The organism is Nonomuraea cavernae (assembly GCF_040655715.1).
GTDB lineage: Bacteria > Actinomycetota > Actinomycetes > Streptosporangiales > Streptosporangiaceae > Nonomuraea > Nonomuraea cavernae_A.
Map to the genome: position 1 here is coordinate 69,938 of NZ_JBFAKL010000008.1, position 56,004 is coordinate 125,941.

Below are 56,004 nucleotides of genomic sequence, written 5' to 3' on the forward strand. Positions count from 1 at the left end.
CGTGAAGCCGAGGGGGGTGGTGGAGATGACCGTGCCCTTAGTGCGTTTGCCGGTGGCGGCGTCGATGGCGGTGTAGGTCAGCCGCCCGTCGGGCAGTACCCCGTACACCGAGGCCGTGCCACTGACCTGCGCCGCTCCGACCGGAGCGCTGTAACCGACGATGTCGATGTTGGACCGGGAGTAGGACTTGGTCCTGATCCGGTCATCGCTGTTGCCCTCGATCGTGTAGACCGTGCTGGAGTTGGCCGAGCTCACGATGCCGACGTGGTCGATGTCGCCGCTCTGGTCCCAGTCGAAGACGATGGCGTCCCCGGGCTGGGGCTGGTAGCCGCTGGCACGGGTGCGCCACGTGCCGTGCTTGACGCCGTAGTCCTTGAAGGACGAGGCCCACCCGGTGAGGACGCCGCCGCTGGTCTCGGGCACGTTGGCGTCCGGCACGCCGGCGTTCTTCCAGACGTACTTCGAGAAGTCGGCGCACCAGTCGCTGTCGCGCCACTGGACGCCGTCGCTGAAGGGGCACCCTGACGACGGCTTCCAGTTGCGGAAGTGCCCGGTGTAGTAGTTGCAGCCGCTGCCCAGCGGGGACTCGCGGTTGCGGACCGTGTTGTTGAGCTGGCCCTGGGCCACCGAGACGATGGACGAACGGCTGACGGCCGCCGCGGGGGTCGCGGAGACCGTCACGACGCCCAAGGCGACGACGGCCACCGCAAGGACCGGCGGCAGGATGCGGGTCAAGCGAGGGACGGAGCCCGTGGAAAGGTGCATGGCCGGGAGTGTCCGCCGGGCCTCTGCAAAGATCCTCCAATCCCGCTCCAAGCCGGCGCTCACCAGCGCTCGCACCAGGGGCGTACCTCCGATTCGTCAGTGAAGGCAGCCCTTGACTTCAGCTGGATGCAGAGGATTGATAGCGTTTGTCCGACGCGCAGTGTTGCAGCGAAGTCCGGTGTGAATCCGGCGCTGTCCCGCAACTGTCATAGCCAGGTCGCCTGCCTCTGCGCTGACGTCAACCCTCGTGGAAAAGGGTGATCCGTCGCATTCCGCGGGTCTCTCGGTTCCGACAGTGTGAAAGGACTTCTCGTGAGGCCCGTACGTACGGCCTTCGCGGGCGCGCTGCTGGGAACGCTCGTCCTGACCGGATGTGGTCAGAGCGGCACTACAGCCAACACGTCCGCGGCCCCCGCCGCATCCTCCACCGCCACCACGGCCACCGGATTCCCGGTCACCGTCGAGGCCGCCAACGGCACGATCACCATCGAGCGCCGGCCCGAGCGGATCATCTCCCTCTCGGCCGTCCACACCGAGACCCTCTTCGCGATCGGCGCCGGCCCCCAGGTGATCGCCGTCGACGACCAGTCGAACCACCCACCGCAGGCCCCCAAGACCGACCTGTCCGGCTACAAGCCGAACGTCGAGGCGATCGTCGCCGAGAAGCCCGACCTGGTCATCGTCTCCGACGACCTCGATCAGATCGTCGCCAAGCTGGACAAGGTGAACGTGCCGGTGCTGCTGGAGACGGCCCCGGCCAAGCTCGACGACGCCTACGGCCAGATCGCCGATCTCGGCGCCGCCACCGGCAACCAGGACAAGGCCGGCGAACTCGTGACCGGCATGAAGGCGTCGCTGGCCAAGCTGGCCGCCGAGACGCCCAAGGACCACAAGCTCACCTACTACCACGAGCTCGACCAGACGCCCTACGCCGCGACGTCCACCACCTTCATCGGCCAGATCTACGGCATCTTCGGCCTCACCAACATCGCCGACAAGGCCCCGGACACGGCGGGCGGCTACCCCAAGCTGTCGGCCGAGTTCGTCGCCAAGGCCGACCCCGACCTGATCTTCCTGGCCGACGTCAAGTGCTGCGGGCAGAGCAAGGCGACGCTGGCCAAGCGGCCGGGCTGGAAGGGACTGTCCGCCATCAAGAACGACCAGGTGGTGCAGCTCGACGACGACGTCGCCTCCCGCTGGGGGCCGCGCGTCGTGGACTTCGCCGAGACGGTCGGCGCCGCGGTCGCCAAGGCGGCCGGCCGCTAGTGCTCTCCAGCCGCTCGCCCCTCGCGCGGCCCGGCTCTTTGGCGGAACACGGGCCCGTCCAGGCCCGTCCGTCCCGAGCCCGGCCGCTCCAGGTGGCCGCGGCGCTCGCCGTGCTGGCCGGCGCCATGCTGGCCGGCCTGCTCGGCGGCGCCGCCGACATCTCACCGTGGCAGGTGGTCCTGCAGGCGCTCGACTGGCTGCCGTTCGTGACGGTCGACTCGGGCCTGACCCCCGTCGAGCAGGGGCTCCTGTACGAGCTCCGCCTGCCCAGGGTGCTCGTCGCGGCCGTGGTCGGCGGGCTGCTGGCCATCGCCGGGGCCGGTTACCAGGGCGTGTTCCGCAACCCGCTGGCCGACCCGTACCTGCTGGGCGCCGCCGCCGGCGCCGGGCTGGCTGCGACCATGGTGATCGTGCTGCTGCCCGGCCTGCCCGGCGGCGTCCCGGTGGCCGCGTTCGCGGGCGCCGTCGGCGGCGTCTTCCTGGCGTACCTCCTGGGCAACACCGCGGGCCGGGCGGGTGGCACGGCGACGCTCGTGCTGGCCGGGGTGGCGGTCACCTCGTTCCTGACCGCGATCCAGACGTTCGTCCAGCAGCTCAAGGTCGAGGAGCTGCAGCGGATCTACTCCTGGATCCTCGGCGACGTCAGCGGCGGATGGGACCAGTTCTGGATGGTCCTGCCGTACGCCGCCGTGTCCTCCGTGCTGCTGATCCTGCACGGCCGCCTGCTCGACGTGCTGTCCGTCGGCGACGAGGAGGCCACCGGCCTGGGCCTGCGGGCCGGCGGGGTGCGGCTGGCGGTCTTGCTGGCCGCCTCGCTGGCCACGGCGGCGGCCGTCGCCGCCAGCGGGCTGATCGGCTTCGTCGGCATCGTCATCCCGCACGTGGTCAGGCGGCTCGCGGGCGGCTCGTACCGGATCGTGCTGCCGCTCTCGCTGATCGGCGGCGCCGCCTTCCTGGTGCTCGCCGACCTGCTCGCGCGCACCGTCATCGCCCCGGCCGAACTGCCCATCGGGGTCGTCACCATGTTCGTCGGCGCGCCGTTCTTCGTCGCCGTGCTGCGGATGACCCGGCAGGCCGCCACGTGATCGAGACGACCTCTTTGTCCGTACGGCTCGGCGAGCGCGAGGTGCTCACCGAGGTCGGTCTCCGCGTCCGGCGCGGCGAGTGGCTGGCCGTCATCGGCCCGAACGGCGCGGGCAAGTCCACCCTGGTCAAAGCCGTCATGGGGCTCGTCGCCCACCGGGGCGAGGTGACGCTCGACGGCCGGCCCGCCGCCGCGCTCCGGCCCAGGGACCGGGCCCGCCTGGTCGCCTACGCGCCCCAGAGCCCGGCGCTGCCGCCCGACATGACGGTGTTCGACTACGCCCTGCTGGGCCGCACTCCGTACATCTCCTACCTCGGCAGGGAGAGCCGCCACGACCGGGAGGTCACCGCGTCGGTGCTCGACCGGCTCGATCTGACCGGGTTCGCGGCCCGCCGGGTGGGCGAGCTGTCCGGCGGGGAGCGGCAGCGCGTGGTGCTGGCCAGGGCACTCGTCCAGCAGGCGCCCGTGCTCCTGCTCGACGAGCCCACCACCGCCCTGGACCTCGGACACCAGCAGCAGGTGCTCGATCTGGTCGACCGCCTGCGCCTGGCCGACGGCCTCACCGTCGTCACCACGCTGCACGACCTGACCCTCGCCGGCCTGTACGCCGACACCCTGCTGCTGCTCGCCCAGGGCCGCGCGGTGGCCGCCGGCAAGCCCGCCCACGTGCTCACCGAGGAACTCGTCGGCACGCACTTCGACGCGCACGTGAAGATCGAGCCGGGCCCGGACGGGCGTCCCGTCGTCCATCTCCTCAGAGGAGGAACGTGAAACTCACCTACCGGGTCGAAGAGGGCGCGCGGCTGGGGTCGCTGCTGTGGGAGTTAGGGCCTGGCCGGCGGGCGATCTCCTCGGCCATGCTCGGCGGCGGCATCGGCCCCCGCTCCTGGGTGCTGAACGCGCAGGTCGTGGCCGGCTACGCGCGTACGGACCCGGTCGAGCACCTGGCCGGGCTGGCGCCCCCGGGTGAGGGAGTGGGAATGATGACGGCCGCCTCCGTGGACCGGTACGTGACCGCCGAGGACGGGGGCGTGCGGGCCGTCGCCACGGTCGGGCTGCGCGTCCCGACGTGGGCCGCCGCCCCCGAAGGAGCCACCGACCCGGAGCTGGCCCCGATGCTGGGCGTCGCCCCGCCGGTGGGCACGATCAACATCATGGCCACGCTGCCGGTGGCGATGACCGACGCCGCGCTGGTCAACGCCGTCATGACGGTGACCGAGGCCAAGGCCCAGGCGCTGGCCGAGGCGGGCTTCGCCGGCACGGGCACCGCCTCCGACGCGGTCTGCGTCGTCGTGCCGGTGAGCGGTCCCGAGGAGCTGTTCGCAGGCCCCCGCTCCACCTGGGGCGCCCGGCTCGCCCGCGCGGTCCACGCCGCCGTCCGCCGCGGCGCCGAAGAGTGGCGGCCCTATGACAGAGAGTCAGGGAATGTGGGGAAGTAGCATGTGCGCAAGGGCGTGATCCGCGACGATGGGTGGGTGATCGCAATGGCGACGACCGAACCGACCACTGGGCGCACGGTCCTTCCTGGCGTGCCACCCTTCTCTGTCGACGACCTGCTCAAGTTCCCCGATGACGGGAATCGCTATGAGCTCTTCAACGGGAGCCTACTGGTGAGCCCTGCCCCCACCCCGCTACACCAGCGCGCCATCTTTCGCGCGCAGCTCATCCTGGACAGCGCGCGGCCGCCGGATCTGGAGCCGCTTTCGACTGTGAACGTGCGGGTGAGCGACAAGGACTTCTACATTCCTGATCTCGCGGTCGTGCCGGTCGCCTCGGTGGAGGCCGGGCGGCTCATGTTCTCGCCCGCTGACATCCGGCTCGCGGTGGAAGTGGTCAGTCCGAGCACGCAGGCGCGCGACCGGCTCCTCAAGACGGAGGCGTACGCGGCGGCGGGCATTCCGGTCTACTGGCGCATCGAGCTGGCCGAAGGCCCCACCGTCTACGTCTACGAGCTCGACGGCGAGACCTACCGGCCGCCCGCCGCTTACAAGGCCGGGAGCGTCGTCACCCTGCGCAAGCCGTACCCCGTCAGCTTCGACCCCGCCGACCTGATCGAGCGTCGCGACTGATCGAGCGTCGCGACTGATCGAGCGTCGCGTTGAGCGAGCCGTCCCGGTGAGATCCCCGCGGCGCAGCGCACGTTGTCGACCTTGATGACGGGCGTCCGAGGCTCCCCGCGAAGCGGCGCCTGTAGAAGCCGCCCACCCGTCCTTGTGCTTACGGACGCCGCGTTGGTGGCCGGATTCGTGGCGTGGGCGACCCTGGTGACGAGCCCGGGGATCAAGTTTTCCGAGCACGCGCGTAACACCGGTGACGATTCCCGCGATGGGGTCTAGTGGGTGCTCAATCTCTTCGTCGCCGAGCCGGTCCGGCGCGGAGCCATTCCGGTGGACGTGCCGTCGACCGTCGACGCCGATCGCGTGGCTCGTGAGGAAACGTTCAGGTGCTGAGCAAGTGCTTGTCTAGCGTTCATCTATTGACTTACGGCAGGTGATTGGGACCCTGAATCTATCCCTTGAAAATAGGAGCGGAGATGGCGCGTCTCACAGCTCTGGCCGGCGGTGCCGTGGTGGCCCTCGTGCTGCTCGCCCTGCCCGTGACGGCGCACGAGCACCCCAGCGGCATCACCGATCTGGTGACCCCGGCCGTGGTGCGCGTCGAGGCCACCGCGCACGTGGAGATCACCCTGCTCGATCACATAGGTGATCTGGTGCACGTGGAACGGTCCTACGACGTGCCCATCGGCGTGGGCACGGGCACCGTGGTCAACCCCGAGGGAGCGATCGTCACGCTCACCCGGGTCGTCAAGAACGAACAGGACGTGGCCGTCTACGCGGCCAATCGGATCTTCGCCGAGCACCACGACGTGAAGATCCCGGCCGACTTCGAGCGGCACAAGCTCAAGGACGACCTGCTCGACAAGCACCTCCGGCAGTGCTATCCGCCCAAGTCGGCCAAGGCCACCTGCATCTTCGAGGTCACCACCGACATCACGGTCTTCCCCAACGTCTCGCCGGCCGACCCCAAGGGCATCAAGGCCGAGCTCGTCAAGGCCGGGTCCCGGCCCGACAGCCCCGCCGTGCTGACGACGTCGGGCCGGATCATCGGCAGCGTCGGCCTGCCCACGGCCCCGCTCGCCGACAAGGTGCCCGACCAGCAGGGCTCGCCCACGAACATCGCGGGCTTCCTCGGCAGGCCCGGCCCCAACGTCAAGGAGACCGTCGAGATCGCCCACCTCGGCAAGGGCGGCGGCACCGGCGAGAAGGGCAGGCAGTTCGCCGACCCCGACAAGAAGGTCGACGAACCGGTCAAGATGGGCGGCCTGGCCGACCGCGGCCTGCGCGGGGCGCCGGTCATCGGCGACAAGGACGGCCACATCATCGGCATGCTCATCGGCGGCGGCAAGGACGCCAGGATGATCGGCGTCAGGGAGATCAACGCGGCCCTGACCAAGGCCGGGGTGGCACCGCGCAGGGGCCCGATCGACACCGCCTTCGAGGCGGCGCTGACCCGCTACCACACCAAGTACTACACCGAGGCGGCGCCGGGCTTCCAGCGGGTCCTGGAGCTCTATCCCGGCAATGTGGTGGCCGCCAGTCTGCTGAAGGACTCACTGGCCAAGCGGGGCGGCCCCGAGGATCAGGGCACGAAGAAGGCGGCGGCGCCGGTGAGCCGGTCCACGCCGCTGTGGCCGTTCATCGTGGTGGCCGGCGTGCTGTTCATGGCGGCGGGCGCAGGCGCGTTCGTGCTGTGGCGGCGCCGCGCGCCCGAGGAGCCGCCGCCCGACCTGCCGCTCGTGGCCGGCCAGCGACAACCGCCGCTCGACGAGGGGTCCAACCAGACCGTGGTCGTGCGCAGGTCGCAGCCGTTCGCGATCATCCCCCAGCAGAAGCAGGTGCTCACCACTCAGGATCCGTCCGTCAGGTCCCAGGATCCGTCCGTCAAGTACTGCACGGCGTGCGGGATGCGGCTGGGGCACGCGCACCGGTTCTGCGGCTACTGCGGTCACCCCAGCGAGACGTGATGCACTTGAATGACAGATCCCTCATCGGCCAGGAGGTGGCCGGATATTACATCGAGGACATCGTCGGCAAGGGCGGCATGGCCGTCGTCTACCTGGCGCTCGATCCGAGGCTGAGCCGCCGCGTGGCGCTCAAGATCCTCAATCCGGTGCTCAGCGTCGACGACCGCTTCCGGCAGAGGTTCATCCTGGAGTCCAGGACGGTCGCCAGCATCGAGCACCCCAACATCATCCCGATCTACGAGGCCAACGCCGACGCCGACGGCGTGCTGTACATCTCGATGCGCTACGTCGACGGGCTCGACCTGCGCCGCCTCATCTACGACCGGGGGCCGCTGCCGATCGCGCAGGCCAACCAGATCTTCGTCCAGGTCGCCGCCGCGCTCGACGCGGCGCACGCGCACGACCTGATCCACCGCGACGTGAAGCCGGCCAACATCCTGCTGGCCGGCGACCACGTCTACCTGACCGACTTCGGCATCACCAAGCACCGCACGTCCATCTCCGGGCTGACGCAGACCGACCAGTTCATCGGCACGCCGCGCTACATGTCGCCCGAGCAGATCAACAAGGAGCACATCGACGGCAGGTGCGACCAGTACGCGCTGGCCTGCGTGGTCTACGAGGCACTGTCCGGGCGGCTGCCCTTTCAGCGCGACAACGACATCGCGCTGCTCTGGGCGCACCTGGCCGAGCAGCCCACGCCGCTGTCTCAGGTCAGGACGGAGCTGCCGGCCGACGTCGACGTGGTGATGAACCGCGCGCTGGCCAAGTCGCCGGAGGAGCGCTACCCGAGCTGCGCCGAGTTCGTCACCGCGCTGCGCGACGCCATCAGCGGCCACCCGGCCGCGCCGCCGCCCACTCAGCTCTCCGGGGTGCGGCACCGCCGCCCGGCGCGCCCCGGCCGGCCAGGGCGGCTGCCGATCATCGCGGCCACGATCACCGCGGCGGTCGCGGCGCTGGTTCTGGTCGCGCTCCTGATCATGACCCAGCGGGGTGATGCCTGGACCCGCTACCAGAGCTCGGCGGCCGCGCCGCTGTCGTTCGAGTATCCGGCCGGCTGGACCGCGCGGACCCACGGCGACCTCTTCGCGCTGGCCTCGCCGCACGTCGCCGAGTTCGAGACGTTGTTCGTCTCCGGCGCGGGCGCCGACTGGACGCCGGTGGTGCCGGTCATCACCGACGACCCCGACGGTGCCGTCGGCGTCTACGTCCAGCTCTCCGAGACGCTCAGCACCACCGCCACCGACGTCCAGATGCGGGCCACCCTTGAGGGCCTGCTGCCGGGCAAGATCGACGTGAGCGGCCCGGCCACGGAGCAGGCGGGCACCAGCCCGGCCACCCGCTACACCGGCTCGCTGACCGACCGCAACAGCGGTGTGCGGCTCGGTTTCGTCACCTACATCGTCGACCGGCGGCCCGAGCCGATGATGCTGCTGATGTACTTCTGCGCCAAGAACAGCTGCGACGACGCCACCCAGGCCCGCATCAGGCAGAGCGTCCGGCTGTCATGAGCTTGTAACTGACTTGTGTACGGCTTGACCTGGGTGTTCAAAGGCGGGGGTCGCGGTCTAGCCTCCGGATGTGAGCATTCGAATCGTCATCGTCGACGACCAGGCGATGGTCAGGGCCGGGCTGCGCATGATCGTGGAGAGCGAGCCGGGCATGGAGGTCGTCGGCGAGGCGGCCGACGGGCGCGACGCCATCGCGGTCGCCAGGCGCACCCGGCCCGACATCGTGCTGATGGACATCTCGATGCCGCGGCTCGACGGGCTGTCGGCGGCCAGGGAACTCCTCGACGCCCCGTCGCCGCCCAAGGTCATCACGCTGACCACGTTCGACAGCGACGAGAACCTCTACGCGGCGCTGCGCGCCGGCACCAGCGGGTTCCTGCTCAAGGTGTCGCCGCCCGAGCAGCTCATCGAGGCGATCCGGGTCGTGCACGCCGGTGACGCGCTGCTCGACCCGGCGGTCACCAGCCGGGTGATCGCCACGTTCGCGGGCCGGGCCGAGCCCACGCCGTCGCCCAGGCTGGACGGGCTGACGCCGCGTGAGCTGGAGGTGCTCCAGATGCTGGCGCGCGGCATCACCAACGCCGAGATCGCCCAGGCGCTGTACGTGGGGGAGGCCACGGTCAAGACGCACGTGGCGCGGGTGCTGATGAAGCTCGGGCTGCGTGACCGGGCACAGGCGGTCGTGTTCGCGTACGAGACGGGCGTGGTGCGGCCGGGCGCTGCCTGAATCTCCCCATCCGGGAGGGTTTGGTAGAGCATGGGTGCTCTCTGTGTATATTTTCCGTTGTAGGGCGGAAGATACAGGAGATATTTCATGCAGGCTTTTCCCAGGGTGCTGTTCGACGAGGCTCACAGCGAGTCGTGGACCATCCGGCGCGACGTGGCCGAGGCCATCAGTCCCGCCCATCCCGACGACAACAGCTACGCCCGCGCGGCGGCTTCGCTGCGGCACCTGGGGCACACCGTGACGGCCCGGACCGAGGGCACGCTTTCGGCGGAGGCGCTCCAGGACCAGGACGTGCTGGTCGTCGCGCACCCTTCGAGTGAGCGCTGGGAACGCACCACCGGCTCCGGCAGCCCGATCCTGTCCGCCGCCGAGCTCGACGCCGTCGAGGCGTTCGTGGCCGAGGGCGGCGGGCTCGTCGTGCTGGCCGAGGAGGAGCAGGACAAGTACGGCAACAACCTGGCCGAGCTGCTGGCCCGGTTCGGCGTCGGCATCGAGCACACGACCGTGCGCGACCCCGCGCACGCCCATCGCGACGTCGCCACCTGGGTGCTGGCCGAGCCCGCCACCACCGACGGCCTGCTCGCCGGCGTCAGGACCGCCTGCTTCTACCGCGCGGGCGTGCTCGTCCCGGGCCAGGACGCCACCGTCCTGTTCGCCACTTCGCCGGCCGCCGCCCCGGCCGGCGCTCCGCTGGCCGTCGCCCTGCGCCACGGCCGGGGCCGCGTCGTCGTGTTCGCCGACTCCGACCTGTTCGGCGACGACTCGATCGACGACTACGACCACCGCAGGCTCTGGGGCAACGTCGTCACCTGGGCGGCCCGCGTGCCCGCCGCCACCGCCCCCGAGGGGGGAGACGACGCCAAGGCCGCGCTGTTCGCCGGGCTCGCCGCGGCCGTCGAGGAACTGCGTCCGCTCCAGGTCAAGGACGGCTCGGTGCCCGAGCACAAGGAGCGGGCCAAGGAGCTGGTCGCGGCCGTCGCCGCCCACGTGGGCGAGCTGGCGCCGCACTTCCCGCACGACGCCGCCTACCTCCAGGCCGTCCAGGACGACCTCGCCAGGTGGTCGGAGCAGGAGCTGGGCGTCCCCGACTTCCTCGACTCGCTGGAGCTGTTCCACCCCGACACCCAGCGCGTCGACGGACTGGAGCACGTCGTGGTGTTCCCCATGTACACCCAGAACGGCAACCTCGACCGCAACCTGGAGGCCGTCTGGCTGCGTACCGTCTGGCCCGGGTGGCTGGCCCGGCTGGAGGCGAACGGCTACGACAACCCGATGTTCGTGCCCGTCGCGTTCGAGGCGTTCACCGCCGGCTACGACACCCACTCGGCCGTGCTCTTCCCCGAGACGGTGGCCGTACGACGGACTCCGGAGCGGTTCACCTGGGGCGCGATCTTCGCCGACCGTGAGGCCGCCAGGTTCCGGCGGGTGTCCCGGGCCGCCACCGAGACGCTCAGGCTCGGCCTGCCGCCGGAGGCGGACCGGCTGCTCGACTCCCAGCAGCTGGCCCAGGACACCTACGTGATGTGGGATCTGATCCACGACCGTACGCACAGCCACGGTGACCTGCCGTTCGACCCGTTCATGATCAAGCAGCGGATGCCGTACTGGCTCTACTCCCTGGAGGAGCTGCGCTGCGACCTGACCGCGTTCGGCGAGGCCGTACGGCTGGAGGAGCAGGGCGTGCCGCACGCCCGGTACGTCCAGCACGCCATCCTGTTCGACCGGCTCTTCCGGTTCCCGATCACCGGCGAGCGGGTGCGCAACTACGACGGGCTCGGCGGTCAGCTGCTCTTCGCCTACCTGCACCGCAACGACATCGTCCGGTGGACCGACAACCGGCTCACGATCGACTGGGAGCGGGTCGCCGGCGGGGTGGCCGACCTGCGCGGGGAGGTCGAGAAGCTCTACCGCGACAGCATCGACCGGTCGAAGCTGGCCCACTGGCTGGCGGCCTACGAGCTGGTCAGTGCCTACGTCGAGCCGCACCCGTCCTCCATCTGGGCCAAGGGTGTCGAGGCGCTGCCCGAGGAGCAGAAGGCCAAGGTCGACGCGGTGCTGCCGGACGAGTTCCCCCTCAGCATGTTCTACGAGGCCCTGCGCCGTAAGCTGACGGACGTGGTCGAATCGACTAAGGGGATCCGGGGATGATCATTCTGGTTACCGGCGCTGCAGGCCCCACAGGTCAGGCAGTGTCCGAATATTTCCGCAAAAACGGTGACACCGTGATCTCCGTCGACAAGGACGACGTGGACCTGCTCGACCGCGAGGCCGTGCTCGACCTGGCGGCCCGCATCGAGCGCGACCACGGCGGCGTCGACGGCGTGGTGCACCTGGTCGGCGGCTGGCGCGGCTCCGGCAGCTTCGCCGAGACCCGGCTGGAGGACTGGAACGACCTGCACGACCTGCTGATCCGTACCCTCCAGCACGTGTCGCTGGCCTTCGAGCCGCTGCTGCGCGAGAGCCAGGACGGCCGCTTCGTGATCGTCTCGGCCAAGGCCGCCGCGAACCCCACCGCTGGGGGCGCCGCCTACGCCGCCGCCAAGGCCGCCTCGGAGGCGTGGACACTCTCCCTGGCCGACGCGCTGCGCGGCACCGGCTCCGCCGCCGTCATCCTCGTCGTCAAGGCCCTGGTCAACGACGCCATGCGGGCGGCCAAGCCCGAGGCGAAGTTCGCCGGGTTCACCGACGTGGCCGATCTGGCCCGGGCCATCGGCGGGCTCTACGACCGGCCCGCCGCCGACCTCAACGGCACCCGATTGGACCTCACCCAGTGACACCCCGGCACGACCCCCTGCTCAAGGCGTTCGCCAGCGACAACTACGCCGGGGTGCACCCCGACATCCTGCGGGCCATCGCCGACGCCAACGGCGGCCACCAGATCGCCTACGGCGACGACGTCTACACCGAAGCGCTGCGCGAGGTCTTCCAGCGCCATTTCGGCGAGCAGGCGCAGGCCTGGCCGGTGTTCAACGGCACCGCCGCCAACGTCGTCTCGCTGCGCGCGATGACCGCCCACTGGGAGGCGGTCATCTGCGCCGAGACCGCCCACATCAACACCGACGAGGGCGGCGCCCCCGAGGTGGTGGGCGGCATCAAGCTGCTGCCCGTGCCCACGCCCGACGGCAAGCTCACGCCCGAGCTGATCGACCGTCAGGCCTGGGGCTTCGGTGACGTGCACCGGGCCCAGCCGCGCGTCGTGTCCATCTCCAACACCACCGAGCTCGGCACCGTCTACACGCCCGAGGAGGTGGCCGCGATCTGCGCCCACGCGCACGAGCGCGGCCTGCTCGTCCACCTCGACGGCTCTCGGCTGACCAACGCCGCCGCCGCCCTCGACGTCCCCATGCGGGCGCTCACCACCGACGCGGGCGTCGACGTGCTCTCCTTCGGCGGCACGAAGATCGGCATGCTGTACGGCGAGGCCGTCGTGGTGCTCAACCCCTCGGCGGCCACCGGGGTCGACTACATCCGCAAGACGTTCATGCAGCTGTCGTCGAAGATGAGGTTCGTGTCGGCCCAGTTCGAGGCGCTGCTCTCCGGTGACCTGTGGCTGCGCAACGCCCGGCAGGCCAACGCGATGGGGCGGCGGCTGGCCGAGGCGGTGCGCGGCCTTCCCGGGGTCGAGGTGCCGCGGCCGGTCGAGGCCAACGCGGTCTTCGCCGTCCTGCCCAAGGACGTCACCGAGCGGCTGCAGAAGCGCTTCCGCTTCTACACCTGGAACGAGGCGACGGGCGAGGTGCGGTGGATGTGCGCGTTCGACACCACCGAGGCCGACGTGGACGCGTTCGCCGCGGCGATCGCCGAGGAACTGGCCTAACCACGGGTGGCGAGGCGGGCGGCCTGCCAGCCGCCCATCCCGTGCACCGCGCCCCCCGGCGGCGTCGAGGCCGAGCAGAGGAAGACACCGGGCAACGGGGTGCGCCAGGGCACCGGTGACCAGACCGGACGCCTGACGAACTGGCCCAGGCCGGCCAGCCCGCCGCCGATGTCGCCACCCACCAGGTTGGGGTTCCACGCCTCCAGGTCGGCCGGGCCCATCGCGTGGCGGGCCAGCACCCGGTCGCGGAAGCCGGGGGCGTAGCGCTCGATCTGCGCCTCGATCGCCCCCGTCATGTCCACGGGAGAGCCGTTCGGGACATGGCAGTAGGCCCACAGCGTGTGGCCGCCCCGCGTCGGATCGGCCGCGTAGGGCTGCGTGAGCAGGACGTACGGCCGGGGCGAGTGGCGTCCGGCGGCCACCTCGGCCTCGCTCAGTGCGATCTCCTCCAGAGTGCCGCCCAGATGGACGGTCCCCGCCGCGGCGACGGCCGGATCGCGCCACGGCACCGGCCCGTCGAGCGCCCAGTCCAGCTTGAACACCCCCGGCCCGTACCGGTAGCGCTCCAGCCGCCGGCGGTAGCGCGCGGGCAACTCGGCCATCTCCAGGAACTGCCGGGGGGTCACGTCCAGCACGATCGTCTCGGCGCCCAGCCCGGTGAGCTCGGCGAGGCGCCGCACCCGGTGGCCGGTGACCGCCTCGCCGCCCAGCTCGCGCAGCCTGGCCACCAGGGCGTCGGCCAGGACCTGCGAGCCGCCCTTCACGAGCGGCCAGCCGACCAGGTGGACCAGCGACGCCAGCAGCAGGCCGTACCCGGTGGTGATGGGGGAGCGCAGGTCGAGCACCGAGTGCGCGGCCATGCCGGCGAACACCGCGCGGCCCTCGACCGTGCGCAGGGCCCGCCGGGCGAACGTCGTGGCCGGCAGCGCCGCCGCGACCCCGAACCTCGCCGCGGCCGCGAACGCGCGTGGATCCGGCCGCCATGGCCCGAGCGGCTTCACCAGCAGGTCGACCAGCGGGAACCCGGCCCGCGCCGCCGCTCCGGCGGTCGCGTCCCAGACCACGCCATCGGCGCCGAGCCCCTCGCGTGTGCGACCGGCGTCGCGGTGCACGAGCACGGCGGGCCGGTCGTCGAGCGGATGCGCGGCGGCCACGGCGGGATGGACGAACTCGACCTGCCCCGGCCCGCGCCCCTCCAGTCCGAGCCCGCGCATCGCGGGCGAGGCGAGAGCCATCGCCATCACGGTCGCGCCGAGATCGTGCACCCGGCCGGGCAGCGTCAGCTCCGCCGACCGCAGCCCGCCGCCGAACCGCTCGGCCGCCTCCAGCAGCAGCACCCGGCGCCCGGAGCGGGCCAGCTCGATCGCCGCGACCAGCCCGTTGGGGCCCGATCCCACGACGACCGCGTCGACGCTCACGACTACGGCTGCGCGCCTCGATGCCCGAGCATGTCGGTCATCAGCTTGATCTCGCCGCTCTGCCCCTTGACGATCTTCTGGGCCATGTTGACCACCTCGTCGCGGTCGGACAGCTTCAGCAGCCCCTCGGCCATCCGCACCCCACCCTCGTGGTGGCGGATCATCAGCTGCAGGAAGAGCACCTCGGCCTCGGTGCCCTGCAGCTCCTTGAGCTTGGCCAGCTCCGCGGCGCTGGCCATGCCCGGCATCACACCAGGCTCGGCGGATCCGGTGGTCGCGGCGCCGTGGCCGTGGCCTCGCATCCAGGCCATCGGCCGCAGGTCGGTCGACAGGCCGAGCCCCCACTGCTCCAGCCAGCCGATGAACATGCCGCGCTGCGTGGACTGCGTGGTGATGATGTCGAAGGCCAGGTTGCGGATCTCCTTGGACTGGGTCTTGTCCCTGATGATGAACGACATGTCGACGGCCTGCGCGTGGTGGACGCCCATGTCGCGGGCGAACCCGGCCTCGGCGGAGGTCTCGGCCGGGGCCGCGCCTCGGCCGAACACGAACAGGAGGACCGCCGCGCCGGCGATCAGCACGGCGCAGGCGATGAGCAGTGGGTTCTTCGCGGGATTACGCATGGCGAGTCCAGCCTATCCACCTCGTACGAGAAGGGAGGAACGATCGCTTTCGACCGGCTTATTCTCCGCATACGCCCGGAGGGCATAAGGTGACCCGAGATTGGCAGGCCAATGGAGGAACGATGAAGGAGAAGGCGCAGGCGCGGCGGGAGCATCTGCAGCGGATGCGGGCCGAGCAGAAGCGCAAGGAGCGTCGCACCGCGTTCCTCATGTGGGGGTCCGGGGGCGCCGTCATCGTGTTGCTCGTCGGTCTGGTCGGTTTCTATCTGGTCAAGCAGTCTCGGGAGACGTCGCTCGACGCGGTGGCCAACTACTCCTACGAGTCCGCGCAGCACGTGTGGAAGCCGGTCTCCTACAAGGAGTCGCCGCCCGTCGGCGGTGAGCACAGCAACTACTGGCAGCAGTGCGACATCTATGCCAAGCCGATCCACAGCGAGCACGGGGTGCACTCCATGGAGCACGGCGCCATCTGGATCACCTACCGGCCCGACCTGCCCAAGGCGCAGGTCGACAAGCTGACCGAGGTGGCCACCTCGACCGGCCAGCAGGAATACATGCTGATGAGCCCCTTCACGGACCTGCCGGCGCCGATCGTGGTCTCCTCCTGGGGACACCAGCTCAAGCTGGACAGCCCTGACGACCCCAAGCTGTCCGCCTTCATCAAGAAGTTCCAGAACGGCAAGGACACCCCCGAGCCCGGCGCCACCTGCGGTGGGCCCGACGCCATCACCACCACGGCCGACGTGGCTCCGCTGCCGCCCGAGCCGCAGGGGCAGACGCCGATGGAGACCCTCTCGCCGAGCGCCAGCCCGACCGACCAGTGACGGCCGACCGCCCCGGCAGGGTCTGACCGGGGCGGCGCCGCCGGTCAGCCGGTGACCGGGCCGCCGCGCCACGTGGGCGGCGGCCGGTCGCCCACGGCGACGTCGTAGGCCGCGCGGGCCAGCAGCCGGGTCGAGTCGAGCGTGGGCAGGGGCGAGACCTCCGGGGTCACCAGGAGCGGGATCTCGGTGCACACCAGCGCGACCGCGTCGCAGCCCCGCTCGGCCAGTCGTTCGACGACGCGCACGTACTCCCGCCGGGACTCGTCGGTGAAGACGCCGTTCACCAGTTCCTCGAAGATGATCGTGTTGACCAGGTCGCGGTCGGCCGGGTCCGGCACCTCGGTGGCGATGCCGCGGCCGGCCAGGGCGCGGGGGTAGACCGGGCCGTCCATGAGGTACGTCGTGCCGAGGATGCCGACCCGCCGGTGGCCGTCGGCGGCGGCCTGTTCGGCGACCACCTCGGCCAGGTGCAGGCCGGGCAGCGCGAGCTCCGGGCCGGGGGGTTCCAGCGCCAGGTGCGCGGTGTTGTCGGGGCAGGCGAAGAAGCCGGCGCCCGCGCGGGCCAGCCGGTCGACGCTGGTCGACAACGTGGCCCTGATCGAGGCGTGATCGCCCGCCTCCCACGCGGGCATGCTGGGGCCGAAGGCGATGTAGTCGAGGGTCACGTCGGGATGCTCGTTGCGGCCGGTCCGGCGGAACCCCTCCTGGCAGTAGGCGAGGAAGCAGAGGGCCGCGCCCTCCGTGCTGTGGGCGAGGATGCCGAGGTGTCCCATGATTGTCTCCGGATCGGCTCAAGTGTTCGTTAGGTCGAACGTCCGTGCACTAGGCTGAACGCGATGGACGATGTTCGTCAAGCCGAACAGATCGACTTCTGGAGCGAACAGGTGAGAACCGGTTCCGCGAGCGAGGGCGTACGGGAGCCCTCCGACCTCATCGGGCTGATCGCCGGGGCGATCCGGCGCGAGCGCGCCCGCGCCGGGCTGTCGCTGACCGAGCTGGCCAGGCGGGCGGGCCTGGCCAAGTCCACCCTCTCCCAGCTCGAATCCGGCGCCGGCAATCCCAGCGTGGAGACCCTGTGGGCGCTCGGCTCCGCGCTCGGCGTGCCGTTCAGCGCGCTGGTCGATCCGCCGCGGCCGGACGTCCGGGTGATCCGGGCCGGCGAGGGGCCGGTCGCCCACTCCGAGCAGGCCGGCTACGCGGCCACGCTGCTCGCCTCCTGCCCGCCCAACGCCCGGCGCGACGTCTACCGGATCGTGGCCCAGCCGGGCAGGGTCCAGCTGTCGGCCGCCCACCCGCCGGGCACCAGCGAGCACGTGGTGCTGAGCAGCGGCCGGGCGCTGGCGGGGCCGGCTGAGGAGCCGGCCGAACTCGGGCCCGGCGACTACGTTCGCTATCCCGGCGACACCCCGCACATCTTCCAGGCCCTGCGGGCCGACACCACGGCGGTGTTCGTGATGGAGCATCTCTGAGCGGGCCTACCCCAGCACGTCCTCCAGTGGCATCCACTCCAGCCCGTGCGCCTCGGCGACCGGCCGGCTCGTGAGGTGTCCGTCGTGGGTGCTCAGTCCGAGGGAGAGGGCCCGATCCTTGCGCATCGCGCCCTTCCAGCCCAGGTCGGCGATGGCCAGCGCGTACGGCAGCGTCACGTTCGTGAGCGCGTACGTCGAGGTGTGCGGCACCGCGCCGGGCATGTTGGCCACGCAGTAGAAGATCGAACCGTGCACCGGGTAGGTCGGCTCGGCGTGCGTCGTCGGGTGTGAGTCCTCGAAGCAGCCGCCCTGGTCGATCGAGATGTCCACCAGCACCGAGCCCGGCCTCATCCGGCTGACCAGCTCGCTGGAGACCAGCCGGGGCGCCCGTGCGCCGGGGATGAGCACCGCGCCGATCACCAGGTCGGCCTCCAGGACCGCCAGCTCGATCTCCAGCGAGTTGGAGGCGATGGTCTGGCAGTGGCCCTGATAGATCATGTCCGCCTGGCGCAGCTTGTCGATGTTCCGGTCGAGCAGCAGCACCTCGGCCTGCATGCCGAGCGCGATGACCGCCGCGTTCATGCCCGACACACCGGCCCCGATCACCACCACGCGCGCCGCGTGGACGCCGGACACGCCGCCCATCAGCACGCCCCTGCCGCCCTGTGAGCGCATCAGGTGGTAGGCCCCGACCTGCGGGGCGAGCCGGCCGGCGACCTCCGACATGGGCGCCAGCAGGGGCAGCGCGCCACCGGGCGTCTGCACGGTCTCGTAGGCGACACCCGTGACGCCCGCGTCGAGCATCGCCATGGTGCACGCCCGTGAGGCGGCCAGATGGAGGTAGGTGAACAGCATCTGCCCCTTGCGCATCCGCGGATACTCCTCGGCCACCGGCTCCTTCACCTTCAGGATCAGATCGCCTTCGGCCCACACCTCGTCCGCCTCGCCGACCATGGTCGCGCCGACCGCCTCGAAGTCGGCGTCGGGGAGTGCCGAGCCGACGCCCGCCCCGCGCTCGACGAGAACCTGGTGGCCGTGCCGGATGAACTCGTGCGCACCCGCCGGGGTGAGCGCGACGCGATATTCGTTGTCCTTGATCTCACGGGGAATGCCGACCTTCATGGGGCCACTTCCGTTTCGCTGGACGCCGGCAGCTGCCGTCACCCGGTACTCGTTCCTCAGTTCTTCCGCGTGTCACGAGAGAATTGAGGATTGTTCGACTGATTACCTCGGTTCTGCCCGTCCTCGATAGGCTCACCCGCAGCCCGAACCTCAGGATGGTGTCGTCAAGGATGGACAACCCGGGAGAGAGCCCCTCCGCGGTCAAGGAAGAGCCGCAGGCCAGCCGAGTGACCACCATCGTGCTGATCGTCTCGCTCGTCCTGGTCGTGCTCCTCGCCGGTGTGGCCGGCACCGTGGCCGTGCTGATGACCAAGAGTCCCGACGCCCCGTTCCTCGGCGGCGCTCCGCCGCGCCGGCTGGCCACACCCATCCACTTCGCCCCGGTGCGCGAGACCAAGGCGGCTCCGTGCCCCGGCGTCCAGGCCGTGCTCGACGAGCAGCAGACCACCTGCTACCTGTTAGAGGACGGGGTGACGGTCAACGCCGTGCAGCGGATCGCTCCGGTGCGCGAGAAGGACGGCACCTACTCGGTCCGCATCGCGATCGCCCCCGCCTTCAGCGACAAGGTGGCCGAGCTGATCGACGAACTGGTGACCGACCAGCGTCAGGTCGCCGTCGTGCTGGTGCCCGCGACCGTGGTGGCGGCGCCCATCGTCACCCAGAGCATGGACGCCGACAGCCTGAGCATCGCCGGGTTCACCAAGGAGGAGGCCGACGCGATCGCCGCCCGTCTCCTGGGTGACCCGCCGGGCGCGGGCACTCCCGGCCCGAACCCACCCGACCTGGGCAACCCCAACACCGGCGACCCGAACACGGGGGACCCCGGCACGGGCAACCCCAACACGGGCGCCCCGAACACCGGCGCGCCGAACACGGGGGACCCGAACACGGGCGTCCCCAACACAGGCGTCCCCAACACGGGCGTCCCCAACACAGGCGCGCCTGACACGGGCGTGCCCGCCTCGACGGGCCCGGCCGCCGTGGGGACCGGTGACCGGCCCACGCGCGACCGCCGCTACGCCAGCTGCAAGGAGGCCGTGGCGGCCGGCGACGGCCCCTACACCAAGGGCGTCCACCCCGAATACGCCTGGTACACCGACGTCGACGGCAACGGCGTGGCCTGCAACACCCCCGACATCCGCTAGCGGTCAGCCGAAGAGGTTCTGCAGCGCGGAGATCCCGAAGTAGGCGAGGAAGACCAGCGACACCACCCAGAGCAGCCACGGGATCTGGGCGAACTTTCCCCGCGCCGCCTTGATGAGCGTGTAGGTGATCACCCCGGCTCCCACCCCGTTGGTGATCGAGTACGTGAACGGCATCAGCGCGATCGTCAGGAACGCCGGCACCGCCAGTTCCAGGTCCTCCCACGGCACGTTGCGGCTCTGCGTCATCATCAGCGCCCCGACGAGCACCAGCGCCGGCGCGGCGGCCGCGGCGGGCACCACGGCCGCCAGCGGCGTGAAGAGCAGCGTGAGACCGAGCAGCGCGCCCGTCACGACGGAGGCCAGTCCGGTGCGCGCCCCTTCGCCGACGCCCGCCGCCGACTCCACGAACACCGTGTTCGCCGACGCGCTCGCGACCCCGCCGACGACGCCGGCGACGCCGTCCACGGTGAGGATGCGGCCCAGCCTCGGCACCTGGCCCCGTTCGTCGACCAACCCGGCCTCGTCGCTGACCCCGATGATCGTGCCCATGGCGTCGAAGAACCCGGACAGCACCAGGGTGAACAGCACCACGGTGGCCGTCAGGGCGCCCGCCCGGGCGAACCCGCCGAACACGTCCACCTGCCCCACCAGCCCGAAGTCCGGTGCGGCGACCAGCGACTCCGGCATCCGCGGCGTGACCACGCCCCACGACCCGGGGGCGACGGTGGCCAGCGAGTTCACGACCACGGCGACCACGGTGGTCACCGCGATGCTGATCAGGATGGCCGCGGGGACCCTGCGCGCGTACAGGACGATCATCAGGAGCAGGCCGAAGCAGAAGACGGCGACCGGCCAGCCCGTGAGGTGCCCGGTCGCGCCGAGCTGCACCGGAGTGCCCGTCCCCCTGGTGACGAACCCCGCGTCGACCAGCCCGACCAGCGCGATGAACATCCCGATCCCGACGCTGATGGCGTGTTTCAGCGCCAGCGGGATCGCGTTCATGATCAGGGTGCGCAGGCCGGTCACGGCGAGCACGATGATGACCACGCCTTCGAGCACGACCAGGCCCATCGCCTGCGCCCAGGTCATGTGGGGGGCGGCCTGGTAGGCGACGAGGGCGTTCAGCCCCAGCCCGGCCGCCAGGCCGAACGGCGCGTTGCCGACGAAGGCCATCAGCAGCGTGCTGACGGCCGCGGCCAGCGCCGTCGACGTGGTCAGCTGCGCGATGGTGAGCCGGGCGCCGGTGACGTCCTGCGCGCCGGCCAGGATGATCGGGTTGAGCAGGATGATGTAGGCCATCGCCATGAAGGTGGTGACCCCGCCACGCACCTCACGGCCGGCGTCGCTGCCCCGCCCGGACAGCTCGAAGAGCCTGTCGAGCACAGCCATCCCCCCTCGTGATCAGGGGGAATCGCGGCAAACCTACCCGGCAGGAGAGATGATCACGCTTTCTCGTGCCTGCCGCCGCCCACCAGGGCGGCGAACTCCTCCAGCCCGATCCGGCCGTCTCCGTCGCGGTCGGCCGAGGCGATGAACGCCTCGATCTCCTCGCTGGTGGCGCCCTGGGCGCCCAGCGCCAGGTTGACCTGCCTGATCTCGGCGGACGTCAGCAGGCCGTCGCCGTCGCTGTCGAACCGCTCGAACTCCGCCTTGGCCACTTCACGCGCATCCGTCATCGGAACCTCCCCGTTTGTCAAACCAGGGCGATATCTTCTGGTCTGATGGGAACGCGCGTCAACTCGCGGCCCGTCGCCGCACGTACCGCCGCCGCGATGGCGGGCGTGGACGACAGCGTGGGCGGCTCGCCCGCCCCCCGTAGCCCGTACGGCGCGGCGGGGTCGGGATTCTCCAGAATCGTGGTCAGCATCGGCGGCATGTCGAGGATGGTGGGGATCAGGTAGTCGGTGAACGACGGGTTCAGCACCTGCCCGTCACGCAGCCGGATCTCCTCCATCAGCGCCAGCCCGAGCCCCTGCGCCGACCCGCCGTGGATCTGGCCCTCCAGCGCCTGCGGGTTCAGGATCCGGCCCACGTCCTGGACGGCGGCCAGCTCGACCACCTTCACCAGGCCCAGCTCCACGTCCACGTCCACCACGGCCCGGTGCACGCACAACGCCAGCTGGGTGTGCGAGTCGCCCTGCCCCGTCTCGGGATGCAGCGGGTAGGTGGGCCGGTGACGGTACTCCCGCGTCTCCTCGATCGGCCCGAACCTCTCCAGCGCCTCCCGGGCGGGCAACCCGTCGAACCGCGCCCGTACGGCTTCGCAGGCCGCCTTCACCGCGCCGCCGGTGACGTAGGACTGCCGGGAGGCCGAGGACGAGCCCGCCGAGCCGACCGCCGTGTCCGCCGTGGCCACGGTCACGTCCCGCACGCCCAGCTCGGTGCGGGCGATCTGGGCCTGGAGGGTCACCAGGCCCTGCCCGACCTCGGCCGCCGCGGTGTGCACGGTGACGTGCGGCTCGCCGCCGATCAGCTCCGCTCGCACCCTGGCCGTCGAGTAGTCGTCGAAGCCCTCGGAGAAGCAGATGTTCTTGATGCCCACGCCGTAGCCGACGCCGCGCCGTACGGACTCGCCGTGGGTGGTCTGTGAGACGCCGCCCGGCAGCGCGCGCAGGTCGGCGGCGGCCGGGCCGGGCAGCGGCATCGCCTCCAGCTCGCGCAGCATCCCAGCGAGCGGCGCGGGCGAGTCGATCACCTGCCCGGTGATCAGCGCCGACCCCTGCGACACGGCGTTGCGCACCCGGATCTCGACCGGCGACAGCCCGCACGCCTCGGCCAGGCGGTCCATCTGCGACTCGTAGGCGTAGCAGGCCTGCACCGCGCCGAACCCGCGCATCGCCCCGCACGGCGGATTGTTGGTGTAGACGCCGGTCGCCACCACCCGCACGTTCGGCACCTCGTACGGCCCCACGCCCAGCGAGGCGGCGTTGCCCACGACCGCCGGCGACGAGGAGCAGTAGGCGCCGCCGTCGAGCAGGATGTCGGCCTTGACGTACACGAGCCGGCCGTCGCGGGTGGCGCCGTGCTCGTACCGCATCCGGGCGGGATGGCGGTGCACGTGGCCGAAGAACGACTCCTCGCGGCCGTACACGATCTTCACGGGGCGGTTCAGCCGCAACGCCAGCATGCAGGCGTGCACCTGCATCGACAGGTCCTCCCGGGCCCCGAAGGCGCCGCCCACCCCGGAGAGCGTCAGCCGTACCTTCTCCCGCGGCAGGCCGAGGCACGGCGCGAGCTGGTCGCGGTCCACGTGCAGCCACTGGGTGGCGATGTAGAGGTCGACGCCGCCGTCCTCGGCCGGGACCGCCAGCCCCGACTCCGGCCCCAGGAACGCCTGGTCCTGCATGCCGACCTCGTACTCGCCGGTCACCACGACGTCGGCCTCGAACGTGTCGCCGACCACGACCGGCTGCCGCCTGACGAAGCTCGTGGCCGCGCGCGGGTCGGTCACCGCCTCGCGCGGCTCGTAGTCCACCACGATCGCCGCCGCGGCCCGGCGCGCGGTCTCCGGATGCTCGGCCGCCACCAGCGCCACCGGTTCGCCCTGGTAGCGCACCTGGTCGATGGCGAGCACCGGCTGGTCCTTCAGCTCCAGGCCGTAGTGCTTCTCGCCCGGCACGTCCTCATGGGTGAGCACGGCGAGCACGCCCGGCATCGCCAGCGCGGGCCCGACGTCGATCGACCGGATCCACGCCGAGGGGTGCGGGCTGCGCAGTGTCACGCCCCACACCATGCCGTCCAGCCACAGGTCCGAGGCGTAGGCGAACTCGCCCGTCACCTTGAGCGTGGCGTCGGGACGCCGCGCGCTCGCGCCGACGTCCTGCCGTGTCGCACTCGCCGTTTCGGTCATCATTCGAGTAGAGCACCGGCGGGCGTACCGGCCTATGCGCGTGGAGTGAAATCGGAGTCAGCACTTGACGGGCTGCCTTGTATATTCCTCCAAGTGCGCATAAGGGACTTGCTGGCCGCCGACGAGCTGAGTCTCACGCTGCTCACCGGCGACCCCGACCGCGAGTTCCACACCGTGCACATCACCGACCTGCCCGAGCCCGGGCGCTACCTGTCGGGCGGCGAACTGGTGCTCACCGGGCTCATGTGGCGGCACACCCCGGCCGACTCCGCCCGGTTCGTGGCCGCGCTGGTCGACGCCGGGGTGTCCGCCGTCGGCGCGGGCCGGGCCTGGCTCGGCCACATCCCGGCCGACGTGGTCGCGGCCTGCGAGGAGGCCGGGCTGCCGCTCCTCGACGTGCCCACCGAGGTCTCCTTCCGGACGATCGCGGAGCTCGCCGCGCCCCGCCTGCCCGGCGACGTGCGCGACGCGCTCGGCCGCCACCGCAGGCTGGTGGCGGCCGTCGCCGAGGGCGCCGGCCTGACCGAGCTGTTCGAGTTGACGGCCGCCGAGCTCGGCGTCACGGGCGCGGTGCTCTCCGCGTCCGGCGAGGTGATCGCCGGCTCCGTGGACGATCCGGTACGGCTCGCGCGGGCCTACCTGACCGCCACCCGGCTGCCCTGCCCGTCCGGGCGCCACACGGTCTTCGGCGTCGGCAGCGGCCACCGGGCGGCGGGCTGGGTGCTGGCCTGCGACGGCGACCTGATGGACCGGCCCGACCTCGGCTACGAGCTGGCCGCCTGCGTGGCGCTCGAACGCAGCCGGATGGAGGAGGGCCGCCGGGTCGAGCGGCGGCTGACCGAGCAACTCGTCCGGGCCGCCCTGGCCGGCGCCGACCCGGCCGAGCTCAACGCCGGGCTGCGCACCTGCGGCATCGGCGCCGCGGAGCCGTACGCGGTGGCGCGTGTCAGCGTGCCGCGGCCGGACGCGAGGCGCGGGCCCGGCCCGGCGGCGCTGGGCGGGCCGGTGCTGGAGGAGCTTCTGGGCCGCGAGGTCGTCGCGGCGGCGCACGCGGACGGCGCGGTGGCGCTGGTACCGCTGCGCGGCACGACCGCCGCCGGGCTGGCGGAACGGCTGCGCCGCGGCGTCGAGGTCCTGACGGCCCTGCCCGGCGGCCAGATCTGCGTCGGGCTGAGCGGCGAGCTGACCGGCGCGGCGGCCATCAAGGGCGGCGTCGAGGAGGCCGGTCACGCCAGGAGGCTGGCCGAGGCCCGCTCGGGGGGAGTGGTGACCAGCGACGAGATCTACACGCACGCGCTCCTGCTGGCCACGGTGCCGGGCGACGTGCGGCGGTCGTTCGCCGGGCGGCTGCTGGGGCCCCTGACCGACTACGACCGGGCGCACCAGTCGGAGCTGGTGCGGACCCTGGGCACCTTCCTCGACTGCGCCGGCTCGTGGCACGCGTGCGCCGAGCGGTTGCACGTGCACGTCAACACGGTCCGCTACCGGATCAGGAGGGTCGAGGAGCTCACCGCCAGGGACCTGTCGGTGATGGCGGACAGGGTGGATTTCTTCCTCGCGCTGCGGGCCGGCTGATCAGGGAGGAAACCGAACCTCCCCCCACCCGGAGGCCGGGGTGTGGGGCGCCAGCCTGAAACCTCAGGTGGGGGACATCGTCGGCCGTCAGTGCGAACGGCAGCGGGCTAGCAGCACATGGGGACTTCGAATTGTGCCGATATCGCAGGCGCGACAGGAGACGAGTCGGCCATCGCGGTCGTAGCATTGCTTCCTACGGCCACCATGGCCGTGAGAAACGTGCCTACTACGGACAGGGCAATGCGCGTGCGCATGGGGGTTCTCCCTCGCCTATGTGTTGTTCGGACGTAATCATCTCAGGGAGTAGCAGCTGTGACTACATCTGACCTGGTCGGACTCCGTATCAAGACGGTGAGGCGGCAGCGCGGGCTGTCTCAGGCGCAGCTCGCACACCCAGAGTTGTCGGACAGCTACGTCTCCTTGATCGAGAGTGGCAAGCGTACCCCGACTCCGGCCGTCCTGGAGTTGCTGGCCCAGAAGCTCGACTGTTCGCTCTCCTATCTCCTCAACGGAGTCACCGCCGAGCAGCTGGAGGACATCGAGCTCGCTCTCGGTTACGCGAGGCTCGCGCTCGAGAACGGTGAGGTGCGGGAGGCCCGCACCCGCTTCGGTGAGCTGCTGGCGAACAACAACCTGACAGGTCTCACGTCGCTCCGTCAAGACACCGAATTCGGCCTGGCGCTGGCCATGGAGGCGTGCGGCGAGCTCGACGAGGCGATCGACGTACTCAATCGGCTGCGCGGCGAGGAGCTCAGCCCGGAGCGCCACATCGACGTCGCGATCGCCCTGTGCCGCGTCTACCGGCAGAGCGACCGGCTGAGCGAGGCGGTCGCGGTCGGCGAGGCGATTCTCGGCGGCTCGGTGCGGCCGGCCTGGTCCGATGGGCTGATCGAGCTCGGCGCGACCCTGCTCGGCGCCTACCTGCACAGCGGCGACCTGCTGCGCGCCCGCCAGTTCGCCGCCGAGCTGCTCAACGCGGCCGAGATGCTCAACACCCCCAGGTCGATCGTCGCGGCCTGCTGGAACGCCGCCGTCGTGGCCGAGACCACCGGTCACGGTGAGGAGGCGCTGGCCTTCGCGGAGCGGGCCCTGGCCATCCAGTCGGAGAACGGCCAGCCGCGCAGCATCGCCCGCACCCGCGTGGCGTACGCGACCCTGAAGCTCCGGGTCCGCCCCGAGTCCGTCGACGAGGTCCGCACCGTGCTGCTGCGCACCGAGCAGGAGCTGGCGCAGACGTCGGCGAGCACCCTCGACCGGGCCAACGCCCAGGTCGAGCTCGCCCGCGTCGAGATCATGGCGGGCAACCTCGAGCGCGCGATCGCCCACGGTCGCGCTGGTCAGCAACTGCTGCCGACCACGGCCCGGGCCCTGGAGGCCGAGGCGCACCTGCTGCTGAGCCGCGCCCACGGCGGGCTCGGCGACCTCGCGTCCGCCGAGCGCGAGCTGGCCGCGGTGCGCGAGTGGCTCACGCCGCTGCCCGACTCCCGTCGTGTGGCCGGCACCTGGTACGCCGCGGCCGAGACGATGGAGCAGCTGGGCGACACCCACGGCGCGGTGGAGGGATACCAGCGGGCCCTGGCCTGCGCCGGCCTGTGACTGAGTCCCGGACCGTGGGGCGGCGTCGGTAGCCTGGGGGTGCCATGAAGAGAACCCTGCTCGCGTCCCTCACCGCGATCCTCGCCGCCCTGCTCGTGATCGGCGCCGCCGTGCCCGCCCTGGCACACGACGCGCTCAAGCGCAGCGACCCGGCCAAGGACGCGACGGTCAAGACGATCGACGAGGTCACGCTCGAGTTCACCGCCAAGGTCCGCATGCCTTTCGTCATCGTCCGTGCCGCGGACGGCGCCGAGCACCAGCTCGGCGCCCCCGCGACCGACGGAGCGGTGGTGACGCAGCGGCTCAGCGGTACCCTGCCCGACGGGAAGTACACGATCGCCTACCGCGTCGTCTCCTCCGACGGTCACCCGGTGGAGGGCGAGATCCCGTTCACCGTCAAGGGCGCGCCGCCGACCGCCGAGCCGACCGCCGGATCCGCGACCGAGCCGACCACCGCCCCGACCGTCGAGCAGACGGCAGGGCAGGCGTCGCAGCCCGCCGTCACGCAGACGGTGTCGCAGGAGTCCTCGGCCACCTTCCCCATCTGGCTGCTCGTCGTCGTCGGAGCGCTGGCCGGCATCGGTGTCGGGTTCCTGCTCAGCATGCGCAAGAAGAAGCCGTGACCAGGGTCGCGCGTCTGGCGTTCGGCGCGGCCGTCGCGGCCGTCGCCGGACTGGTGATCGCCATGATCGTGGGGGGCGCGGCCTTCCCCCGGATCATCGCCGGGCTGCCCGACGCCGGCGTGATCACCCGGTGGGGGCTGCCGCTGTCCAAGCTCTCCATGGACGTGGCGGGCGTCCTCACCGTCGGCCTGCTGCTGACGGCCACCATGCTGCTGCCCAACGACAAGGGCGTGCTCGGCCGCACCGCGCTGCGCGACGTGCAGGCCGCCTCGTGGACCGCGCTGGCCTGGGCCGCCGCGGCCTTCCTCACGCTGTTGTTCGGCGTGGCCGACTCGTGGGGCCGGCCGGTCACCCAGGTGCTCATCGGCGGCAACTACCTGACCAGCTACGCCACCCAGACCAGCCAGGGCATCGCGCTCACGCTCGTGGTGCTGTTCGCGATGGCGATCGCGCTGTTCTCGCGCGGGGCCATCACCGCGGGCGCGTCGGCCGCACTGCTGGTGCTGGCGCTGGTGACGCTGCTGCCGCCGGCGCTCACCGGTCACTCGGCCTCCTCGCCCAACCACGACCTGGCCGTCTCCGGCCTGTCGCTGCACCTGCTCTCGCTCGCCCTGTGGGTGGGCGGGCTCGTCGTCGTCGCGCTGCACGCCGTGCGCGGCCTGCCGCGGCTGGAGATCGCCGCCGCCAGGTTCTCCAGGCTCGCCCTGTGGTGCTACGTCGGCGTCGGCCTGTCCGGCGTGTTCAGTGTCATCGCGCGGCTGGCCAACGTCTCCGACCTCTGGACGTCGTCCTACGGCGTGCTGGTCGTGGCGAAGATCGTCGCGTTCGTGCTGCTCGGGTACGTGGGCTGGTGGCACCGGCAGCGCACGCTGGTGAGCCTCGGCGAGGGACGGTCCCACGCGTTCACGCGGCTGGCGGGCGGCGAGACGCTGCTCATGCTCGCCACCATGGGCCTGGCCGTCGCGCTCTCGCGCACCGCGCCGCCGCCGGTCGTCCTGCCCGCCGACCGCGCCTTCGACCTGCTCGGCTTCCCGATGCCGCCGCCGATCACGGTGGCCAACGTCCTCTCGCTCTGGTGGCTCGACCTGTTCTTCGCGCTGGTCGCCGCCGCGCTGGCCGGCCTGTACGGCGCCGGCGTGGTCAGGCTCCTCAGGCGCGGTGACGCCTGGCCGTGGGGACGCACCGTGTCGTGGTTCGCCGGTGTGGCGATCCTGGTCTTCGCCACCCAGAGCGGCCTGGCCCGCTACGCCAAGGTCATGTTCGACGTGCACATGATCGAGCACATGACGCTGTCCATGATCGTGCCGATCTTCCTGGTGCTCGGCGGGCCCGTCACGCTCGCCCTGCGCGCGATCAGGCCGGCCGTCAGGCGGGGCGACCGGGGGCCGCGCGAGTGGCTGACGACCATCCTGCACAGCAGGGTCGTCCGGGTCCTCTCGCATCCGGCCATCGCCACCGCCCTCTTCATCGTCTCGACCTACGCGCTCTACTTCACGCCGCTGTTCGCCTCGGCCATGGAGGAGCACCTCGGGCACATCTGGATGACCCTGCACTTCCTGATCAGCGGCTCGCTGTTCTTCTGGGTCATCATCGGGGTCGATCCGGCGCCGCACCGCATGCCGTACGTCGGCAAGCTCCTGACGCTGTTCGTGACCATGCCGTTCCACGCGTTCTTCGGAGTGGCGCTGATGATGACGGGCAGCCTGATCGCGTCCGGCTGGTACGAACAACTGGGCCGCACCTGGGGAGATTCACTGCTCCAGGAGCAGCAGAACGGCGGGGCGATCGCATGGGGGTTCGGTGAGATACCGACGCTCATCGTGCTGCTGACCATCGCCGCCCAGTGGTACAAGGACGAGGACAGGCAGGCCCGGCGGGCCGACCGGCGGGCCGACCGCAGCGGCGCGGGCGACCCCGAGCTCGACTCCTACAACGCCTATCTCGCCCGTCTCAACCGAGCCGACAAGGGCGAGTAGCCGGATGGCCAGGGCAACATAACCGGAGGCAACGCGTCTCCGAGCCGCCAGGTAGCCTTGCCTGAAGGGGAGACGGGCATCACTTCCACAGCTGGACGCGCAGTTCACCGGGGGATCGCGCGCCGCGCGGACAAACGCGGGCTGCGGGGGGCCGGCGGTGCTCGGATGCTCAGGAAGGCGAGTTGAGTTGTCCAAAGAGACACGCATGCGTGGGGGACGAAGCCTGGCCGAGGCGCTCGAGACCGATCTGACGGAGTGGTCCGAGCGCACCGGCATCCGTGTGGAGACCTGGGCGTTGCCCGCCGCCGAGGTGCCGTCGCGCATCGCGCAGGCGGTGCTGAGCGCCATTCGTGAGGCGCTGGCCAATGTCGAGGCGCACAGCGGCGCCGAGATGGTGTCGATCGCGGTGACCGCCGGCGGGGGCGGGCTGCGCATGACGGTGAGCGATCACGGCGCCGGGTTCGACCCGGGCAGGGCCGCGGAGCGGGGCATCGCGCGGATGCGGGCCGCCTTCGCCGACGTGGGCGGCAGCCTGTCGGTCAACAGTGTGCCCGGCGAGGGCACCACCATCACCGGCGTGGTGCCTAGGGCAGGGTGAGGATCTCGCTGCCGGTCTCGGTCACCATGATCGTGTGCTCGAACTGCGCGGTGCGCTTGCGGTCCTTGGTGACCGCGGTCCACTTGTCGGGCCAGATGTCGTAGTCGATCGTGCCCAGCGTCAGCATCGGCTCGATGGTGAACGTCATGCCCGGCACCAGTTCCACCCGCAGCGACGGGTCGTCGTAGTGGGGCACCATCAGGCCGGAGTGGAACGTCGTGCCGATGCCGTGACCGGTGAAGTCGCGCACCACCCCGTAGCCGAACCTCTTGGCGTAGGCCTCGATGACCCGGCCCACCACATTGAGTTGCCGGCCCGGGGCCACCGCCTTGATCGCCCGCATCATGGCCTCGTGGGTGCGCTCGACCAGCAGCCGCGACTCCTCGTCGACCTCGCCCACCAGGAACGTGGCGTCGGTGTCACCGTGGACGCCACCGATGAACGCGGTGATGTCGACGTTGACGATGTCGCCCTCGCGCAGCACGGTGTCGTCGGGGATGCCGTGGCAGATCACCTCGTTGATCGAGGTGCACAGCGACTTGGGATAGCCCTTGTAGCCGAGCGTGCTCGGGTAGGCGCCGTGGCCGATGAGGAACTCGTGGCCGATGCGGTCGAGCTCGTCGGTGGTGACGCCCGGCTGGGCGTGCTTGCCGACCTCTTCGAGGGCCTGCGCGGCGATCCGGCCCGCCACGCGCATCAGCTCGATGGTCTCCGGGGTCTTGACGTCGGACTCACCGGTCTTGGGGCGCTTCTTGCCGACGTACTCCGGCCGCTCGATGTGGGCGGGAACCTTCCGGATGGGCGAAACTCGCCCTGGCTGGAGCAGTGTCGTCATGAAACACGAGTCTACGGGGCAGAATGAGCCTCGTGAGCGATGGCCAGTGGTGGTTCTGCCTCAAGCACATGCGGGTCGAGCCCGAAAAGGGCTGCCCCAACAAGGACCGGATGGGTCCCTACACGAGCGAGCAGGAGGCCGCCGGCGCGCTGCAGCGCGCCGCCGACCGCAACAAGGCATGGGATGAGGCCGACCAGGACGACGACTGACATCCGATCCGGGTCGGCTCGACGATCACCGGGCGGCGCCGATCCGGACGAGCTTGACCAGGGCGACCACGCCGATCGCGGCCCACACCAGGTTGAGGCCGGCCGACGGCCAGGCGTCGTTGTAGGCGCTGTTGACCATCAGGGTGACCGAGCCGACGAGGTTGATGACCTGGTACGTCATGCTGTCGCCGGACAGTCGCGAGGTCGAGATGAGGCCGTAGCCGAGCACGAGCAGGCCCGCGCCGAGCCAGCCGATGACATCGAGGAGGAGATCCATGCGGGCCATTGTCCGAATTCCCTGCTCTAAAGCGCAAATAAAGAAATCCGCATGAGGGCGTAAGCTCTCCTGTATGGAGATCGACCCCCGGCGATTACGGGTGCTGCACGAGGTAGCCCGGCGCGGCGGAGTGATGCGGGCCGCCGAAGCCCTCTACCTGACCCCCTCCGCCGTCTCGCAGCAGCTCGCCCAGCTTGAGCGCGAGGTCGGGCTGGCGCTCATCGACCGCTCCCAGCGCCGCGTCTCCCTCACCCCGGCCGGCCGGGTGCTCGCCGGCTACGCCGAACGGGTCGAGGACGAGCTGGCCGAGGCGCGTCGCGAGCTCACCTGCTTCACCGAACGGCTGGCGGGCCCGGTGCGGATCGCCGCCTTCCCCACGGTGATCAAGCACATGCTGGTGCCGGCCCTGCGCGACCTGGCCGCCCGCCATCCCCAGATCACCCCGATCATCCACGAGGTGTACGGTCCGCCCGCGCTGCAGGAGCTGAGACTCGGCGCCGTCGACGTGCTGATCACCGAGCAGGACATGAGCCTGCCCGTGCTCTCCCAGCCGTCGCTGGCCACCCACGCCTTCTACGTCGACGAGTACCGCATCGTGATGCCCCCGGACTGGCCCGACCTGCCGCGTTCGGTCGCCGACCTGGCGGAGGTGCCGTGGGTGGCCGGCGAGCCCGGCCAGGCGTGCGGGCAGGCGCTGGACCGCCTGGCCGGGCTGCACGGCTTCGAGCCGCGCAAGGTGCACGTCATCACGGAGTTCGGGCCCGCGCTGGCGCTGGTGGCGGCCGGGCACGGGGTGGCGATCGTGCCCGCGCTGGCCCTGCTCGACGTGCCCGAGGGCGAGGTGCGGGTCAGCGATCTGCGCGACGTGGGGTCGCGGCGGCTGGACGCCGTCACGCGGATCAGCCGCACCCGGTCGGGTCAGCCCGACCCCGTGCAGGCGGTCGTGATCAGCGCGATCGAGGACGCCACGGCGGCCCTCGACGCCACCCTGGTCGGTCACCTTCAGCCGCTCTGACCTCGTGGCCGGGGTCAGTCGTTGACGTGCGGGCCGCTGACCTTCTCCAGCAGGCGGGCCAGCCGCTCGCGCAGACCGGGACGCTGGGGCTGCTCCCCGGCGGCGGTGCTGACCAGGTGCTGCGCGCCGTCGAAGGAGACGGGCCCGCGCGCCGGCACGGCGATCGTGTCGTGGGCCAGCCCGGCCAGCTCGCCGTCGCCGCCCTCCAGCGCCAGGATCGTGGCCCCCGTACGGCGGGCGTCGTCGACGCGTTCGAGCAGCGGCACCGGCGCCTGGAGCTCGGTCACCACGAACAGCGTCTCGCCGCGCCCGGCCCGGTGGATGCGGTCGAGCCCGACCCGCAGGTGGGGGGGCGCGCCGGCGGGCGGAGCCCAGCGCACGAGCGTGGGGGTGAGCTGCGGCAGGCCCGACAGCCGAGCCTCGTCGTCGAGATGGGCGGTCAGGTGCCAGGGCTCCTCGTCGGGCGTGCCCACGAGCAGCAGGCCGCCCGGCGATCGGGTGGCCCGCAGCGCCAGGCCGAACTCCCGGGTGCGCTCGATCCACCCCGTCTCGGCGAGAAGGTCTCGGAGCAGGGCCACCGATCCAGGATCCATGCCCCCATCGTGCACGACGGGCCCCGGCCGCGCCGACCGGTTGGCGACGTCCGGCGGCTCGCGCCGCGTGGTGTCCTGACATTCGGTCTGCTTCGGTGTCATTCCGGGCCTTGACGCGGGGTGACCGCCGCCGCCGGCACCCACGGGCTCGGCGACCAGTGCGCGCCCTCGGTCAGCATGAGCCGGGTCCGGCGGGCCATCCCGGACCCTCCGGACCCTGCCCGAGCAGGTACGCCGGGTGGGGGTGGCCTGAAGGTGGCCTTGGGGTGGGATGGCATGATGCCGCCTATGACTGACGTGAACGGGCTTTCCATCGGCATCCTCGGCGGCACCGGCGACCAGGGGAAGGGGCTGGCGCGGCGGTTCGCGCTGGCGGGGCATCCGGTGCTGATCGGATCGCGCAGCGCCGGACGGGCTCAGGAGGCGGCCGACTCGATCGGGTACGCCGCGCGCGGAGCGGAGAACGCGACGGTCGCCACCGAGGCGGACGTCGTGATCGTGGCGGTGCCGTACGACGGGCACAAGGCGCTGCTGGAGTCGCTGCGCGCGGAGCTGGCCGGGAAGATCGTCATCGACTGCGTCAACCCGCTCGGGTTCGACAAGAAGGGCGCCTTCGCGCTGCCGGTCGAGGAGGGCAGCGCCGCTCAGCAGGCCGCCGCCGTGCTGCCGGACAGCCGGGTGGTGGCCGCGTTCCACCACGTGTCGGCCGTGGTGCTGATGGACCCCGCCGTGGACAAGGTGGACCTCGACGTGCTGGTCCTCGGCGACGACCGGGAGGCCACCGACCTGGTGCAGGCACTGGCCGCGGTCATCCCCGGGGTTCGGGGCGTCTACGGTGGCCGCCTGCGCAACGCCGCCCAGGTCGAGGCCCTGACGGCCAACCTCATCTCGATCAACCGCCGCTACAAGGCCCACGCCGGCATCCGCGTCACCGACATCTGAGCGGACGGTCACAGCCGCCCGGCGTGCCGCGTCAGGCACGATCAGGTCACGTACGCGGCCGAGTAAGCTCGCGTCCACTACCGTCACCGGCATGCCCCTCGCCTTGATTCCCAGCCCTTCCGAGGCGGTCTGGAATCTCGGATTCATCCCGATCCGGGCCTACGCCTTGTGCTTCATTCTCGGAATCGTCGTCGGCGTCTGGCTCAGCGAGCGCCGCTGGCGGGCCCGGGGCGGCGAGAAAGGCACGATCAGCGACATCGCGGTTCCCGGGGTGATCTTCGGCCTGATCGGCGCCCGCCTCTACCACGTCATCGTCGACTGGCAGACCTACTTCGGCCCTCGCGCGATCAAGGAGCCCTACCAGGCGCTGTTCATCTGGGAAGGCGGCCTCAGCATCTGGGGCGCGGTCGCTCTGGGAGGCGTGGGCGTGTGGCTGGCCTGCCGCCGCCGGGGACTGTCCCTCGGCGCCGTGGCCGACACGGTCGCACCCGGCATCGCGTTCGGGCAGGCGATCGCCCGCTGGGGCAACTGGTTCAACCAGGAGCTGTACGGCAGTCCGACCACGCTGCCGTGGGGCCTGGAGATCGACCAGGCGCACGGCGGCGAGCCGGGCGTGCTCTACCACCCGACGTTCCTGTACGAGTCGCTGTGGAACGTGGCGCTCGGCTTCGCGCTGATCCTGGCCGGCAGGTGGTTCACGCTGCGCCACGGCCGCCTGTTCGCCCTCTATGTCGCCGGCTACACGTTGGGGCGGTTCTGGATCGAGGGGCTGCGGATCGACCCGGTCGGCGGAGTGGACCACGCGGTGACGTTCCTCGGGCTACGGATCAACCAGTGGACCTCGATCGTGCTGTTCGTCGGCGCGCTGGTCTATCTCTGGATGACGCGTGACAAGGACACCGAAGAGATCGTGGTGCCGGCCTCGCACAAGCAGGACGCCGGCTCTTCCTGAGCCCGTCCGCCCGGCCATCTCGGGCTCAGCGCCGGGGCGGCAGTGCGGAACTCACGTCGTGCGCGACAGCTTCAGCAGCGCGTCGGCGACGCCCTCCGGATCGACGACCTGGTGCAGGTGCCGGCCGGGCGTGCGCAGCACGGGCCAGCCGCGCCGTGCCGCCTCTTCCGCCACCTTGTCGTACGGCGGGCCGTACCAGAGGCAGGCGCACCTGACCGTGTCCCATCCGGCGGGGACCGGGATGGGCTGCGTGTAGGTGGCGAGCGGCAGCCGGGGCTGCTCCTCGACGACCCGCGCCCGGGTCGCCGGGTCGGGCAGCAGGGCCGCGACGTCCTCCTCGCTCCACCAGTCGGTCCAGCGCGGCAGCACCCCGGACTCGCCGGCCAGCTCGCGCAGGAACGGCAGGATCGTCTCATCGGCGACCCGGACCAGCCCATCGGCCGGCGGCAGGTGCGCCTCGGCGAACAGGCACGACACCACCCGCTCGCCCAGCCCCTCGCGGACCACCGGCAGGAACAGCCCGGCGTTGCTGTGCCCGGCCAGCACGATCGGCGTCTCGGGCGTCGCCGCGCGCACCGCCTCCACCACCCGCGGCCAGTAGGGAGCCGCACCGCGGGCCACACCGGTCAGGTCGGGCACCACGGCCGCGTGCCCCCGGCGCTCCAGCGCGCGCGCCACCGGCGCCCACGTCGACGGGCCCACGGCCAGACTGTGCACGAGCACGAACGTCGCCTTCATGGCTCCAGCCTCGGGCAACCGCCCGGTCACCGGGGCGATGTCAGCTCTCGGCGGACGGCAGACGAGCGGCGTGTGCCGGGAGGCGGGCCGGCCGGGGCGGGGGCGGCGGCTCGCCGGGAGGCAGGATGCCGTCGTCGATCAGCGCCCGCAGGCGGGTGGTGAGCAGCAGGCAGAGCGGGCCGCGTCCGGACGCCCAGCGGCCGAGCAGGTCGACGACGTCGTCCACATTGGCCTCATCTATCGTGGAATCTGACGTTGGGGGCTTTAGGGGACATCATTGGCGTTATGAGGGAACTCCATCCGGAAACGCGCGCCGTCCACCTGCCACAGCCCCCTGTCGAGGGCAGCCGCCCGATCGCGGTGCCGATCTACCAGACGTCCGGATTCGTGTTCGACGACCCCGCCGTGATGGCGGACGCCATGGGCCGCCCCGACGGCCCGTTCGTCTACGGCCGATACACCAACCCCACCGTCCGCTCGCTGGAGACGGCGATCGCCGATCTCGAAGGCGGGGTCGCGGCCGTCGCCACCGGCTCCGGCATGGGCGCGATCAACGCCGTGCTGCTCGGCCTGCTCCAGCCGGGCGACCACATCGTCGCGCAGCAGGCCCTGTACGGCGGGACGGCCGCGATGATCAAGGAGCTGACCGGCAGGTTCGGCATCACGGTCGACTACGTGCCCGAGGACGATCCCGCGGCCCTGCGCGACGCCGTGCGGCCCGAGACGAGGCTCGTCTACCTGGAGACCATCGCCAACCCGGTCGCCCAGGTCGCCGACCTGCCGGGGATGTGCGCGATGGCGCGCGAGGCCGGGATCGTCTCGGTCGTGGACAACACGTTCGCCTCGCCCGTGCTCTGCCGGCCGATCGAGCACGGAGCGGACATCGTGCTGCACTCCACGACCAAGTATCTGTCCGGGCACACCGACGTGCTCGGCGGCATCGCCGTCTTCGCCGGCGACGAGCTGTACCGCAAGGTCTGGCACTTCGCGACCGAGCTGGGCGTCACGGCCGACCCGTTCGCGTCCTGGCTCACGCTGCGCGGCGTGCAGACCCTGGGGCTGCGGATGGAACGGCACTGCTCGAACGCCCGCCTGATCGCGACCCGGCTGTCCGAGCATCCCGCCGTGAGCGCGGTGCACTGGCCCGGCCTGCCGTCGCACCCGTCGTACGAGCTGGCCGGCAAGCTGCTGCCCGACTTCGGCGGCGTGTTCTCCTTCGACCTGGCCGGCGGCCGGGCGGCGGGGGAGAGGTTCATGGCCTCGGTACGGCTGGCGATGCTGGCCCCGTCGCTGGGCGGGGTCGAGACGCTCGTCCTGCACCCGGCGAGCACGTCCCACCGGTCCCTCAACGCCGAGGAACTGGCCAGGAACGGCATCGGCGAGGGCACCGTGCGCGTCGCCGTGGGCATCGAGCACCCTGAGGACCTCTGGGCCGACATCGAGCAGGCGTTGACATAGCACTTAGGCATTTAGGAAAATGCCTAAGTGCTATCCGAGCTGCGGGCGCTGGCCAGTGAGCCGCGGCTGCTGATCCTCCACTGGCTCAAGGACCCGGTCGCCCACTTCCCGCCACAGAACGACGGCGACCTGGTCGAGGACGGGGTCTGCGCCCTGTTCATCGCCGCCAGGCTGGGCATGACGCAGCCGAGCGCCACCGGTCACCTCAAGATCCTGGAACGCGCCGGGCTCATCCACGGCAAACGGGTCAAACAGTGGGTGTTCTACCGGCGCGACGAGGCGCGGATAGCCGAACTCAAACGGGCGATCGAGGGGGAGCTGTGATGTCGGTGACGTACGAGGACGTGGTGGGGGCGGCCCGGCGGATCGCCGGTCACGTGCTGCGCACGCCGGTGCTCGAGATCTCGCCGGGCGTGTTCCTCAAGCTGGAGCAACTCCAGCACTCCGGATCGTTCAAGGTGCGCGGGGCGTTCAACCGGATCCTGTCCGCCGGCCGGCTGCCGCCGAGCGGCGTGATCGCGGCCAGCGGCGGCAACCACGGGCTCGCCGTCGCTCACGCCGCCCGCGCGCTCGGCGTCCGGGCCGAGATCTTCGTGCCCGACGTGACGAGCCCGGTGAAGATCGCCGGGCTGCGCGCCCTGGGCGCCGAGATCACCCAGGGCGGGGCCATCTACTCGGCCGCCGCCGAGGCCGCCGCCAAGCGCGCCGCCGAGACGGGGGCGCTGGAGGTGCACGCCTACGACCAGCCCGAGGTGATCGCCGGGCAGGGCACGACCGGGCTGGAGCTGGTGGAGCAGACGGGCGGGGTGGACACCGTCCTGGTGGCCGTGGGCGGCGGCGGCTTCATCGCCGGCATCGCCCTCGGCGTCAGCGGCGCCACCCGCGCGTCCCTCGCCGATCACGGCTCGGGCGGGACCCTCGGCGACCGTGACACCGGCGCAGGCGCCGCCCTCGCGGATCGCGGAACGGCGACGCGGGTGGTGGCCGTCGAGCCGGTGCTGATCCCGACCCTGCACGACGCGCTGGAGGCGGGGCGGCCGGTGCCCGTCTCGGTCAGCGGGGTGGCGGCCGACGCCCTCGGCGCCACCCAGCTGGGCGGGCTGGCCTTCGAGGTCTGCTCCCGGGCGGGGGTGAGCAGCGTGCTCGTGCCCGACGAGGCGATCGTGGCGGCCCGCCGTACGCTCTGGGACCGGCACCGCGTGGTGGCCGAGCACGCGGGCGCGACCGCCTACGCCGCGCTGCTGTCGGGCGCGTACACCCCCGCTCCCGGAGAGCGGGTCGCGGTCATGGTGTGCGGGTCCAACACCGACCCGGCCACCCTGGCCTGACCGGTCGCGCACGCTTCGTGGGGCCCGCGACCGGCCGGGATCACACCTCCGGGATCACACCTCCGGGATCACACCTCCGGGATCACTCGTAAGAGGTCCGCTCGTAGGAGGTTGCTCGCAGGGGGCGCTCGCAGGAGGTCACTCGTAGGAGTGCTCCGGAGCGGGGAAGGCGCCGGAGCCGACGTCGGCGGCGAAGGCGCGGGCGGCCCGGTCCAGCTCCTCGCCCAGCGCCGAGTAGCGCTTGACGAACCTCGCCGGGCGCGGGGTCAGGCCCATGAGGTCCTGCCAGACCAGCACCTGCGCGTCGGTGCCGGGACCGGCGCCGATGCCGACGGTGGGGATCGACAGGGACGCCGTGACCCGTTCGGCCAGGTCGGCGGGCACGCATTCCAGCACCACCGCGAACGCCCCGGCCCGCTCCAGGTCCTTGGCGTCCTTCATGAGCTCGTCGCCCGACTCGCCGCGGCCCTGGACCCGGTAGCCGCCGAGGGTGTTGACCGACTGCGGGGTCAGGCCGAGGTGCGCCATGACCGGCACTCCCGCCGCGACCAGCGCCTCGACCTGGGGCACCACGCGGCGGCCACCCTCCAGCTTGATCGCGTGTGCGCCCGCCTCCTTCATGAAACGGGCGGCCGTCTCCAGGGCCTGCGCCGGTGACGACTGGTAGGAGCCGAACGGGAGGTCGGCCACCACGAGGGCGCGCGAGGAACCCCGCACCACGGCCGCCGTGAGCGGGAGCAGGTCGTCGACGGTGACGGGCACCGTCGACTCGTAGCCGTAGACGACCATCGCGGCGGAGTCGCCGACCAGCAGGACGGGGATGCCCGCCTGGTCGAACACACGGGCCGTCATCGCGTCGTACGCCGTCAGCATGGGCCATCTCTCGCCGCGTGCCTTGGCCGCCGCGATGTCGCGCACGGTGAGCCTGCGGCCGCCGGCGCCGCCGTACAGCGTGGTGGAAGAGGACATGGGTGGACCCTCCAGGAAGGTCTCGAGGCGCCCCTGTGGCGTCCCCGGACCCCTCCGATGATGCCACCCGCGAAACCGATGGCGAAACTGTCGGCGCCCCTTGCCAGAATAGGCGAGGAGGTAAGCAACCATCATGGCAATCGAGCCTTACCGGCGCCTGTTCCGGCTGCCCGGCGTCCGGACCCTGCTCCTGGTGGGCCTGTTCGCGCGGGTCCCGACCACCGCGACGGCGATGGCGCTGACGTTGCACGTCGCCCACGGCATGGAGCTCGGCTTCGGCCGCGCCGGGCTGGTCACCATGGCCAGCACGATCGGCATGGCCGTCGGCTCGCCGCTGTCGGGGAGGTTCGTCGACCGGCACGGGCTGCGGCCGGTGCTGATCGTGACCACCGGGGCGCAGGCGGCGTTCTGGTCCTGCGCCTGGGCGCTGCCGTTCCCGGCGCTGGTCGGCGCGGCGGCGGTCGCCGGGCTGCTGGCGCTGCCGGTGGTCAGCGTGATCCGGCAGTGCCTGGCCGCCCTGGTGCCGCCGGAGCAGCGCCGGATGGGCTTCTCGCTCGACTCGATGCTGGTCGAGATCTCGTACATGACCGGCCCGGCGCTGGCCGTGGCCGGGGTGACCATGCTGGGCGGCGGGCCGACGATGGTGATCATCGCGGTCGGCCTGACCGGCTCCGGCCTGGCGCTGATCCTGCTCGACCCGCCGACCCGCTCGGCCGAGGAGCTCGACGAGCCCGAGGCGCGGGTGCCACGACGGCAGTGGCTCACGCCGGGCATGATCGCGCTGCTCGGCACCGTGGTCGCGGCCATGTTCGTGCTCATGGCGAGTGAGCTGGCCCTGGTCGGCACCATGGAGCACGCCGGGCAGACCGCGTGGATCGGGCTCGCCGTCGCCATCTGGTGCCTCTACTCCCTGCTCGGCGGCTTCGTCTACGGCGGGCTGAGCCGAGGGTTCTCGCCCCTGCTGATCATCGGGCTCATGGGCGCGCTGACCGTGCCCGTGGGGCTGGCGGGTGGCGACTGGCGATGGCTGGTCCTCGCCCTGCTGCCGGCCGGGCTGCTCTGCGCCCCCGCGCTGTCCTCCACGGTCGAGACGGTCAGCCGCTGGGCGCCCTCGGGTGCCCGGGGTGAGGCGATGGGCCTGCACGGCACCGCCCTGCTGATCGGCGGCGGGGCCTCCGCGCCCATCGCCGGGGCGATCATCGACTCGTACGGCCCCGCCTGGGCGTTCGTCATGGCCGGGCTGGTGGGGGTGGCCATGGTGGCGCTCGCGCTGCCGTTCTGGCGGCGGCGCCCGATAGTGGCCGGGGCCGTCATGGAGTCGAGCCTGGAGCCCGTCGAGGCGCGCTGACCCCTTATTTCGAAACGACACCGTTGCGTATCGAAATCTATTACGATACGGTCTTGTTGCGAAACTGACCCGTATCGAAATTAAGGTGTTCTCATGGACGCGACGCAGGAACGGCAGGCCCAGGGCCATCCACGGAGATGGGCGATTCTCGGCGTGCTGGTGTTCAGCCTGCTGGCGGTCGTGCTCGACAACACGATCCTCAACGTGGCGATGAAGACCATCGCCGACCCGGTCGAAGGCCTGGGCGCGACGCAGAGCGAGCTGGAATGGGCGATCAACTCCTACACGCTGGTGTTCGCCGGACTGCTCTTCACCTTCGGGGTGATCGGCGACCGCACGGGCCGCAAGCGGATGCTCTTCATCGGCATGGCGTTGTTCGGACTGGCCTCGCTGATCAGCGCCTACGCCCAGGATCCGACGCAGCTGATCCTGGCCAGGGCGGCGATGGGCATCGGCGGCGCCGCCATCATGCCGGCCACGCTGGCCATCATCTCCAACATCTTCCCGCCCGGCGAGCGAGGCAAGGCGATCGGCGTCTGGGCCGGTGGCGTGGGCCTGGCGGTCGCGATCGGGCCCATCACGGGCGGGTTGCTGATCGAGCGCTTCTGGTGGGGCTCGATCTTCCTGGTCAACGTGCCGATCGTGGTGGTCAGCATGATCCTCATCGCCAGGGTGGTGCCCGAGTCACGTGACCCCAAGCCGTCCAAGCTCGACCCGGTCGGCGTGCTGCTCTCCATCGTCGGCCTGGTCGCCGTGGTCTACGGCATCATCCGCGGCGGCGAGCTGGCCACCGTGACCAGCCCCGAGGTCTACGGTCCGGCGTTGTTCGGGGTGGCGGTGCTGGCGGTGTTCGTCTGGTGGGAGCGGCGCAGCGACCATCCGGCCTTCGACGTGCGCAACTTCACCAACCCGAGGTTCAGCACGGCCATCGGCATGGTCGGCATCGTGTTCTTCGCGATGATGGGCGGGATGTTCTTCCTCACCTTCTACCTGCAGATCGTGCTCGACTACAGCCCGCTCCAGGCGGGAGCGCTGATGATCCCGTTCGCGGCGGCGCAGCTCATCTTCGCGCCGCTCAGCCAGCGGGTGAACGAGCGGTTCGGGGCCAAGCTGGCCGCCACGGTGAGCATGATCGTGATCACTTTGGCTCTGGCCAGCTACGCGTTCCTCGACCAGCACACGCCGATCCTCCTGATCGAGATCATCTTCTTCGTCCAGGGCGCCGCGATGGCCAACATCATGCCGCCCGCCACCACCGCGATCATGGAGTCGCTCCCCAGGGAGAAGGCTGGCGTCGGCTCGGCCATGAGCAACACCGTGCGCCAGGTCGCGGGCGCGCTCGGCGTGGCCGTGCTCGGCTCGGTCCTGTCCTCCAGCTACCGGAGCGAGATCGCGCCCGCCCTGTCCGCGCTGCCGCCCGGCGCCCGGCACGCCGCCGGAGAGTCGATCATGGCTACGGCGAGTGTCGCCGAGGGCCTGGGCGCGCAGGGGCAGGCCCTGATGAAGCCCGCCTTCGCCGCGTTCATCGGCGGCATGCACGTCACGGCCCTGGTGTCGGCCGCGTTCACGCTGCTCGGCGTCGCCGTGGTGGCGAAGTGGATGCCGGGCAAGGTCCGTCCGGTCCGGCAGGCGCGAACGAAGGAGAAAGCGGCGGTAGGGTGAGCCCCCGATGACGATTCAGGAACCGGCGACGGCCCGTCCGGCGGGCCGCCCGCGCAGCGAGAAGGCCGAAAAGGCGATCATCGAGGCCACCCTCGATCTGATCGGCGAGGGCACGGGCATCGCGGAGCTGTCCATCGAGGCGATCGCGTCCCGGGCCGGCGTCGGCAAGACGACCATCTACCGGCGCTGGTCCAACAAGGAGGACCTGGTGGTCGACGCGCTCGCCACGCTCCAGGCCCCGCTGCCGCGGCTCGCCGGGGTCTCGGTGCGCGACGACCTGATCACCCTGCTCGACTCGATGCGCAGTGAGGCGGGCCAGAGCCGCACCCGATGCGTGATGAACATCGCCATCAGCGAGTCCGACCGCTACCCGCGGCTGATGGAGCGGTTCTTCAACGTCGCGGTCGAGCCCCGCAGGCAGGCGATGCGCGACGTGATCCGGCGCGGCATCGCCTCCGGTGAGCTGAGGTCCGACATCGAGGTGGAGATGAGCATGGCCATCCTGTCGGGGGCGATGATCTGGCACACCAAGTGGGGCCCCGCCAACGGCCTGCCCGCCGATCTCGCCGAGCGGATCGTCGACCACCTGCTGCCCGGCCTGGCCGCCTGAGCGCCCGCTTCGCCGCCGCTCGGCCGCCCATTCCGGCGGGGTTCGTCGCGATCTTGTGAAGATCCGTGGAGGGGGCCGTCAGGGGCCTAGGCAAGAACATGAGCTTTGTTCTAATCTCGCGCCCATGCCCTCCTTACGCAGGATCGCGATCGTCGTCGCCCTGGTATTCGGCCAGCTGCTGGCCGCCGGCGCGGCGCTGGCGCACGAGGAACGACCGGTCACGCTGCCGGACGGCACGGGCAGCGTGCCGGTCCTGCGCACCTCCGAGCCCGACCTGTTGGTGTGCAAGACCGACAAGGCCGACTTCGATCGGCGGATCGCCGGTTTCCCCGCCGACCTCCAGGAGCGCAACCGCACCCTCTTCGAGCGGTGCCGGCGCGACGGCTTCCGGCACCTCCAGGAAGCCGTCGACCAGGTGAACAAGCCCGGGATGACGATCGCGATCCTGCCCGGCCTCTACAGCGAGGAGCCCAGCCGGCCCGCCCCCACCGGCGACTGCGCCAACCTCCAGGCTCGCTGGTCCGACTGGGGCTACCAGATCCTCAGCTTCGAACAACAGCAGCAGTGCCCCCACAACCAGAACCTGGTGGCCATCCTCGGCAAGCGCGACCTGCAGATCGAGGGCACCGGCGCGAACCCGCTGGACGTGGTCATCGACGCCGAATACCACAAGCTCAACGCCATCCGGGCGGACCGTACGAACGGCATCTACTTCCGCAACTTCACCGCCCAGCGCACCACCTTCAACTCCCTGTACGTCCTGGAGACCGACGGCTTCGTCATCGACCAGGTCCTCACCCGATGGAACGACGAGTACGGCTTCCTGACCTTCGCCAGCGACCACGGCCTCTACACCGACTGCGAGTCGTACGGGAACGGCGACGGCGGCCTTTACCCCGGCAGCGCGTCCAACATCAACGACGGCCGCGGCCACGACGTCCCCCGCTACGCCATCGAGATCCGCCGCTGCAAGAGCCACCACAACGCGCTCGGCTACTCCGGCACCGCCGGCGACTCGATGTGGGTGCACGACAACGAGTTCTACGACAACTCGGTCGGCGCCACCATGGACAGCCTCTGGCCCGACCACCCAGGACTGCCGCAGAACCACGCCAAGTTCGAGAACAACAAGATCTACGACAACAACGTGGACTACTACCGGTACATCCGCGATGGCACGTGCGCCAAGCCCCCGGCCCAGCGCGGCTATGAGAAGGGCGTGGTCTGCCCGCAGGTGGGCGTTCCGACGGGCACCGGGGTGCTCGTCGCGGGCGGCAACTACAACGTGTTCAAGGACAACCAGGTGTGGGGGCACCGGCGCGCGGCGTTCCAGCTGTTCGGTGTGCCGGCGTTCGTCCGCGGCGAGACAGAGCTGGCCAAGCAGGCCGACACGTCCAACTTCAACCGCTTCGAGGGCAACGTCTTCGGCGTCAGCCCGACAGGGGAGCGGCGGCCCAACGGTCTCGACGTGTCGTGGGACGGCCAGGGCACCGGCAACTGCTGGCAGGGCGACACGGGCGGGTCCACCCCCGCCGCGCTCCCGGTGTGCGCGGCACAGGCGCCGGCCCTGTCCGGCGGGTCCAGCCGCTGGGTGGCCGAGCCGGTCAAGGTCGTCAAGCTGTACCTGTGCGCCGACTACAGCGCCTCGGAGGCCCGGCTGCCGGCCGGTTGCGACTGGTTCGGGGCGTCCGGGATCGGCAAGCTGGAGACCCAGCTCGCGCTCGGCGGTTCGCTCGTGCTCGCGCTGCTGGCCGTCCTGTTCTGCGTCCGGTCAGGCCGCCTGGCCCGGCGCCATGCCGGTAACCCCACGGGCAATGGCGTGTCCCCGAAGACGGGCGAGATCTCCGGGCGCGCGTACCGGCTCGTCGTGGCCGGCGCCGTCGCCGGGCTGGTCGGCCTGGCGCTCGACGTGGTCGCGGCCGCGGCCGAGAGCACGCTGCTCGCGGCCGTGGCGCTGCTGCTCATGGCCGCCTGGTGGATCTGCCTGGGGGCCGGGCTGCGCGCGGGGCGGCCGGTGTTCGGCTGGTTCACCATCGTCCTCGGCGGGCTGGCCGTGGCCGACGCCTATGACCGGATGTTGCAGTTGATCCCGCTGATTCCGCTGGGGCCGGGCTGGATCCGGGGCCTGCTCACCGGTGTGTGGGTGCTGTGCGCCGTCGTCGTCCTCGCCCCGCGCCGCCGCCCGGCCGCCGAACCGGCCCCGGCCGAAGCCGAGGTCCCCGCGTGACCGTTCGAGCCGGGACGTCCGTCGCGCGTGTGGCCCGCGTGATCGCTCAGGCCGGGGCGTCCGCGGCGCGCCGGCGGGGCCGGAGCGCTCGCGTGACAGGAGCGGTCGCCGTGGCGGCGCTCCTGGTGGCGGGGTGCGGGCCGATGTCGCAGACCCACCGCGACCCCGGCAACAGCCACGAGGTGGCCACGTCGGCGCCCGCTCCCGCGCCCGGCGAGGCGCACGCGGAGATCCGCGTCCAGGGCGGCCGGGTGAGTCCGCCGTCCGGCTGGCTGGAGGTCCGGCGTGGCCAGCCCGTCCGCATCACCGTGACCAGCGACGTCGCCGACGAACTGCACGTGCACGGCTACGACGTCGAGGCCGAGCTGCCGCCGGGCGTGCCGGTCACCGTGAGCTTCCCCGCGGACCTGACCGGGGTCTTCGAGGTGGAGACCCACGAGAGCAAGCTGGTCCTGACCCAGCTGGCAGTGCGGTGACCGGCTTGCTGGACGGGGTGCTGGCGCACGGGGTCGGCGCGCGGAGCGATCTGCCGATCCCGGCGTTCTACGCCTACGCGGGGGCGTTCGCGGCGCTCGTCGTGTCGTTCCTGGCGCTCGGCCTGCTCTGGGCCGACTCCCGGTTCAGCGGTGACCGGGCGGGGCGCGTGGTGGCGCTCCGCCTGCCCGCCCGGCCGCCGCGCGTGCTGACCCTGCTGGCCGTCGTCTACACCGCAGGGCTGCTGCTGTTCGGCCCCGAAACGGACAACCCGGCTCCATACCTGGTGTACGTGCTGTTCTGGGTCGGGCTGGTGCCGGCGTCGCTGCTGTTCGGGCCGGTGTGGCGGACGCTGAACCCGTTCCGCCTGCTGCCCGACCGGCCGCGCCGTGCCCTGCCGGCGCGGCTCGGCTACTGGCCCGCCGCCGCGGGACTGCTGGCCTTCACCTGGATGGAGCTCGTCGCCCCCGAACCCGCCGCGCCCCTCACCCTCCTGATCTTCTTCATCCTGTACGCCGCCACGCAGCTGACCGGCACCCTCGTGTACGGCCACGCCTGGCTGGAGCGCGGCGACCCGTTCGAGGCGTACTCGACGCTGATCGGCCACCTGTCACCGCTGGGCAGGCGGGCCGACGGCAGGCGCGTGCTGCGCAACCCGTTCGACGGCCTGGACGCCATCGAGCCCGCGCCCGGCCTGGTGGCCACGGTCTGCGTGCTGCTCGGCAGCACCGGTTACGACGGTTTCTCCACGGCCCCGGCCTGGGTGGACGCGCTCCAGTCAGGCCCGCTCGGCCGTGCGGGGCTCGGCACGCTGGGCCTGCTGGCGGCCATCGCCGGCGTGGCAGCACTCTACGCCGCCTGCCTGGGGGTGGCCGGGCTGATCGGCGGCGCCCGGGGCCTCGCGCCGAGGTTCGCCCACTCGCTGATCCCGATCGCGATCGGCTACCTGATCGCCCACTACTTCTCGCTGCTGGTCATCGAGGGTCAGCGCGCGGTCATCCTCACCCTGGGCCTCGACGCCGAGGTCGCCCAGGACGTCGTCAGCCCCGGGACGATCGCCACCGTGCAGGTGCTGGCCATCGTGGCCGGGCACGTGGCCGGGGTGGTGGCGGCCCACGACCGCTCGGTCCGCCTGCTGCCCCCTGCCAGGGCAGTGGCGGGCCAGATCCCGCTCTTCGTCCTGATGATCTGCTACACCCTCGGCGGCCTCACACTCCTCTTCGCCGCCTGACCGGACCGGTCATCCCCGTCTCCAAGACACGCGGCTGGGGAACCTGCGGTTACCCCGACCGTAGAACAGAGAGGGGGACGGGGCGCTGCTCCGATTCCGTGCCGCGAACGTACGGTCACTACGCGACGAACAGGAGCCGTCCTTCGTCGCCTCCGAGCATGAGCTGCACCATAAGGCGGTAACGGGACTGAGGTCTCATGCACGTCGTTTTCGTCGTCGCGCTGGACGGCGCCCTTCCAGCCGGATGTGACCACGCTGTGTCATGACCACGTGCGTGCTCAGGCGTTCGTCACACGGGGTCACATCGAACCTCGGCCAGTACGGCCGGCAGCGGGCGACCGTCGCGAAGCTCGAAGTATCGAAGGGCGACGTGGCGAGCAGTGGTGACAGGAGGGTCGGTGCCGTGCACGGCGTACAACCGTCTTCTCGTCTTCTCCGACGTCCGCCCGGTCCACCACCGGTAACAGCGCCCGTTCGTCCAGACGACGAGATCCAGCCAGACCGACACGAGCGCGATTCCCTGCCCTTCGTGAACATCGGCGGCGATCTGAAGGTCTCCAAGCGACAGCGTCAACCGCTCTGCAGTGACCACCCAGGGGGGCGGCAGACAAAGTCGTCAACGATGGTGCGCGGTGTCCCGGAGCCCGTGGCGGAGATGGTGGGCGGCGCGGTCGGTGAGTACGAGGAGAAGACCAGCCTGGAAGCCGCCTGCGCCCGTGACGCCGACAAGCTGGAATGCCTGATCCAGGCCATCGAGTACCGGGAGCAGGGACACCAGAATGTGCAGCCGTGGATCGACAGCTCACTGGCTGCGCTGAAGACGCCGTCCGCGAAGCGCCTCGCGCACGAAGCGCTCGGCACGGGGTCGCTGGAGTGGATGTCACGCGTCCTCAACGGAGACCAGAACACCTGATTCTCATCGACGCCAGGCTGAACTCACGAAGCGTATCCGCCGAGTTCGTTGCGGATGATGTCTTCTGACCGGGCTGCCAAGTCGTGTTCGGCGTGCATCGTCTGGGCGAAGGGGAACCGCTTGTGCAAGCCGTCTTCGAGCGCCAGCTCCCACACCATCGTCTTCGGCGCGTCCTTGATCGGCGCGAAGCCGTCGGCCTCACCCTTCTCTTCGCCGCATGATCGGACCACCGGATCAACCGTTACGGAGCATTCTCTCGCCCCCAAGGGCGAGCAGGAGGAACATGTCGAACTCGTGGAGTTTGTACTTGTCCATCCGCCGAATCGCCTCGATGGCCGATCTCGCCGTGTTGACCTGCCCCAACGTCGCGGACCGGGTGGCGTCGTAGTCCGGGTCGTAGTCGGCTCCGTGTCGTGCGTCCTGAAGATCGCTGAAGGAGATGGCAAGGATGACGAGATCAGCGTTGACCTGCCCCCGAGTGGTGAGGAGACGCACTGCCGCCGTCGGGGCCGATCGACCCGAGTTGATGTTTTCGACCCATCGGGCGACTTGGCGGAAGTTGCCGTGTGCGTACCAGCGGCCGATCGCGTGTTGATGATCCTCGGGGCCGTTCTGCACGGCCCTGTTCGCGCCGTGCCGTACCAGTTCATGGAAGAGGGCGTAGTAGGCGGTGGAGGTCGCGCGGCGGAGATAGGCAGTTCTGGGGCGGCCCTGACGGGCTGTGCGACCGGCGAGGGTGTCGGCGAGGTGCAGGTAGTCCTCAGCCTTGAACGTCCGCCTCACTGATCACCCTGCGATTCCTCTGACAGAAGGCGATCGATCTCCTCTGTGCTGTCGTCCGTTTCGAGGGTTTCGTTCTCGCGTTCGGCGTATTCCTGCTCGCTGAAGACCGAGACGTACACGTAGTCGTCCAGACCGTGTTCGGCCGCGAGCCGGTTCGCCTGTGTACGCAGAGTGTGCGTCAGCTCTGCCGACCAACCGTCGGCGTCCGTTCCATCCATCACCACGATCGCGCGCAGGGCGGCCTCATCGGCGCTGTCTCTGTACGGCTCCACGATCACGTTGCTGATCGCCAGATCTCCCGGAACGTCGATATCGCGAATCGCCGCGGCAAGCTCGGGCAACGCTTCGTCCTGGCGTTTAGTGCTCATGACACCCATTCTCCCCCTTCCCGTCGCAGTCGTCCGGTAGCAAAGGCACCGCCAGTGTGCCAGCTCACCGGGCGTACTCGCCTGCTTCTTGTAGGGCTGCTACAAGTCCGATCAGGCGAAGCGTGCTCAGGGGTGCGCTAGGAGGGGATTTCGCGCCATCTGTTGGTGATGGGCAGGCGGCGGTCGCGGCCGAAGTTCTTCGGGGTGATCTTCGGCCCCGGCGGATACTGCCGGCGCTTGTACTCGGCCAGGTCCACCAGCCGGATGACCCGGGTCACCAGGTCGGGGTCGTGACCCGCCGCGATCAGCTCGTGGGAGCCCATGTCCTTCTCGACGTAGTCGTCCAGCAACCGGTCGAGCACCTCGTAGGGCGGCAGCGAGTCGGTGTCGCGCTGGTCGGGACGGAGTTCGGCGCTCGGCTCCTTGGTGATCGAGTTGTCCGGGATGGGCTGCTCGGCCCGGAGCAGGAAGGACGGGTCGGTGTGCTCGTTGCGCCACCTGGAAAGCTCCCACACCATCGTCTTCGGGACGTCCTTGATCGGCGCGAAGCCGCCGGCCGAGTCGCCGTAGAGGGTGGAGTAGCCGGTCGCCAGCTCGCTCTTGTTGCCCGTGGTCAGCACCAGGTGGCCGTGCTCGTTGGACAACCCCATCAGGATCATGCCGCGGACGCGGGCCTGGAGGTTCTCGGCGGCCAGGCCGGACAGGTCGATCTCCTTCTCGAAGCCGTTGACGATCTCCGCGATCGGCACCACCTGGGAGTGGAGGCCCTGCCTGTCGACCAGCTCCTCGGCGTCGCTCACCGAGTGGTCGGAGGAGTAGCGCGATGGCATCAGCACCACGTGCACCCGGTCGGGGCCGATCGCGTCGGCGGCGATCGTGGCGGTGAGCGCGGAGTCGATGCCGCCCGACAGGCCGAGGATCACCGACTGGAAGCCGTTCTTGGCCGCGTAGTCGCGTACGGCCAGCACCAGGGCCGAGTAGACCTCCGCGTGCGTGTCCAGGCGCTCGGCCGGTGCGGGCGCCTTGGGAGCGTAGGGCTCGACGGGCTCATCCGACAGCACCACCCGGTCCACCGTGATCGTGGTGCCGTCTCCGGCGTCGTACGGGAACGCGCCGGGCTCGGCGTCCGAGACCGGCAGGTCGAGGTCGACGACGAGGAGCTCCTCGTGGAACTGCGCCGCCCGGGCGATCAGCCGGCCTGCCGCGTCCACCACGATGGAGTCGCCGTCGAAGACCAGCTCGTCCTGCGCGCCGACCTGGTTGACGTAGACGAGCGCGCAGCCCGCCTCACGTGCCCTGCGCGCGCACAGCTCCAGCCGTACGTCGTTCTTTTCCTTCTCGTACGGCGAGGCGTTCGGCGCCACCAGCAGCCCCGCGCCGGCCCGCCCCACGACGGCCACCGGCCCGCCGTCCTGCCAGAGGTCCTCGCAGACCGCGATGGCGATGTCCACCCCGTGCAGCCGGAAGATCGGCAGCCGGTCGCCGCGCACGAAGTAGCGGTACTCGTCGAACACGCCGTAGTTGGGCAGGTGGTGTTTGGCCGTGCGGGTGACCACCTCGCCCCGGTAGAGGAGCGCGGCCGCGTCGAGCGGCGCGCCCTTGGGCTGGCCGACGCGCGGCGCGAGGCCGGCCCGGTCGACGTAGCCGACCACCACCGGAAGCTCGCCCAGCCCTTCCTCCCGCAGCCGGACCGCCGTCTCCTCCAGGGTCTTGATGCTCGCGTCCACGAAGGAGGTGCGCAGCACGAGGTCCTCCACCGGGTAGCCGGTGAGGAACATCTCGGTGAACACCACCAGATGCGCGCCTCGGTCAGCGGCATCGCGGGTCCAGGCGACCAGTTTGCCGGCGTTGCCGGCGAGGTCGCCTACGGTCGGGTTCGTCTGGGCGAGGGCGATCCGCAGTTGTGCCACGCGACAAGACTAGTACGACCTGATTTTTGTCGTTCAAGCGACGAAAAGCGTGTTATTTAGCAGCCACGGCCCCGGGAGTGACCAGGCCGGACTCGTAGGCGGCCACGACCAGCTGGGCCCGCTCGAACAGGCCGAGGTGGTCGAGCAGCCCGGCCACCTCCTGCGAGACGACCTGCTCCGTGAGGCAGAGGGTCTGCGCGATCTGCCGGTTCGTCAGGCCGCGGGCGACGAGTTTGAGCACGTCGATACGCTCGTCGGAGAGCCCCGCCAGCTGCGGGGGAGAGTCGGGGTCGGTCCTGCCCGCGAACCCCGCGATGAGCCTCGTGGTGACCGCCTGGTCGATCAGCGCGTCGCCGGCGGCGGCGGCCCGGATGGCGGCCACGAGCTGCTCGGGAGGCGAGGTCTTGAGCACGAAACCGCTCACCCCGGCCCGCAGCGCCGCGTAGAGGTTCTCGTCGCTGCCGAACGTGGTCATCATGATCACCTTGGGCGGGTGGTCGTCGGCCAGGATCCGGCGCGCCGCGGCCAGGCCGTCCAGGTGCGGCATCTGGATGTCGAGCAGCACCACGTCGGGACGGAACTCCCGCACCGCCGCGATCGCCTGCTCGCCGTCGGCCGCCTCGCCGACCGGCTCCAGCCCCGGCTCACCGCTCAGCACGGCCTGGAGCCCGGCTCGTACCAGGGCTTGGTCGTCGGCCACCAGCACCCGCAGGACCTCTGCCGGTTCCGCCGGGGCGGGCGGGCTCGGCGGCGCGGGGATGTCCTCCACGCGCTGGGCCAGCATGTCGCTCTCCAGACGCTGCAGCCCGCTGGTCAGGTCCAGCCCCAGCTCGTCGCGCCAGATCGCGCGGGCCCGGCGCAGCGCGCCGAGCGCGTCACCCTGGCGGCCGGTCCGGTAGAGGCCCAGCGCGAGCAGCCGCCAGGCCTCCTCGCGCAGCGGATGGGCCAAGGCGTGCGCCTCCAGGTCGGCCACCAGCGCGGTCGCCCGGCCGAGCGCCAGCCCGGCGTCGGCGCGCCGTTCGACGGCGACCAGCCGCAGCTCCTCCAGCCGGCCCGCCTCCGTGGACGCCCACGTCAGGTCGGCGAACTCGGCCAGCGCGGGCCCGCGCCACAGCCCGAGCGCGGTGTCCATGGCCGCCCACACCGTCGCGGGCGGGCCGTCGGACTGCACGAGGCTCTCGAACCGCCACGCGTCGACCTGCTCGGCCGAGGCGCGCAGCGCGTAGCCGGGCACGGCCGACACCAGCACCTCGGCCTCCTCGCGCGGCGCCCGGCCGGGTTCGAGCGCCCGGCGCAGCCGTGAGACGTAGCCCTGGATGGTCGACAGCGCCTGGGCCGGCGGGGCGCCGGGCCAGAGTTCGTCGATGAGGGTGGTGACGGGCACGGCCCGGCCACCGGCGACGAGCAGGCGCGCGAGCACCGCTCGTTGCCGCTGGCCGCCGAGTTCGAGCAGGGCCCCGTCGGCCCAGGCCTGGAACGGTCCCAGCGCGGTGAAGGTCAGCATGGCAGGACCCAGGGTAAAGCCGAACGGCGTTCAGGGCATATGGCGCTTTTCTACATCAGTAGGGCCGTGTGGACGGCGGTTCCTCCTCCTGGAGCCGGTCGTTGCCGCCAATGTTGCCGCCGGCAACGGATCAACGCGTGGTCAACGCCGCCTGATCGCCGGGCCGAGCGCGAGCATGCCCACGGCCGAGACCAGGCCCACTCCGCCGGTCGTGAACCAGAGCGCCGACGGGGCGATCTCAAGGAGCGCGCCGCCGAGCAGCGGCGCCAGCACCGCGGCCGCCGACCAGGCGAACCCGAACAGCCCCGAGTAACGTCCGCGCAGGTGAGGCGGGGCCAGCGTGGCGACGATCGTGCCCGCGATCCCGGCTGTGACGATCTCGCCCGCCGTCCACACGGCGATGGTGACGGCCAGCCAGCCTGTCGTGGTGACGAACGCGGTCAGCGCGAAGCCCACGCCCATGACGAACAGCCCCAGCGCGAACGTCCTGGACGGATCGAGGCTGCCCAGCCACCCCGACACCAGCGGCTGCACGATGACGATGAGCACGCCGTTCAGCGCCATGGCCATGCCGAACTGCTCGGTCGACAGCCCCACCACCGAGGTCATCGCGACGGGCAGCATGGTGAACGTCTGTGAGTAGACCAGCGCGTTGCCCAGCACGACCGCGGTGAAGCCGAGCATCAGCCGGTCGCGCAGCACCACGCCGAACCCCCCGCCCGTCTCCTGCCGGTCGGCGGGCCTGGTCTCCGGGACCGCCCGCCAGACCAGCACGGCGAAGATCACGCAGCAGGCGGCGTCGATCCAGAACAGCCAGCCGAACCCCAGCCGGGCCAGCCAGCCGCCCGCCGTCATGCCGACGGCGTACCCGAGGTTGATCGCCCAGAACAGCAGCCCGTACGCGCGCGGCCGCTCCGCCGGCGAGACGAGATCGGCGACCAGCGCGTTGGACGCGGGCCGGTAGGCGTCGATCACCAGGCCCAGCGCGAACATGGCCACCAGGATCGCCGGCAGCGAGGTGCTGTAGCCCAGCGCGAGCATCGTGACGGCGGTGGCCAGCATGCCGCCCGCCAGCGTGGCCCGGCGGCCGATCCGGTCGGTGAGCACCCCCGCCAGCAGTTGGGAGAGCAGCGACCCCACGCCGAACACCGCCATCACCGCGCCCACCGCCGCCAGCGGCAGCCCGCGCGCCTGGGTCAGGTAGACGCCGGTGAACGGCATCACCATGGTGCCCAGGCGGTTGACCAGCGTGCCGCTCCACAGCGCCCAGAACGGGCGCGGTAGCCCGCCCAGCCGGGACTGGAGGAAACCGGGCTTTTCGCTGGAAGTCATCGTCACGCGGACAAGGGTGAGCCGCCCCGTGCCGGGCCGCGAACGATTTAGTGCACACTAAAACGTGTGGTGATCTGGACGTTGAGACCGGAGGACGTGGCCCGGATCAGGTTCGCGTTCTCGCCGATGTGGGAGCTGGTGGCCAGCCTCCGCACACTGCGCGACCCCGCCCGGCAGGTCATCCACCTGCCGTGGATCACCGGCGTGCGGGGTCACCTGGCCGGGCTCGACCTGGCCGAGCTGTTCGCGCTCGTCCCGCCGTCCGGCTACCTGGCCGACTTCCTCACCCCGCCGCCCGACACGCCCTACCCCGACTTCGCCGCCGAGCTCGACCGGGTCCGCCGTACGCCGCCCGGCCTGGCCGCGTACGAGGCCGGGCTGGTCGAGGGCGCCGACCCCGCCGTGATCGAGCGGTTCAGGAGCGATCCGGAGGCCGGCGTGGCCAGGGTGGCCGGCGCGCTGGAGGCGTACTGGGAGGCGTGCTTCGCGGAGTACTGGCCGCGCGTCCGCGCGCTGCTGGAACGCGACGTGCTGCGCAGGTCGCGGCAGCTGGCCCACGGCGGGGCACGGGAGCTGTTCGCCGCGCTCGACCCGGCAGTGGTGTGGACCGGGGAGCGGCTGCTCGTCGATCGGCCGTGGTGCGAGCCGGGCGGACTGCACGGCGACGGGCTGGTGCTGGTGCCGAGCGCGTTCTACTGGCCGTCGGTGGCGGTCATGTCGGCCCCGTACCAGTCGATGCTCGTCTATCCGGTCCTCGGCGTCGGCGGACTCTGGGAGAACGGGCCGCCACCCGCGCCGGGCGCGCTGGCGGCCCTCATCGGCCGGAGCAGGGCCCGGATCCTGCTCGCGCTGGCCGAGCCGACCACCACCTCCGCCCTCGCCCATCGGATGGCCGTCACCCCCGGGGCGGTCAGCCAGCATCTGCGCGTGCTCAGTGGCAGCGGGCTCACCGTGGGGATGCGGGTCGGCAAGGAGGTCGTCTACCGGCGCACCGCCACGGGCGACGCGCTCGCCGCGGGCCCGTCCTGACGCCGGGCCTTGAGCCGCGCGCCCGCCTCAGAGCCCGTCCTGACGCCGGGCCTTGAGCCGCGCGCCCGCTTCAGGTGTACCTGGCGGACTCCATCAGCCAGTCGAGGTGCGCTCGCGGCGCGGCCAGGTAGGCGCAGGCCACCTTGCTGACGTCCCTGGCCGTACGCGGCCCGAACGCGTCGAGCGGCAGCCGTCCGGCCGCCTCGCGCATGTCGCCGCAGCGCTCGGCGATCCGGTCGAGCACCCAGGCGACGGCCTGCCGCTGGTTCAGGCCCAGCTCGTGCATGGCGATCACGACCAGGTTGTGCCCGTCGCCGCCCTCCTTCGGCCGCGAGGCCACGTCGTTGCACCACGCCGTGACGTCGTTGCAGGCGTCGACCAGTTCCCGCCACGGCTCGCAGCCGTGCAGCCAGGGCGGCACCTCGACCCGCAGGCACGGCTCGACCAGGTCGTACAGGTAGGGACCGACCGTGGCCCGGCGCAGCGCCGGATACTGCTGCAGCGTCGGGATCCGGCCCGCCGCGCGGTTGGCCGCCTCCAGCCGGCAGGCGTCGTGCTGGCGCTGCAGGTTGACCGCGAACCTGGCCCGCCACAGGTCGCTCATCCGGGCGCTCGTCACCCGCCACAGATCGGCGAACGCCGCCTCCAGCGGATGTGACGAGGCGCCGGCCAGCATGCCCTGGAAGATCTCCAGCCGGCCCTGCCCCTCGTCCATCTCGTCGTCCAGATGGAACAGCCACGTCAGCCACTGCGCGAACAGCGCCGCCGCGGCCGCGTCGAACCCGGCGAACGCCCGCCCGGCGATGCGGTGGAAGCCGACCCCCGGATCGGCCCGCAGCCCCGTCCGGCGCGCCCAGTCGATCACGGCCGCCTCGATCGCGTAGACCGCCGGGTGCATGCGGCACGGGGCGGCCAGCGCCGGCACCCGCTCGGTGAGCGGCAGCAACGCCCAGGCCGCCGGGCCGCCACTGCGCGGCGCCGGCGGTTTCCAGTGCAGCACGGACCGCAGCGCGGTCCTCACGGAGGTGATCACGTCGGTGCTCATAGCGGACCGAAGAGCCAGTTGCCCGCCGCGCCGGGGTCGTCGCTCACGTAGAACTGCCGCGCTGCGAGGACCAGCTCGTCCACGGTGAGCACGCCCCTGCCCACCCGGTCGAGCCGGTCGAACGCCTCGTCCACGTCGTCGTAGGCGGTGCCGTAGGCGCTCAGCAGCATCCGGAACTCCCGCGGCCCGACCATCCCGTCGCCGTCGCCGTCGCAGAGCTCGGCCACCGCCTCCATGGC

The 56,004-nt window shown here is 71.3% G+C and carries 57 protein-coding genes (1 of these 57 running past the window's edge); 34 read left to right on the forward strand and 23 right to left on the reverse strand.

What is annotated here, in order from left to right:
- Positions 1–765, reverse strand: a 765-nt coding sequence (locus tag AB0I38_RS13875; RefSeq protein ID WP_358466690.1) for a CHAP domain-containing protein, incomplete at its 3' end; no start/stop codon positions are given.
- Between the two features lie 312 nt (positions 766–1,077).
- Here AB0I38_RS13875 and AB0I38_RS13880 point away from each other — a divergent pair.
- The 11 genes from AB0I38_RS13880 (at position 1,078) to AB0I38_RS13930 (ending at position 13,194) form a co-directional block, all read left to right on the forward strand.
- On the forward strand, positions 1,078–2,031 hold the full coding sequence (locus AB0I38_RS13880) for an ABC transporter substrate-binding protein (RefSeq protein WP_358466692.1): 954 nt from the start codon (positions 1,078–1,080) through the stop codon (positions 2,029–2,031).
- A 92-nt stretch (positions 2,032–2,123) separates the two neighbouring features.
- A complete protein-coding gene (locus AB0I38_RS13885; protein ID WP_436838743.1) occupies positions 2,124–3,116 on the forward strand; it encodes a FecCD family ABC transporter permease in 993 nt (330 codons plus the stop codon).
- Positions 3,113–3,886, forward strand: coding sequence for an ABC transporter ATP-binding protein (locus tag AB0I38_RS13890; RefSeq protein ID WP_358466694.1), 774 nt, complete (start codon positions 3,113–3,115; stop codon positions 3,884–3,886). Before AB0I38_RS13885 ends, AB0I38_RS13890 begins: the two co-directional genes overlap by 4 nt.
- Entirely contained in the window at positions 3,883–4,554 is a 672-nt protein-coding gene (locus tag AB0I38_RS13895; protein WP_358466696.1) for an adenosylcobinamide amidohydrolase, read from the forward strand. The genes AB0I38_RS13890 and AB0I38_RS13895 overlap by 4 nt, the downstream gene beginning before the upstream one ends.
- 3 nt (positions 4,555–4,557) lie before the next feature.
- Entirely contained in the window at positions 4,558–5,184 is a 627-nt protein-coding gene (locus AB0I38_RS13900) for a Uma2 family endonuclease (RefSeq protein ID WP_358466698.1), read from the forward strand.
- 464 nt (positions 5,185–5,648) lie between these two features.
- Positions 5,649–7,139, forward strand: a complete 1,491-nt coding sequence (locus tag AB0I38_RS13905; RefSeq protein ID WP_358466700.1) for a hypothetical protein — start codon at positions 5,649–5,651, stop codon at positions 7,137–7,139.
- Positions 7,139–8,650, forward strand: coding sequence for a serine/threonine protein kinase (locus AB0I38_RS13910; protein ID WP_358466702.1), 1,512 nt, complete (start codon positions 7,139–7,141; stop codon positions 8,648–8,650). The genes AB0I38_RS13905 and AB0I38_RS13910 overlap by 1 nt, the downstream gene beginning before the upstream one ends.
- 70 nt (positions 8,651–8,720) lie before the next feature.
- A complete protein-coding gene (locus AB0I38_RS13915) occupies positions 8,721–9,377 on the forward strand; it encodes a response regulator transcription factor (RefSeq protein ID WP_358466704.1) in 657 nt (218 codons plus the stop codon).
- A gap of 87 nt (positions 9,378–9,464) precedes the next feature.
- Positions 9,465–11,525, forward strand: a complete 2,061-nt coding sequence (locus tag AB0I38_RS13920) for a DUF6421 family protein (RefSeq protein ID WP_358466706.1) — start codon at positions 9,465–9,467, stop codon at positions 11,523–11,525.
- On the forward strand, positions 11,522–12,151 hold the full coding sequence (locus tag AB0I38_RS13925; protein WP_358466708.1) for an SDR family NAD(P)-dependent oxidoreductase: 630 nt from the start codon (positions 11,522–11,524) through the stop codon (positions 12,149–12,151). Before AB0I38_RS13920 ends, AB0I38_RS13925 begins: the two co-directional genes overlap by 4 nt.
- On the forward strand, positions 12,148–13,194 hold the full coding sequence (locus tag AB0I38_RS13930) for a threonine aldolase family protein (RefSeq protein WP_358466710.1): 1,047 nt from the start codon (positions 12,148–12,150) through the stop codon (positions 13,192–13,194). Before AB0I38_RS13925 ends, AB0I38_RS13930 begins: the two co-directional genes overlap by 4 nt.
- Here the strand turns inward: AB0I38_RS13930 and AB0I38_RS13935 are convergent.
- Positions 13,191–14,612 (reverse strand): phytoene desaturase family protein, encoded by a 1,422-nt coding sequence (locus tag AB0I38_RS13935; protein WP_358466712.1) that lies wholly within the window; start codon positions 14,610–14,612, stop codon positions 13,191–13,193. The two genes, AB0I38_RS13930 and AB0I38_RS13935, sit on opposite strands and share 4 nt — an antisense overlap.
- A gap of 2 nt (positions 14,613–14,614) precedes the next feature.
- Positions 14,615–15,235, reverse strand: coding sequence for a DUF305 domain-containing protein (locus AB0I38_RS13940; RefSeq protein WP_358466714.1), 621 nt, complete (start codon positions 15,233–15,235; stop codon positions 14,615–14,617).
- Positions 15,236–15,357: 122 nt separating this feature from the next.
- On the opposite strand from AB0I38_RS13940, the gene AB0I38_RS13945 reads away from it, so the two are divergent.
- Positions 15,358–16,059 carry a DUF3105 domain-containing protein gene (locus tag AB0I38_RS13945; protein WP_358466716.1) on the forward strand — a complete coding sequence of 234 codons (702 nt, stop codon included), beginning with the start codon at positions 15,358–15,360 and terminating at the stop codon, positions 16,057–16,059.
- Positions 16,060–16,103: 44 nt separating this feature from the next.
- Here AB0I38_RS13945 and AB0I38_RS13950 read toward each other — a convergent pair whose 3' ends face one another.
- Positions 16,104–16,832, reverse strand: coding sequence for an aspartate/glutamate racemase family protein (locus AB0I38_RS13950; protein WP_358466718.1), 729 nt, complete (start codon positions 16,830–16,832; stop codon positions 16,104–16,106).
- Between the two features lie 63 nt (positions 16,833–16,895).
- Between AB0I38_RS13950 and AB0I38_RS13955 the strand changes: the two genes are divergently transcribed.
- Positions 16,896–17,528, forward strand: a complete 633-nt coding sequence (locus AB0I38_RS13955; RefSeq protein ID WP_358466720.1) for a helix-turn-helix domain-containing protein — start codon at positions 16,896–16,898, stop codon at positions 17,526–17,528.
- Between the two features lie 6 nt (positions 17,529–17,534).
- Here the strand turns inward: AB0I38_RS13955 and ald are convergent, their stop codons facing one another.
- Positions 17,535–18,650, reverse strand: a complete 1,116-nt coding sequence (gene ald / locus AB0I38_RS13960; protein WP_358466722.1) for an alanine dehydrogenase — start codon at positions 18,648–18,650, stop codon at positions 17,535–17,537.
- Positions 18,651–18,820: 170 nt separating this feature from the next.
- On the opposite strand from ald, the gene AB0I38_RS13965 reads away from it, so the two are divergent.
- Positions 18,821–19,795, forward strand: coding sequence for an excalibur calcium-binding domain-containing protein (locus AB0I38_RS13965; protein WP_358466724.1), 975 nt, complete (start codon positions 18,821–18,823; stop codon positions 19,793–19,795).
- Between the two features lie 3 nt (positions 19,796–19,798).
- Here AB0I38_RS13965 and AB0I38_RS13970 read toward each other — a convergent pair whose 3' ends face one another.
- The 3 genes from AB0I38_RS13970 to AB0I38_RS13980 are packed head-to-tail and all read right to left on the reverse strand — an operon-like array spanning position 19,799 to position 23,648.
- Positions 19,799–21,184, reverse strand: coding sequence for an NCS2 family permease (locus AB0I38_RS13970; RefSeq protein WP_358466726.1), 1,386 nt, complete (start codon positions 21,182–21,184; stop codon positions 19,799–19,801).
- Between the two features lie 53 nt (positions 21,185–21,237).
- Positions 21,238–21,471, reverse strand: a complete 234-nt coding sequence (locus tag AB0I38_RS13975; protein WP_358466728.1) for an EF-hand domain-containing protein — start codon at positions 21,469–21,471, stop codon at positions 21,238–21,240.
- A 17-nt stretch (positions 21,472–21,488) separates the two neighbouring features.
- Positions 21,489–23,648 (reverse strand): molybdopterin cofactor-binding domain-containing protein, encoded by a 2,160-nt coding sequence (locus AB0I38_RS13980; protein ID WP_358466730.1) that lies wholly within the window; start codon positions 23,646–23,648, stop codon positions 21,489–21,491.
- Positions 23,649–23,738: 90 nt separating this feature from the next.
- Between AB0I38_RS13980 and AB0I38_RS13985 the strand changes: the two genes are divergently transcribed.
- The 5 genes from AB0I38_RS13985 to AB0I38_RS14005 all read left to right on the forward strand — a co-directional run bounded on the left by AB0I38_RS13985 (position 23,739) and on the right by AB0I38_RS14005 (position 30,013).
- Positions 23,739–25,220 carry a PucR family transcriptional regulator gene (locus AB0I38_RS13985; protein ID WP_358466732.1) on the forward strand — a complete coding sequence of 494 codons (1,482 nt, stop codon included), beginning with the start codon at positions 23,739–23,741 and terminating at the stop codon, positions 25,218–25,220.
- 312 nt (positions 25,221–25,532) lie between these two features.
- Positions 25,533–26,816, forward strand: coding sequence for a helix-turn-helix domain-containing protein (locus AB0I38_RS13990; protein ID WP_358466734.1), 1,284 nt, complete (start codon positions 25,533–25,535; stop codon positions 26,814–26,816).
- Positions 26,817–26,860: 44 nt separating this feature from the next.
- The gene (locus tag AB0I38_RS13995) at positions 26,861–27,439 is read left to right on the forward strand and encodes a copper resistance CopC family protein (RefSeq protein ID WP_358466736.1); all 579 of its coding nucleotides are present in this window, start codon (positions 26,861–26,863) and stop codon (positions 27,437–27,439) included.
- Positions 27,436–29,415, forward strand: a complete 1,980-nt coding sequence (locus AB0I38_RS14000) for a bifunctional copper resistance protein CopD/cytochrome c oxidase assembly protein (RefSeq protein ID WP_358466738.1) — start codon at positions 27,436–27,438, stop codon at positions 29,413–29,415. Before AB0I38_RS13995 ends, AB0I38_RS14000 begins: the two co-directional genes overlap by 4 nt.
- A 205-nt stretch (positions 29,416–29,620) precedes the next feature.
- Positions 29,621–30,013 carry a sensor histidine kinase gene (locus tag AB0I38_RS14005; protein WP_358466740.1) on the forward strand — a complete coding sequence of 131 codons (393 nt, stop codon included), beginning with the start codon at positions 29,621–29,623 and terminating at the stop codon, positions 30,011–30,013.
- Here the strand turns inward: AB0I38_RS14005 and map are convergent.
- The gene (map, locus tag AB0I38_RS14010; protein WP_358466742.1) at positions 30,000–30,848 is read right to left on the reverse strand and encodes a type I methionyl aminopeptidase; all 849 of its coding nucleotides are present in this window, start codon (positions 30,846–30,848) and stop codon (positions 30,000–30,002) included. The genes AB0I38_RS14005 and map overlap by 14 nt on opposite strands.
- 23 nt (positions 30,849–30,871) lie before the next feature.
- Between map and AB0I38_RS14015 the strand changes: the two genes are divergently transcribed.
- Positions 30,872–31,057, forward strand: coding sequence for a hypothetical protein (locus AB0I38_RS14015; protein WP_358466744.1), 186 nt, complete (start codon positions 30,872–30,874; stop codon positions 31,055–31,057).
- A 25-nt stretch (positions 31,058–31,082) separates the two neighbouring features.
- Here AB0I38_RS14015 and AB0I38_RS14020 read toward each other — a convergent pair whose 3' ends face one another.
- Positions 31,083–31,334 (reverse strand): CBU_0592 family membrane protein, encoded by a 252-nt coding sequence (locus tag AB0I38_RS14020; RefSeq protein ID WP_358466746.1) that lies wholly within the window; start codon positions 31,332–31,334, stop codon positions 31,083–31,085.
- Positions 31,335–31,407: 73 nt separating this feature from the next.
- On the opposite strand from AB0I38_RS14020, the gene AB0I38_RS14025 reads away from it, so the two are divergent.
- The gene (locus AB0I38_RS14025) at positions 31,408–32,349 is read left to right on the forward strand and encodes a LysR family transcriptional regulator (RefSeq protein ID WP_358466748.1); all 942 of its coding nucleotides are present in this window, start codon (positions 31,408–31,410) and stop codon (positions 32,347–32,349) included.
- A gap of 14 nt (positions 32,350–32,363) precedes the next feature.
- On the opposite strand, the gene AB0I38_RS14030 is transcribed toward AB0I38_RS14025, so the two are convergent.
- Positions 32,364–32,942 carry a hypothetical protein gene (locus AB0I38_RS14030; RefSeq protein WP_358466750.1) on the reverse strand — a complete coding sequence of 193 codons (579 nt, stop codon included), beginning with the start codon at positions 32,940–32,942 and terminating at the stop codon, positions 32,364–32,366.
- Positions 32,943–33,230: 288 nt separating this feature from the next.
- On the opposite strand from AB0I38_RS14030, the gene npdG reads away from it, so the two are divergent.
- Both npdG and lgt read left to right on the forward strand, forming a co-directional pair.
- On the forward strand, positions 33,231–33,884 hold the full coding sequence (gene npdG / locus AB0I38_RS14035) for an NADPH-dependent F420 reductase (RefSeq protein WP_358466752.1): 654 nt from the start codon (positions 33,231–33,233) through the stop codon (positions 33,882–33,884).
- A 91-nt stretch (positions 33,885–33,975) separates the two neighbouring features.
- Positions 33,976–34,836 carry a prolipoprotein diacylglyceryl transferase gene (lgt, locus tag AB0I38_RS14040; protein ID WP_358466754.1) on the forward strand — a complete coding sequence of 287 codons (861 nt, stop codon included), beginning with the start codon at positions 33,976–33,978 and terminating at the stop codon, positions 34,834–34,836.
- Between the two features lie 51 nt (positions 34,837–34,887).
- Here the strand turns inward: lgt and AB0I38_RS14045 are convergent, their stop codons facing one another.
- Both AB0I38_RS14045 and AB0I38_RS14050 read right to left on the reverse strand, forming a co-directional pair.
- Positions 34,888–35,574: an alpha/beta hydrolase gene (locus AB0I38_RS14045; protein ID WP_358466756.1), complete on the reverse strand. Its 687-nt coding sequence runs from the start codon at positions 35,572–35,574 to the stop codon at positions 34,888–34,890.
- A gap of 40 nt (positions 35,575–35,614) precedes the next feature.
- A complete protein-coding gene (locus AB0I38_RS14050) occupies positions 35,615–35,800 on the reverse strand; it encodes a hypothetical protein (protein WP_358466758.1) in 186 nt (61 codons plus the stop codon).
- 59 nt (positions 35,801–35,859) lie between these two features.
- On the opposite strand from AB0I38_RS14050, the gene AB0I38_RS14055 reads away from it, so the two are divergent.
- From AB0I38_RS14055 to AB0I38_RS14065, 3 genes are read left to right on the forward strand one after another with little or no spacing between them, the layout of a single operon-like run.
- Complete coding sequence (locus tag AB0I38_RS14055; protein WP_358466760.1) at positions 35,860–37,032, forward strand: trans-sulfuration enzyme family protein; 1,173 nt, start codon at positions 35,860–35,862, stop codon at positions 37,030–37,032.
- 27 nt (positions 37,033–37,059) lie between these two features.
- Entirely contained in the window at positions 37,060–37,356 is a 297-nt protein-coding gene (locus AB0I38_RS14060; RefSeq protein ID WP_358466762.1) for an ArsR/SmtB family transcription factor, read from the forward strand.
- Entirely contained in the window at positions 37,356–38,360 is a 1,005-nt protein-coding gene (locus AB0I38_RS14065) for a threonine/serine dehydratase (protein WP_358466764.1), read from the forward strand. The genes AB0I38_RS14060 and AB0I38_RS14065 overlap by 1 nt, the downstream gene beginning before the upstream one ends.
- A 138-nt stretch (positions 38,361–38,498) precedes the next feature.
- On the opposite strand, the gene panB is transcribed toward AB0I38_RS14065, so the two are convergent.
- Entirely contained in the window at positions 38,499–39,329 is an 831-nt protein-coding gene (gene panB / locus AB0I38_RS14070) for a 3-methyl-2-oxobutanoate hydroxymethyltransferase (RefSeq protein ID WP_358466766.1), read from the reverse strand.
- 133 nt (positions 39,330–39,462) lie between these two features.
- Here panB and AB0I38_RS14075 point away from each other — a divergent pair, with 133 nt between their 5' ends.
- From AB0I38_RS14075 to AB0I38_RS14100, 6 genes are all read left to right on the forward strand, one after another.
- On the forward strand, positions 39,463–40,677 hold the full coding sequence (locus tag AB0I38_RS14075; RefSeq protein WP_358466768.1) for an MFS transporter: 1,215 nt from the start codon (positions 39,463–39,465) through the stop codon (positions 40,675–40,677).
- 93 nt (positions 40,678–40,770) lie between these two features.
- Positions 40,771–42,339 carry an MFS transporter gene (locus AB0I38_RS14080; protein ID WP_358466769.1) on the forward strand — a complete coding sequence of 523 codons (1,569 nt, stop codon included), beginning with the start codon at positions 40,771–40,773 and terminating at the stop codon, positions 42,337–42,339.
- Between the two features lie 7 nt (positions 42,340–42,346).
- On the forward strand, positions 42,347–42,949 hold the full coding sequence (locus tag AB0I38_RS14085; RefSeq protein ID WP_358466770.1) for a TetR/AcrR family transcriptional regulator: 603 nt from the start codon (positions 42,347–42,349) through the stop codon (positions 42,947–42,949).
- Positions 42,950–43,073: 124 nt separating this feature from the next.
- Entirely contained in the window at positions 43,074–45,176 is a 2,103-nt protein-coding gene (locus AB0I38_RS14090; protein ID WP_358466772.1) for a right-handed parallel beta-helix repeat-containing protein, read from the forward strand.
- Between the two features lie 92 nt (positions 45,177–45,268).
- A complete protein-coding gene (locus AB0I38_RS14095) occupies positions 45,269–45,652 on the forward strand; it encodes a hypothetical protein (protein WP_358466774.1) in 384 nt (127 codons plus the stop codon).
- On the forward strand, positions 45,649–46,881 hold the full coding sequence (locus tag AB0I38_RS14100) for a hypothetical protein (RefSeq protein WP_358466776.1): 1,233 nt from the start codon (positions 45,649–45,651) through the stop codon (positions 46,879–46,881). The genes AB0I38_RS14095 and AB0I38_RS14100 overlap by 4 nt, the downstream gene beginning before the upstream one ends.
- Before the next feature lie 289 nt (positions 46,882–47,170).
- On the opposite strand, the gene AB0I38_RS14105 is transcribed toward AB0I38_RS14100, so the two are convergent.
- On the reverse strand, positions 47,171–47,389 hold the full coding sequence (locus AB0I38_RS14105) for a hypothetical protein (RefSeq protein ID WP_358466778.1): 219 nt from the start codon (positions 47,387–47,389) through the stop codon (positions 47,171–47,173).
- A 21-nt stretch (positions 47,390–47,410) separates the two neighbouring features.
- Between AB0I38_RS14105 and AB0I38_RS14110 the strand changes: the two genes are divergently transcribed.
- Positions 47,411–47,794, forward strand: a complete 384-nt coding sequence (locus AB0I38_RS14110; protein ID WP_358466779.1) for an HD domain-containing protein — start codon at positions 47,411–47,413, stop codon at positions 47,792–47,794.
- 23 nt (positions 47,795–47,817) lie between these two features.
- On the opposite strand, the gene AB0I38_RS14115 is transcribed toward AB0I38_RS14110, so the two are convergent.
- The 6 genes from AB0I38_RS14115 to AB0I38_RS14140 form a co-directional block, all read right to left on the reverse strand.
- Positions 47,818–48,024: a hypothetical protein gene (locus AB0I38_RS14115; RefSeq protein ID WP_358466781.1), complete on the reverse strand. Its 207-nt coding sequence runs from the start codon at positions 48,022–48,024 to the stop codon at positions 47,818–47,820.
- 4 nt (positions 48,025–48,028) lie between these two features.
- A complete protein-coding gene (locus AB0I38_RS14120; protein ID WP_358466783.1) occupies positions 48,029–48,577 on the reverse strand; it encodes a hypothetical protein in 549 nt (182 codons plus the stop codon).
- Entirely contained in the window at positions 48,574–48,945 is a 372-nt protein-coding gene (locus AB0I38_RS14125) for a hypothetical protein (RefSeq protein ID WP_358466785.1), read from the reverse strand. Before AB0I38_RS14125 ends, AB0I38_RS14120 begins: the two co-directional genes overlap by 4 nt.
- A 137-nt stretch (positions 48,946–49,082) precedes the next feature.
- Positions 49,083–50,855: an NAD+ synthase gene (locus tag AB0I38_RS14130; protein WP_358466787.1), complete on the reverse strand. Its 1,773-nt coding sequence runs from the start codon at positions 50,853–50,855 to the stop codon at positions 49,083–49,085.
- Between the two features lie 52 nt (positions 50,856–50,907).
- Positions 50,908–52,359 carry a BTAD domain-containing putative transcriptional regulator gene (locus AB0I38_RS14135; RefSeq protein WP_358466789.1) on the reverse strand — a complete coding sequence of 484 codons (1,452 nt, stop codon included), beginning with the start codon at positions 52,357–52,359 and terminating at the stop codon, positions 50,908–50,910.
- A 141-nt stretch (positions 52,360–52,500) separates the two neighbouring features.
- Entirely contained in the window at positions 52,501–53,691 is a 1,191-nt protein-coding gene (locus tag AB0I38_RS14140; protein ID WP_358467118.1) for an MDR family MFS transporter, read from the reverse strand.
- Between the two features lie 66 nt (positions 53,692–53,757).
- On the opposite strand from AB0I38_RS14140, the gene AB0I38_RS14145 reads away from it, so the two are divergent.
- Positions 53,758–54,720, forward strand: coding sequence for a DUF5937 family protein (locus tag AB0I38_RS14145; protein WP_358466791.1), 963 nt, complete (start codon positions 53,758–53,760; stop codon positions 54,718–54,720).
- A 70-nt stretch (positions 54,721–54,790) separates the two neighbouring features.
- Here AB0I38_RS14145 and AB0I38_RS14150 read toward each other — a convergent pair whose 3' ends face one another.
- Positions 54,791–55,753 carry a terpene synthase family protein gene (locus AB0I38_RS14150; protein ID WP_358466793.1) on the reverse strand — a complete coding sequence of 321 codons (963 nt, stop codon included), beginning with the start codon at positions 55,751–55,753 and terminating at the stop codon, positions 54,791–54,793.
- 8 nt (positions 55,754–55,761) lie between these two features.
- Positions 55,762–56,004, reverse strand: partial view of an EF-hand domain-containing protein gene (locus AB0I38_RS14155; RefSeq protein ID WP_358466795.1) — the 3' portion only. Its footprint extends 303 nt past the window's final position; the window shows 243 of its 546 coding nt (coding positions 304–546); its start codon lies off the right edge, out of view — the gene reads right to left on this strand; its stop codon occupies positions 55,762–55,764.

What these genes read in the sequence shown, in the direction of transcription:
- AB0I38_RS13905 (WP_358466700.1), top strand. Translation starts at nt 5,649, where the DNA reads ATGGCGCGTCTCACAGCTCTGGCCGGCGGTGCCGTGGTGGCCCTCGTG.
- AB0I38_RS13910 (WP_358466702.1), top strand. Translation starts at nt 7,139, where the DNA reads ATGCACTTGAATGACAGATCCCTCATCGGCCAGGAGGTGGCCGGATAT.
- AB0I38_RS13920 (WP_358466706.1), top strand. Translation starts at nt 9,465, where the DNA reads ATGCAGGCTTTTCCCAGGGTGCTGTTCGACGAGGCTCACAGCGAGTCG.
- AB0I38_RS13925 (WP_358466708.1), top strand. Translation starts at nt 11,522, where the DNA reads ATGATCATTCTGGTTACCGGCGCTGCAGGCCCCACAGGTCAGGCAGTG.
- AB0I38_RS13940 (WP_358466714.1), bottom strand. Translation starts at nt 15,235, where the DNA reads ATGCGTAATCCCGCGAAGAACCCACTGCTCATCGCCTGCGCCGTGCTG.
- AB0I38_RS13945 (WP_358466716.1), top strand. Translation starts at nt 15,358, where the DNA reads ATGAAGGAGAAGGCGCAGGCGCGGCGGGAGCATCTGCAGCGGATGCGG.
- AB0I38_RS13950 (WP_358466718.1), bottom strand. Translation starts at nt 16,832, where the DNA reads ATGGGACACCTCGGCATCCTCGCCCACAGCACGGAGGGCGCGGCCCTC.
- AB0I38_RS13955 (WP_358466720.1), top strand. Translation starts at nt 16,896, where the DNA reads ATGGACGATGTTCGTCAAGCCGAACAGATCGACTTCTGGAGCGAACAG.
- ald (WP_358466722.1), bottom strand. Translation starts at nt 18,650, where the DNA reads ATGAAGGTCGGCATTCCCCGTGAGATCAAGGACAACGAATATCGCGTC.
- AB0I38_RS13965 (WP_358466724.1), top strand. Translation starts at nt 18,821, where the DNA reads ATGGACAACCCGGGAGAGAGCCCCTCCGCGGTCAAGGAAGAGCCGCAG.
- AB0I38_RS13970 (WP_358466726.1), bottom strand. Translation starts at nt 21,184, where the DNA reads ATGGCTGTGCTCGACAGGCTCTTCGAGCTGTCCGGGCGGGGCAGCGAC.
- AB0I38_RS13975 (WP_358466728.1), bottom strand. Translation starts at nt 21,471, where the DNA reads ATGACGGATGCGCGTGAAGTGGCCAAGGCGGAGTTCGAGCGGTTCGAC.
- AB0I38_RS13980 (WP_358466730.1), bottom strand. Translation starts at nt 23,648, where the DNA reads ATGATGACCGAAACGGCGAGTGCGACACGGCAGGACGTCGGCGCGAGC.
- AB0I38_RS13995 (WP_358466736.1), top strand. Translation starts at nt 26,861, where the DNA reads ATGAAGAGAACCCTGCTCGCGTCCCTCACCGCGATCCTCGCCGCCCTG.
- AB0I38_RS14005 (WP_358466740.1), top strand. Translation starts at nt 29,621, where the DNA reads ATGCGTGGGGGACGAAGCCTGGCCGAGGCGCTCGAGACCGATCTGACG.
- map (WP_358466742.1), bottom strand. Translation starts at nt 30,848, where the DNA reads ATGACGACACTGCTCCAGCCAGGGCGAGTTTCGCCCATCCGGAAGGTT.
- AB0I38_RS14015 (WP_358466744.1), top strand. Translation starts at nt 30,872, where the DNA reads ATGAGCCTCGTGAGCGATGGCCAGTGGTGGTTCTGCCTCAAGCACATG.
- AB0I38_RS14020 (WP_358466746.1), bottom strand. Translation starts at nt 31,334, where the DNA reads ATGGATCTCCTCCTCGATGTCATCGGCTGGCTCGGCGCGGGCCTGCTC.
- AB0I38_RS14025 (WP_358466748.1), top strand. Translation starts at nt 31,408, where the DNA reads ATGGAGATCGACCCCCGGCGATTACGGGTGCTGCACGAGGTAGCCCGG.
- AB0I38_RS14030 (WP_358466750.1), bottom strand. Translation starts at nt 32,942, where the DNA reads ATGGATCCTGGATCGGTGGCCCTGCTCCGAGACCTTCTCGCCGAGACG.
- npdG (WP_358466752.1), top strand. Translation starts at nt 33,231, where the DNA reads ATGACTGACGTGAACGGGCTTTCCATCGGCATCCTCGGCGGCACCGGC.
- lgt (WP_358466754.1), top strand. Translation starts at nt 33,976, where the DNA reads ATGCCCCTCGCCTTGATTCCCAGCCCTTCCGAGGCGGTCTGGAATCTC.
- AB0I38_RS14045 (WP_358466756.1), bottom strand. Translation starts at nt 35,574, where the DNA reads ATGAAGGCGACGTTCGTGCTCGTGCACAGTCTGGCCGTGGGCCCGTCG.
- AB0I38_RS14055 (WP_358466760.1), top strand. Translation starts at nt 35,860, where the DNA reads ATGAGGGAACTCCATCCGGAAACGCGCGCCGTCCACCTGCCACAGCCC.
- AB0I38_RS14065 (WP_358466764.1), top strand. Translation starts at nt 37,356, where the DNA reads ATGTCGGTGACGTACGAGGACGTGGTGGGGGCGGCCCGGCGGATCGCC.
- panB (WP_358466766.1), bottom strand. Translation starts at nt 39,329, where the DNA reads ATGTCCTCTTCCACCACGCTGTACGGCGGCGCCGGCGGCCGCAGGCTC.
- AB0I38_RS14075 (WP_358466768.1), top strand. Translation starts at nt 39,463, where the DNA reads ATGGCAATCGAGCCTTACCGGCGCCTGTTCCGGCTGCCCGGCGTCCGG.
- AB0I38_RS14080 (WP_358466769.1), top strand. Translation starts at nt 40,771, where the DNA reads ATGGACGCGACGCAGGAACGGCAGGCCCAGGGCCATCCACGGAGATGG.
- AB0I38_RS14085 (WP_358466770.1), top strand. Translation starts at nt 42,347, where the DNA reads ATGACGATTCAGGAACCGGCGACGGCCCGTCCGGCGGGCCGCCCGCGC.
- AB0I38_RS14090 (WP_358466772.1), top strand. Translation starts at nt 43,074, where the DNA reads ATGCCCTCCTTACGCAGGATCGCGATCGTCGTCGCCCTGGTATTCGGC.
- AB0I38_RS14125 (WP_358466785.1), bottom strand. Translation starts at nt 48,945, where the DNA reads ATGAGCACTAAACGCCAGGACGAAGCGTTGCCCGAGCTTGCCGCGGCG.
- AB0I38_RS14135 (WP_358466789.1), bottom strand. Translation starts at nt 52,359, where the DNA reads ATGCTGACCTTCACCGCGCTGGGACCGTTCCAGGCCTGGGCCGACGGG.
- AB0I38_RS14140 (WP_358467118.1), bottom strand. Translation starts at nt 53,691, where the DNA reads ATGACTTCCAGCGAAAAGCCCGGTTTCCTCCAGTCCCGGCTGGGCGGG.